The sequence below is a fragment of the Aequorivita sp. KMM 9714 genome (assembly GCF_011065475.1).
Lineage (GTDB): Bacteria > Bacteroidota > Bacteroidia > Flavobacteriales > Flavobacteriaceae > Aequorivita > Aequorivita sinensis.
Genome location: NZ_JAAGRO010000001.1, coordinates 807,400 through 865,070, shown reverse-complemented (window position 1 = coordinate 865,070; position 57,671 = coordinate 807,400). Strand labels below are relative to the sequence as shown.

General features: G+C 34.4%; 46 protein-coding genes and 1 tRNA gene (2 of these 47 only partly in view). 20 read left to right on the top strand and 27 right to left on the bottom strand.

All coding sequences use genetic code 11. The features are described 5' to 3' along the window. On the bottom strand, positions 1 to 154 hold the start of the coding sequence (locus tag G3A46_RS03795) for a bile acid:sodium symporter family protein (protein WP_165146402.1). It extends 827 nt beyond the left edge of the window; only the first 154 of its 981 coding nucleotides appear in the window; its start codon is at positions 152 to 154; its stop codon lies off the left edge, out of view. Between the two features lie 289 nt (positions 155 to 443). On the opposite strand from G3A46_RS03795, the gene G3A46_RS03790 reads away from it, so the two are divergent. The 6 genes from G3A46_RS03790 (at position 444) to G3A46_RS03765 (ending at position 7,213) form a co-directional block, all read left to right on the top strand. After that, on the top strand, positions 444 to 1,196 hold the full coding sequence (locus tag G3A46_RS03790) for an enoyl-CoA hydratase/isomerase family protein (RefSeq protein ID WP_165146400.1): 753 nt from the start codon (positions 444 to 446) through the stop codon (positions 1,194 to 1,196). Between the two features lie 84 nt (positions 1,197 to 1,280). After that, the gene (locus G3A46_RS03785) at positions 1,281 to 1,649 is read left to right on the top strand and encodes a four helix bundle protein (protein ID WP_165146398.1); all 369 of its coding nucleotides are present in this window, start codon (positions 1,281 to 1,283) and stop codon (positions 1,647 to 1,649) included. Positions 1,650 to 1,703: 54 nt separating this feature from the next. Further along, positions 1,704 to 2,300 carry a transferase hexapeptide repeat family protein gene (locus tag G3A46_RS03780; RefSeq protein ID WP_165146396.1) on the top strand — a complete coding sequence of 199 codons (597 nt, stop codon included), beginning with the start codon at positions 1,704 to 1,706 and terminating at the stop codon, positions 2,298 to 2,300. A 2-nt stretch (positions 2,301 to 2,302) separates the two neighbouring features. Next, complete coding sequence (locus G3A46_RS03775; RefSeq protein WP_165146393.1) at positions 2,303 to 3,643, top strand: phenylacetate--CoA ligase; 1,341 nt, start codon at positions 2,303 to 2,305, stop codon at positions 3,641 to 3,643. 10 nt (positions 3,644 to 3,653) lie between these two features. After that, complete coding sequence (locus G3A46_RS03770; RefSeq protein ID WP_241836855.1) at positions 3,654 to 4,967, top strand: dihydrolipoamide acetyltransferase family protein; 1,314 nt, start codon at positions 3,654 to 3,656, stop codon at positions 4,965 to 4,967. 173 nt (positions 4,968 to 5,140) lie between these two features. Continuing rightward, complete coding sequence (locus G3A46_RS03765; RefSeq protein ID WP_165146390.1) at positions 5,141 to 7,213, top strand: alpha-ketoacid dehydrogenase subunit alpha/beta; 2,073 nt, start codon at positions 5,141 to 5,143, stop codon at positions 7,211 to 7,213. A gap of 188 nt (positions 7,214 to 7,401) precedes the next feature. Here the strand turns inward: G3A46_RS03765 and G3A46_RS03760 are convergent, their stop codons facing one another. The 4 genes from G3A46_RS03760 to G3A46_RS03745 form a co-directional block, all read right to left on the bottom strand. Further along, entirely contained in the window at positions 7,402 to 8,364 is a 963-nt protein-coding gene (locus G3A46_RS03760) for an alpha/beta hydrolase (protein ID WP_165146387.1), read from the bottom strand. Positions 8,365 to 8,964: 600 nt separating this feature from the next. Next, positions 8,965 to 9,037 (bottom strand) — tRNA-Met (locus tag G3A46_RS03755). A gap of 413 nt (positions 9,038 to 9,450) precedes the next feature. Further along, the gene (locus G3A46_RS03750) at positions 9,451 to 12,357 is read right to left on the bottom strand and encodes a histidine kinase (RefSeq protein WP_165146384.1); all 2,907 of its coding nucleotides are present in this window, start codon (positions 12,355 to 12,357) and stop codon (positions 9,451 to 9,453) included. 16 nt (positions 12,358 to 12,373) lie between these two features. After that, positions 12,374 to 13,129, bottom strand: coding sequence for a LytTR family DNA-binding domain-containing protein (locus G3A46_RS03745; RefSeq protein ID WP_165146381.1), 756 nt, complete (start codon positions 13,127 to 13,129; stop codon positions 12,374 to 12,376). A 76-nt stretch (positions 13,130 to 13,205) separates the two neighbouring features. On the opposite strand from G3A46_RS03745, the gene G3A46_RS03740 reads away from it, so the two are divergent. Beyond that, a complete protein-coding gene (locus tag G3A46_RS03740; protein ID WP_165146378.1) occupies positions 13,206 to 14,768 on the top strand; it encodes a hypothetical protein in 1,563 nt (520 codons plus the stop codon). Between the two features lie 8 nt (positions 14,769 to 14,776). On the opposite strand, the gene G3A46_RS03735 is transcribed toward G3A46_RS03740, so the two are convergent. The 3 genes from G3A46_RS03735 to G3A46_RS03725 form a co-directional block, all read right to left on the bottom strand. Then, a complete protein-coding gene (locus G3A46_RS03735) occupies positions 14,777 to 14,959 on the bottom strand; it encodes a CPXCG motif-containing cysteine-rich protein (protein WP_165146375.1) in 183 nt (60 codons plus the stop codon). A gap of 32 nt (positions 14,960 to 14,991) precedes the next feature. Next, positions 14,992 to 16,680, bottom strand: a complete 1,689-nt coding sequence (locus G3A46_RS03730; RefSeq protein WP_165146373.1) for a patatin-like phospholipase family protein — start codon at positions 16,678 to 16,680, stop codon at positions 14,992 to 14,994. 117 nt (positions 16,681 to 16,797) lie between these two features. Further along, on the bottom strand, positions 16,798 to 18,708 hold the full coding sequence (locus tag G3A46_RS03725) for an ABC-F family ATP-binding cassette domain-containing protein (RefSeq protein ID WP_165146370.1): 1,911 nt from the start codon (positions 18,706 to 18,708) through the stop codon (positions 16,798 to 16,800). Positions 18,709 to 18,800: 92 nt separating this feature from the next. On the opposite strand from G3A46_RS03725, the gene G3A46_RS03720 reads away from it, so the two are divergent. Further along, positions 18,801 to 19,202 (top strand): DUF983 domain-containing protein, encoded by a 402-nt coding sequence (locus G3A46_RS03720; RefSeq protein ID WP_165146367.1) that lies wholly within the window; start codon positions 18,801 to 18,803, stop codon positions 19,200 to 19,202. Here the strand turns inward: G3A46_RS03720 and G3A46_RS03715 are convergent, their stop codons facing one another. The 7 genes from G3A46_RS03715 to topA form a co-directional block, all read right to left on the bottom strand. Beyond that, positions 19,203 to 20,258, bottom strand: a complete 1,056-nt coding sequence (locus G3A46_RS03715; protein WP_165146364.1) for an FAD-dependent oxidoreductase — start codon at positions 20,256 to 20,258, stop codon at positions 19,203 to 19,205. It lies immediately after the preceding gene. Between the two features lie 107 nt (positions 20,259 to 20,365). Beyond that, positions 20,366 to 21,265, bottom strand: coding sequence for a gliding motility protein GldN (gene gldN / locus G3A46_RS03710; RefSeq protein ID WP_165146361.1), 900 nt, complete (start codon positions 21,263 to 21,265; stop codon positions 20,366 to 20,368). 18 nt (positions 21,266 to 21,283) lie between these two features. After that, positions 21,284 to 22,846, bottom strand: a complete 1,563-nt coding sequence (gldM, locus tag G3A46_RS03705; RefSeq protein ID WP_165146358.1) for a gliding motility protein GldM — start codon at positions 22,844 to 22,846, stop codon at positions 21,284 to 21,286. Positions 22,847 to 22,887: 41 nt separating this feature from the next. Further along, the gene (gene gldL / locus G3A46_RS03700; protein WP_165146355.1) at positions 22,888 to 23,547 is read right to left on the bottom strand and encodes a gliding motility protein GldL; all 660 of its coding nucleotides are present in this window, start codon (positions 23,545 to 23,547) and stop codon (positions 22,888 to 22,890) included. A 58-nt stretch (positions 23,548 to 23,605) separates the two neighbouring features. Then, positions 23,606 to 24,979 carry a gliding motility lipoprotein GldK gene (gene gldK / locus G3A46_RS03695; RefSeq protein WP_165146352.1) on the bottom strand — a complete coding sequence of 458 codons (1,374 nt, stop codon included), beginning with the start codon at positions 24,977 to 24,979 and terminating at the stop codon, positions 23,606 to 23,608. Between the two features lie 109 nt (positions 24,980 to 25,088). Then, a complete protein-coding gene (locus G3A46_RS03690) occupies positions 25,089 to 26,252 on the bottom strand; it encodes a formimidoylglutamase (protein ID WP_165146349.1) in 1,164 nt (387 codons plus the stop codon). Beyond that, positions 26,252 to 28,768, bottom strand: coding sequence for a type I DNA topoisomerase (topA, locus tag G3A46_RS03685; protein WP_165146346.1), 2,517 nt, complete (start codon positions 28,766 to 28,768; stop codon positions 26,252 to 26,254). Before topA ends, G3A46_RS03690 begins: the two co-directional genes overlap by 1 nt. Before the next feature lie 326 nt (positions 28,769 to 29,094). On the opposite strand from topA, the gene miaB reads away from it, so the two are divergent. The 10 genes from miaB to G3A46_RS03635 all read left to right on the top strand — a co-directional run bounded on the left by miaB (position 29,095) and on the right by G3A46_RS03635 (position 39,745). Next, positions 29,095 to 30,534 carry a tRNA (N6-isopentenyl adenosine(37)-C2)-methylthiotransferase MiaB gene (gene miaB / locus G3A46_RS03680; RefSeq protein WP_165146343.1) on the top strand — a complete coding sequence of 480 codons (1,440 nt, stop codon included), beginning with the start codon at positions 29,095 to 29,097 and terminating at the stop codon, positions 30,532 to 30,534. A gap of 338 nt (positions 30,535 to 30,872) precedes the next feature. Continuing rightward, the gene (locus G3A46_RS03675; protein WP_165146340.1) at positions 30,873 to 32,156 is read left to right on the top strand and encodes a sigma-54 dependent transcriptional regulator; all 1,284 of its coding nucleotides are present in this window, start codon (positions 30,873 to 30,875) and stop codon (positions 32,154 to 32,156) included. A gap of 33 nt (positions 32,157 to 32,189) precedes the next feature. After that, positions 32,190 to 32,702, top strand: coding sequence for an LptE family protein (locus G3A46_RS03670; protein WP_139855504.1), 513 nt, complete (start codon positions 32,190 to 32,192; stop codon positions 32,700 to 32,702). A gap of 10 nt (positions 32,703 to 32,712) precedes the next feature. Further along, positions 32,713 to 33,675, top strand: coding sequence for a hypothetical protein (locus G3A46_RS03665; RefSeq protein ID WP_165146337.1), 963 nt, complete (start codon positions 32,713 to 32,715; stop codon positions 33,673 to 33,675). Positions 33,676 to 33,677: 2 nt separating this feature from the next. Next, positions 33,678 to 34,001, top strand: coding sequence for a preprotein translocase subunit SecG (gene secG / locus G3A46_RS03660; protein ID WP_139855506.1), 324 nt, complete (start codon positions 33,678 to 33,680; stop codon positions 33,999 to 34,001). A gap of 832 nt (positions 34,002 to 34,833) precedes the next feature. Then, the gene (locus tag G3A46_RS03655; RefSeq protein ID WP_139855508.1) at positions 34,834 to 35,109 is read left to right on the top strand and encodes a co-chaperone GroES; all 276 of its coding nucleotides are present in this window, start codon (positions 34,834 to 34,836) and stop codon (positions 35,107 to 35,109) included. 138 nt (positions 35,110 to 35,247) lie between these two features. Continuing rightward, positions 35,248 to 36,885, top strand: a complete 1,638-nt coding sequence (gene groL, locus G3A46_RS03650) for a chaperonin GroEL (protein ID WP_165146334.1) — start codon at positions 35,248 to 35,250, stop codon at positions 36,883 to 36,885. 209 nt (positions 36,886 to 37,094) lie between these two features. After that, complete coding sequence (locus G3A46_RS03645; protein ID WP_165146331.1) at positions 37,095 to 38,477, top strand: mannosyltransferase; 1,383 nt, start codon at positions 37,095 to 37,097, stop codon at positions 38,475 to 38,477. Positions 38,478 to 38,822: 345 nt separating this feature from the next. Continuing rightward, entirely contained in the window at positions 38,823 to 39,290 is a 468-nt protein-coding gene (locus G3A46_RS03640) for an antitoxin Xre/MbcA/ParS toxin-binding domain-containing protein (protein ID WP_165146328.1), read from the top strand. Between the two features lie 2 nt (positions 39,291 to 39,292). Then, a complete protein-coding gene (locus G3A46_RS03635; RefSeq protein WP_165146325.1) occupies positions 39,293 to 39,745 on the top strand; it encodes an RES family NAD+ phosphorylase in 453 nt (150 codons plus the stop codon). A 29-nt stretch (positions 39,746 to 39,774) separates the two neighbouring features. Here G3A46_RS03635 and G3A46_RS03630 read toward each other — a convergent pair whose 3' ends face one another. The 6 genes from G3A46_RS03630 to folK form a co-directional block, all read right to left on the bottom strand. Then, on the bottom strand, positions 39,775 to 41,313 hold the full coding sequence (locus G3A46_RS03630) for a bifunctional GNAT family N-acetyltransferase/carbon-nitrogen hydrolase family protein (RefSeq protein WP_165146322.1): 1,539 nt from the start codon (positions 41,311 to 41,313) through the stop codon (positions 39,775 to 39,777). 157 nt (positions 41,314 to 41,470) lie between these two features. Further along, the gene (locus G3A46_RS03625) at positions 41,471 to 42,448 is read right to left on the bottom strand and encodes a deoxyhypusine synthase family protein (protein ID WP_165146319.1); all 978 of its coding nucleotides are present in this window, start codon (positions 42,446 to 42,448) and stop codon (positions 41,471 to 41,473) included. Then, on the bottom strand, positions 42,438 to 43,391 hold the full coding sequence (gene speB, locus G3A46_RS03620) for an agmatinase (protein ID WP_165146316.1): 954 nt from the start codon (positions 43,389 to 43,391) through the stop codon (positions 42,438 to 42,440). The genes G3A46_RS03625 and speB overlap by 11 nt, the downstream gene beginning before the upstream one ends. Next, entirely contained in the window at positions 43,381 to 44,778 is a 1,398-nt protein-coding gene (locus G3A46_RS03615; protein WP_165146313.1) for an arginine decarboxylase, read from the bottom strand. The genes speB and G3A46_RS03615 overlap by 11 nt, the downstream gene beginning before the upstream one ends. 294 nt (positions 44,779 to 45,072) lie before the next feature. Beyond that, positions 45,073 to 46,008: a pseudouridine synthase gene (locus G3A46_RS03610; protein WP_139855517.1), complete on the bottom strand. Its 936-nt coding sequence runs from the start codon at positions 46,006 to 46,008 to the stop codon at positions 45,073 to 45,075. A 97-nt stretch (positions 46,009 to 46,105) separates the two neighbouring features. Beyond that, on the bottom strand, positions 46,106 to 47,242 hold the full coding sequence (gene folK / locus G3A46_RS03605) for a 2-amino-4-hydroxy-6-hydroxymethyldihydropteridine diphosphokinase (RefSeq protein WP_277875374.1): 1,137 nt from the start codon (positions 47,240 to 47,242) through the stop codon (positions 46,106 to 46,108). A 141-nt stretch (positions 47,243 to 47,383) separates the two neighbouring features. Between folK and G3A46_RS03600 the strand changes: the two genes are divergently transcribed. Beyond that, positions 47,384 to 50,053, top strand: a complete 2,670-nt coding sequence (locus G3A46_RS03600) for an AsmA-like C-terminal region-containing protein (protein WP_165146310.1) — start codon at positions 47,384 to 47,386, stop codon at positions 50,051 to 50,053. Between the two features lie 39 nt (positions 50,054 to 50,092). Here the strand turns inward: G3A46_RS03600 and G3A46_RS03595 are convergent, their stop codons facing one another. After that, the gene (locus G3A46_RS03595; RefSeq protein WP_165146307.1) at positions 50,093 to 50,887 is read right to left on the bottom strand and encodes a DUF2797 domain-containing protein; all 795 of its coding nucleotides are present in this window, start codon (positions 50,885 to 50,887) and stop codon (positions 50,093 to 50,095) included. 122 nt (positions 50,888 to 51,009) lie between these two features. Here G3A46_RS03595 and G3A46_RS03590 point away from each other — a divergent pair, with 122 nt between their 5' ends. Next, complete coding sequence (locus G3A46_RS03590; protein ID WP_165146304.1) at positions 51,010 to 52,524, top strand: GH3 auxin-responsive promoter family protein; 1,515 nt, start codon at positions 51,010 to 51,012, stop codon at positions 52,522 to 52,524. 73 nt (positions 52,525 to 52,597) lie between these two features. Here the strand turns inward: G3A46_RS03590 and clpX are convergent, their stop codons facing one another. From clpX to G3A46_RS03565, 5 genes are all read right to left on the bottom strand, one after another. After that, positions 52,598 to 53,830, bottom strand: coding sequence for an ATP-dependent Clp protease ATP-binding subunit ClpX (gene clpX, locus G3A46_RS03585; RefSeq protein WP_165146301.1), 1,233 nt, complete (start codon positions 53,828 to 53,830; stop codon positions 52,598 to 52,600). A gap of 24 nt (positions 53,831 to 53,854) precedes the next feature. After that, the gene (gene clpP / locus G3A46_RS03580) at positions 53,855 to 54,529 is read right to left on the bottom strand and encodes an ATP-dependent Clp endopeptidase proteolytic subunit ClpP (RefSeq protein ID WP_165146298.1); all 675 of its coding nucleotides are present in this window, start codon (positions 54,527 to 54,529) and stop codon (positions 53,855 to 53,857) included. A 130-nt stretch (positions 54,530 to 54,659) separates the two neighbouring features. Further along, positions 54,660 to 55,979, bottom strand: a complete 1,320-nt coding sequence (gene tig / locus G3A46_RS03575) for a trigger factor (protein ID WP_165146295.1) — start codon at positions 55,977 to 55,979, stop codon at positions 54,660 to 54,662. A 181-nt stretch (positions 55,980 to 56,160) separates the two neighbouring features. Further along, positions 56,161 to 56,502, bottom strand: a complete 342-nt coding sequence (locus G3A46_RS03570; RefSeq protein ID WP_165146293.1) for a phage holin family protein — start codon at positions 56,500 to 56,502, stop codon at positions 56,161 to 56,163. A 97-nt stretch (positions 56,503 to 56,599) separates the two neighbouring features. Then, on the bottom strand, positions 56,600 to 57,671 hold the 3' portion of the coding sequence (locus tag G3A46_RS03565; protein ID WP_165146291.1) for a G-D-S-L family lipolytic protein. The gene runs 461 nt beyond the window's last position; the window shows 1,072 of its 1,533 coding nt (coding positions 462–1,533); its start codon lies beyond the right edge, outside the window; the stop codon is at positions 56,600 to 56,602.

The following is a 57,671-nucleotide window of genomic DNA, read 5'->3' as shown; positions in this document are numbered from 1 at the left end:
CATAAAAAAAGAAAATAAAAGAAATACCAATACTACTAATCAATCCCATAGGTATCGGGCTGCTTGATGCTGCAAGTTGAGGAAAAAAGTAGGCAAGAATAATGCTAACTACAATTGCAATTACAAACGAATCGATCTTAAGCTTCTTAAGCATAGAATTTTTTAGCAAAGATATAAGTGCTGAGCATTTTAAGGTGACGTATTTTAAAAAAGTAGATCAAATATGTTTTTTGAAAATATTTCCAAATGTTTGATTAAAATCTACGTCATTAAAGCTCAATTAGGCATTAAATTTATAAAAAGTTGATTTATTTTGTAGAGCTAGAAAAGACCATAGTTTTTGCAAGCCTTTTGAATGGTTAAAAAGATCATTTGAAATGGAAAAGTCTTTTATTTTAAATAAATTGTAACCAAACGAAAATCCGCATAAAAAGCGAAATAATATGAATGAAGCATACGTAAAACACAGCACTCAAAACGAAATTGCAACCATCGAATTTTTTCACCCAGCACATAACAGCTTACCAGGTGAATTATTGGCAAAACTTGCAAATACTATTACCGAAGTCGGGAATGATGATAAGGTGAAAGTTATCATATTAAAAAGTGGTGGCGATAGAACTTTTTGTGCAGGTGCAAGTTTCAATGAATTAATCAACATCAACGATGCCGAAACAGGTAAAATATTTTTTAGTGGTTTCGCAAATGTGATTAATGCAATGCGCAAATGTCCAAAGTTTATCATAGGAAGAATTCAAGGAAAGACTGTTGGTGGTGGCGTTGGCGTTGCATCGGCAACGGATTATTGTATGGCAACAAAATTTGCTGCAATTAAATTGAGTGAACTTAACGTTGGTATCGGCCCATTTGTAGTTGGTCCAGCTGTAGAAAGAAAATTAGGAACAAGTGGGTTTAGTCAAATAGCCATAGACGCAAATTCTTTTTACGACGCCGAATGGGCTAAACAAAAAGGATTGTACAATCAAGTTTACGACTCTACTGAAGAAATGGATGAAGCTGTTCAAAAATTTGCTGAAAACCTTTGCAAGTATAACCCTGAGGCAATGAAAGAAATGAAAAAAGTTTTTTGGAGCGGCACCGAAGATTGGGATGAACTTTTAGCCGAAAGAGCAGTAATTTCAGGAAGATTAGTCCTAAGCGATTTCACGAAAGAAACACTGAAGAGATTTAAATAATGAGCGGTGAGTGGTGAGTGGTGAGCGTGAAAAGCAAGCTTTTCTTTGAGTGATGAGATAAATAATTTTTCAAAACTTATAATTATGGAAAGTCAATATCATTTTAAATTTGAAGACCTACAAGTTTATCAAAAGGCTATAGACTTTGGTGAGTTTGTAAACAAGCAAGTAGAAACATTTCCAAGTCACGAAATTTATAAATTGTCATCTCAGTTTATTCGCGCAGCAGACTCAATTGCTTTTAATATTGCCGAAGGTTCAGGTAGTACCGATGTGAATTTTAATCGTTATTTAAAAATGGCCTGGGACAGTTCTCATGAATGTGTAGCTGCATCTACTAAAGCTCGACTGAGAAAATACATTAGCTTTGAAACAGATGAAGAAAACAGAAAACGATTAACAGAATTAGGCAAAATGCTTTCATCATTAAGACGACATTTAAAAAACAAATAAGATGGTTCACCTCTCAAAGCGAAGCGCTCTCATCACTCACCTCTAAACTAAATTATGATCTATTCATTCAAAGGCCACATTCCAGTAATTCACGAATCTAGTTTTGTTCATCCACTGGCTGCTGTAACTGGGAATGTAATTATTGGAAAAAACTGCTATATTGGACCGGGCGCTGCAATTCGTGGAGACTGGGGAGAGATAATCTTGGAAGACGGAGTGAATGTACAAGAAAACTGTACAGTCCATATGTTTCCAGGTAAGAGTATTGTTTTAAAAGAAGGCGCTCATGTAGGCCACGGCGCAGTTATTCACGGCGCTAATTTAGGCAGGAATTGCTTGATTGGGATGAATAGCGTTATTATGGATGATGCTGAAATTGGCGACGAATGTATTGTTGGTGCAATGAGTTTTGTGAAAGCTGAAGAAAAATTTCCCAAAAGAAAATTGATTGTAGGAAATCCAGCTAAAGCCATTAAAGATATATCAGATGATATGATTGCATGGAAAACGGCGGGAACAAGATTGTACCAACAATTACCAACTGATTGTCACGAAAGTTTAAAGGAGGTTGAACCATTACGCGAAATCCCAAAAAATAGACCTGTACAAGAGGATTTTTATAAAACGCTTCAAGATTTTAGAAAAAAATAATAATGTATAATAAAGAAATAGAAACACTTCCTCTTGAAAAGCTTAGGAAGCTACAAAGCGAACGTCTAGTGAATCTCGTAAACCGAGTATATAAAACCGTTCCGTTTTATAAAAATCTTTTTGATGAATCAGGAATTGATGTGTCATCAATAAAATCGATTAATGATATTCACAAGCTTCCTTTCACCAAAAAAACAGATTTAAGAGATCAGTATCCTTTTGGATTTTTAACTGTACCTGAAAACCAATTAGCACGAATTCATTGCTCAAGTGGTACTACAGGAAAACCTACAGTGGTAGCTTACACAAAAAAAGACTTAGATATTTTCTCAGAAGTTGTAGCTCGCTCTTTGGCAGCTGGAGGTGCAAAACCTGGAATGAAAATGCATAATAGCTATGGTTATGGCTTATTTACTGGCGGGATTGGAATTCACTATGGAGCAGAAAAATTAGGGATGTCTGTAGTACCTGTTTCAGTTGGAATGACCGATAGACAAATTACCTTATTACAAGATTTTCAGCCTGAAGTAATTTGCTGCACCCCTTCTTACGCTCAAACCATTGCTTTTGAATTGGAAAAAAGGAACTTAAAAATATCCGACCTTAATTTAAAATATGCTATTTTAGGAGCTGAACCTTGGACAGAAGCTATAAGAAGTGACATAGAAGCCTCTCTAGGAGTAAAAGCAACTAATATTTATGGTCTGAGTGAAATTATAGGTCCTGGAGTTTCACAGGAAGCCTATAATGAGCAAGGTACTGGAAGTTATGTTTGGGAAGATCATTTCTTTCCTGAAATTGTAGATAAGGATACAGGTGAACCTCTTCCTTATGGAGAAGAAGGTGTGTTAGTGTTTACCACACTTACAAAAGAAGCCATGCCTTTTTTAAGGTATTGGACAAATGATATTTGCAGTCTGTCTTACGACCATAGCACGTCTAGAACTCACATTAAAATGGGGCAAATTAAAGGACGTTCAGATGATATGCTTATTATTAGAGGTGTAAATTTATTTCACACTCAAATTGAAGAAATTTTTCAGGAGTATAAAGAATTAGCACCAAACTATCAGCTAATTGTCACCAAAAATGGTTTAACAGATCAAGTAGAGGTTAAAGTTGAAACCAACTCAGACTTTCAAATTAAATTAGGTTTAGAGAATGGATTCAAAGAAGATGAGGTTTTAAGGAATTCAGCATTAGCTTCTATGTCTAATCAATTGAAAAAAAATATAAAAGATAAAGTAGGATTGAGTATTAAGGTGACCTTGAATTGTTATGGGGCAATCCCTAAAAGTGAAGGAGGAAAATTAAACCGTATCATTGACTTACGAAATTCTTAAAAAATAAAATATGCCTAAGCAGGAATTTAGAATGCCCAAAATGGGCGAAAGCATTACCGAAGGAACCATCATAGAATGGCACGTAAACGTTGGCGAGTCTTTTGAAGAAGGAGATGTACTTTTAGAAGTAGCTACAGATAAAGTGGATAATGAAGTCCCTGCAGTAGCTTCAGGAAAGTTAATTGAACAAAAATTCAGCAATGGAGATGTAGTTCCAATCGGAGAAGTTATAGCTATTTTAGAACTTTCAGATAGTGTAGGTTTAGAAAAATCAGATTCAAAAACTTCATCATCACCTTCAAAAAATAAGGTTGCTCAGCGCAGTAGTACTAGTTCAGCTTCAAAAGAAAAAATTGCGAAGCCTAGTCAAAGTTCACCAGCAAAATCATTTAAAGTAAATGAAAACCTATTCATTTCACCTTTGGTTGATAGCATTGCCAGAAAGCATCATATTAGCTATGAAGAGTTAGCACGAATTCCTGGAACCGGAAAAGATGGACGCTTACGTAAGAGTGATGTTACAGAGTATATTGCAAGCGGACGTCCGTTTAAGTTTGCACAACCTGTTTCAGAGCCTACAGGGTTTCAAGTGCCAGATTTAAAATTTGACAAAGGCAAAGGGAAAATAGTAGAAATGGATCGTATGCGTCAAATGATTGCCGACCATATGGTTTTTTCTAAACATACATCTCCACACGTTACTGCTTACGTGGAAGCCGATCTTACGGAAATGGTAAAGTGGCGAAATGAAAACAAAATTCCATTTCAGAAAAAATACAATGAAAAGCTTACATTCACCCCATTATTTATTGAATGTGTAGCCAAAGCAATTACCGATTTCCCTATGATAAATTCATCTTTAGATGGAAAAAATGTAATTGTGAAAGAGGATATAAATATTGGAATGGCAACTGCCCTACCTACAGGTAACTTAATTGTTCCAGTGGTAAAAAATGCTGACAAAAAAAGCCTGAAAGAGTTAGCTGAAGCCACGAACGAATTAGCAGGTAAAGCCCGTGACAATAAGTTAAAAGGTGACGACACTAAAGGAAGTACTTTTACTATTAGTAATGTTGGAACTTTTGGTAGTTTAATGGGTACACCAATAATTAACCAACCCGAAGCAGCAATTTTGGCTACAGGAATTATAAAAAAGCGCGCTGAGGTTATGGAAAGAGAAACGGGAGATACTATTGAAATTCGCCATATGATGTACCTCTCTCTTTCATTCGACCATAGAATAGTTGATGGATATTTAGCTGGTTCATTTTTGAGAAGAATTGCTGACTATATGGAGAAGTTTGATGTAAATAGGGAATTGTAGTCAATACTACTACTACAAACTAGCGACAAGCATTTTGACAGGGATTATCGCGAGTAAAAAGTACCCTTCAAAATGACAAAGAAAAAGATAAAAGAAAGAATTAATTTAAAAGTTAGAGCTAACAGTTTTTAAAACCTTGTTAAGTCTCAGAACAATTATAAAATCGTGAATCGATGGTTAATAAAATAAATAAAGAAACCCTTAAAAAAGCCTTTAAAACTCTCGTTACTGCAAAAGGAATGACTGAGATTTATGAGGAGAACTTTAAGACTGTTTCAAAATACGTTCATGCAACTTCGCGTGGTCACGAGGTGATACAAATAGCTGCAGGGATGCAACTCTTACCGCAAGATTATGTATTTCCATACTACAGGGATGATTCAATCTTGCTTTCTATTGGGATGACACCTTATGAGTTAATGCTTCAGGTTTTAGCTAAAAAAGACGATCCTTTTTCCGGTGGGCGAACTTATTACTCTCATCCAAGCTTAAAAGACGACGATAAGCCTAAAATTCCTCATCAGAGTTCTGCTACAGGAATGCAAGCAATACCTGCCACTGGGGTAGCTTTAGGCTTTTGGTATAAAGAATCCTTTAATTCAGAATTCAAAACTCAGGATTCGAAATTAGATGCTCCAATTGTAATTTGTAGTTTAGGCGACGCTTCTGTTACTGAAGGTGAAGTTGCTGAAGCCTTCCAAATGGCTGTTTTAAAGAAACTGCCCATACTTTACTTGGTTCAGGACAATGGTTGGGATATTTCAGCAAACGCAGCTGAAACAAGAGCTCAAAATGCTTATGAGTATGCAAAAGGTTTTAATGGACTAGAGGCGGTAACTATTGATGGAACTGATTTTGAAGAAAGCTACAACACACTTCAAGATGTAATTTCAAAAATAAGAACTGAGCGCAGACCATTTTTAGTACACGCAAAAGTCCCATTATTAAATCACCATACTTCAGGTGTTAGAATGGAATTTTATCGCGACGATTTAGACGAAGCTAGAACTCGTGACCCATATCCGAAAATGGTAAAACTATTGCTGGATAATGGTTTTAAACAAAAAGAATTAGACGAGATTGAGAGCGAAGTTAAAAACGAAGTCAAAAAGTCATTAGAAAAAGCTTTTAAAGCAGAAGACCCAAAATCGGAAGATTTATTTACTCACGATTTTGCACCAACCGAAATAACCGAAGAAGTTGGAGATAGAAGCCCGAAAGGTGCCGAAAAAGTAGTGATGGTGGATTGTGCTTTATCTGCTATTGAGGAAATTATGCGCAAGCATCCTGAATCCTTATTATATGGCCAAGACGTGGGAAGGCGATTGGGAGGAGTTTTCCGTGAAGCTGCTACTTTAGCTGAAAAGTTTGGCGACAACCGCGTTTTTAACACTCCTATTCAAGAAGCTTTTATAGTTGGGAGTACAGTTGGAATGAGTGCCGTAGGTTTAAAACCATTCGTTGAAGTTCAATTTGCCGATTATATTTGGCCAGGACTAAATCAGTTATTTACCGAAGTAAGTCGTAGTTGTTACCTTTCGGAAGGAAAATGGCCCGTTTCAATGGTATTACGTGTTCCAATTGGAGCTTATGGTAGTGGTGGGCCTTATCATTCTTCTTCAGTAGAAAGTATTGTTACAAATATCCGTGGATTAAAAATAGCCTATCCAAGTAATGGAGCAGATCTTAAAGGTCTTTTAAAAGCGGCTTATTACGATCCAAACCCTGTTGTAATTTTTGAGCATAAAGGACTTTATTGGAGTAAAGTGAAAGGAACAAAAGGAGCTACTTCAGTATTACCTGCAGAAGATTATATTTTACCATTTGGAAAAGCTTGGGTTTTACAAGAAATTTGGAAGCAAGAAGATGAAGAAACTCTTTCAATAATAACTTATGGAATGGGAGTACATTGGGCAATGAATGCTTCTGAGGAACTTGGAATGCAGGATAAAATTGAAGTTGTAGACCTTAGAACCCTTCACCCATTAGACTATGAAACAGTTTTTAAATCGGTTAAAAAATGTGGAAAATGTCTAGTTGTAACAGAAGAGCCATCAGAAAATGGATTCAGTAGAGGACTTCAAGGAAGAATACAAGAAGAATGCTTTCAATATTTAGATGCACCAGTAATGCTAATTGGTTCAGAAAATATGCCAGCCATTCCTTTAAACTCAACACTTGAAGAGACAATGATTCCTTCAACTGAAAAGGTTAAAAAGAAAATATTGGACATATTAGGATATTAAAGAGTTTTTAATGATTAATTAAAAATTAAACACTATCTTAAAGTTTTTTAAAATACTAATGAAAATTCAAGTTATAATAACTTAATTTCCAATTATTTAAATGCAATTAAAATAGGACTACTAAAGTAATTGACACATATTATCCCCCCAAATTCTAGAGGATCATCTATATAGATGATCTTCTTTTTTTAATCTATTTTCGTTTTAAGCCAATCAAATAAAGTTTTGTACGCCAGCTTTCTTACAGGTATTTTAGAAAGGAATAAATCGTGCATTCCGTTGTTTATCGCGTGTGTTGTAACGTCATCTTTAATCATTTTAGCATAATATTCGATGTGTTGTACATTTAACACAGCATCCCCTTGCATAAAATCTTCCGTCCATTTTTTTTCATAAATAGTTCTATCGCTATGCATCACTAGTAAGGGAACATTCAATTTTAAGTGGTTCTGAATATTTTTATGGCCATTGTATATAGCTCTAATAAAACTTAAACCCACCTTGGGTATTTCGTGAGGTTTCCAGTTTAAGTTGTAGCTCCATTCACCAAACATATCTTTATGTAAACTATAACCGTAAAACTTAGAAAGACCACTGGAAATTTTCTTATCGGGCATATATTTCCCTAAAAATGCTAGAATGGGTATACCTATTTTTCTTTCAAATGAATTAAGATTAAACTCATAAAAGGGACTGTTACAGATGACACAGTGAAACAAGCTACTGTTTAAATGCCTTCCGGCATAGTTAGTCACTATCAAACCACCTGTAGAGTGCCCCAATAAAACCACCTTATTATTTTCTTCTAAATGAATAAGCTGCAAAGCTTTATTTATCTCCTCGTCATACTCTTCTAAGGAGCGTACATTATTTAACTTTTGGTGACTCAAGAACGAACGACCGTACTTTCTTAAATCTAGCGCATAGAAATTAAACCCTTCACTATTAAAGTGATTTGCCATTTCACTTTGAAAGAAGTAATCATTAAAGCCGTGAATATATAAGGCAGCTTTAGAAGACTTTACAAGCGATTTCTTACGAATTATAGTAGCAACTACTTTCCCTTCATAATCATCCTCTAATGCTAGGGTGATTTGTTGAAAATCATCACCCAATATATCTAATGAATACTGCCCTTCATTTAATTTCATAGATGCCTCATTTTATAAAGTTGAATATTGTATAAATTAAATATACTATTTTGAAATATAAGTTAATCTAGATTATTAGGTGTCTCAAAGATGTATAAATAGAAGAAATAAAAGACTTCACATTTATAGTGAAGTATTCTTATTTAGTAGCGGAAACAGGACTTACTTCGACTGCGCTCAGTATAAACTTCTCGTCCTGTTCTAAAAAGTTATATTCAAAAAAAAAGACCTCACATTTATAGTGAAGTCTTCTTACTTAGTAGCGGGAACAGGACTTACTTCGACTGCGCTCAGTATAAACTTCTCGTCCTCTTCTAAAAAGTTATATTCAAAAAAAAAGACCTCACATTTATAGTGAAGTCTTCTTACTTAGTAGCGGGAACAGGACTTACTTCGACTACGCTCAGTATAAACTTCTCGTCCTGTTCTAAAAAGTTATATTCAAAAAAAAAAGACCTCACATTACTAATGAAGTCTTCTTACTTAGTAGCGGGAACAGGACTTACTTCGACTGCGCTCAGTATAAACTTCTCGTCCTGTTCTAAAAAGTTATATTCAAAAAAAAAGACCTCACATTTATAGTGAAGTCTTCTTACTTAGTAGCGGGAACAGGACTCGAACCTGTGACCTTCGGGTTATGAGCCCGACGAGCTACCTACTGCTCTATCCCGCGATATGGGTTTTCAATATTTCATCTTTAGCTTTTAACTTTCGGTTCATAATGCCGACTGAAATATTGGACTGCAAAGATACAAACCTTTTACTAGTTTGCAAATAAAATTCCGAAGAAAATTAAAGTATTTTATAACCGCTTAATAAATAGCTGATTTTGAATGGCGCTGACGAATAAAATCAGGAATAAAAATAAAAGAGAGGGGTTATCGTGAAGCTAAAAGCGTCCCAATACACCCACTGCTCCCCAACAGCAGGTGTAATCGGTAGCTTAATAATGGTAAAAAACCAAAATCTAAACATTAACGAGTTAAAATCTTATCAACTATATAATGACAGTTCAAATATAGAGTCATTATTTTATTGATTTCGACCTAATGTATAAACGTATCTAAAATTTGGATAAACGTAGAATCAGAGAAAAAGAGTGACAGTTGTCCCAAACTCTGTATGTTCTATTTTGAGAGCAGAATCTAAATTATAATTTAAAAAGTGTAACCTTTCTTTTATAAGTGAAATACCTTTTGAAGTACGTTGTGTAGGCTTAGTTACCTTTTTACTCCCTATTCCATTATCAGTGATTACACATTTTAGTTTATTGTCTTGCATTTGATTAATAACAAGTGATAATGCTGGGTTTTTTATAATGTTAGGAAATGCGTGAACAAAAGCATTTTCTAAGAAAGGTTGCAGTATTAAATTTGGAATTTCTGTATCACAAACATCAATTTTCGGATCTACTATAAAGTTTATAGAAATACGATTTTCGTGACGTTCATTCTCTATCTCACAATAAGTTTTTAGATAGTCTAATTCCTCTTTTAAGCTTATAAGCGTGCGACTAGAATTGTTTAAATTGGCTCTTACCAGCTTTGAAAACTTAACCAAATAGCTCGAAGCCTTTTCATTTTCACCTATAACTACTAAATGCTGAATACTGTTTAATGCATTGAATATAAAATGCGGGTTCATTTGCGCTAATAAGGCTTCAGCTTTTAGCCTTTCAATACGTTTATTAGTTGCAATTTCTTTTGCTGTTATTATTTGGTGTTGTTTTCTTTTACGATTAAAATAAAGAGAAGTGACAAAGACTATTGCAGTAGCCACCAATAACCTAAACCACCACTGTTCATAAAACGGGGGGTTAATTGTAAATTCTAAAACAGACTTTTCAAACCACTGCCCAGTATATGTATCATTTACTCGAACACTTACGTTATATTCTGCAGGCTCAAGAAAGCTCAAATTAATCTCTGGGAAATCTAATTTTGTCCAATCTGAGTTATCTTTCATTTTATAATAAAACTCTAGCTTATTTGGATATGGATGAGAATTGGTTGAAATACTAATTTCAAGTTTATTTTGTTTTGAATTTAAGATAATAGGCTCTTTCCCATGTTCATAAACAGTATCATTAACCTTAATTTGTTCTACAAATAAATTATTAATCCTGTTTTTAGAATTAACCAGGCTTTTCATATTCACTTGATACTCTCCTCCATCAGAACCAAGATACAACACATCATTATGCACATTTATAGCATGAATATTCTTTGTTACCCCCTGATCTTCATTAATGAATATTTGCTTTTCATCATTGTAAAAAAGAACTCCTCCCTCTGTTACAATTATTAGCCAATCCTTGAAGGAGTCTAATAGCAAAATTGAGTTTCCTTTAATATCAGATCTATCAATCTTTTTTATTATTTCAAATCCATTCTTGAAATCTACTATAAATACATCTCCAAATTCGTTCCCTATAGCTACATAATCATTAAAAACAGCATTGTGTCTTAGTTTTTTCTCCTTCCAAATCCCAGTATCTAAAAACGACTTAAATGTTTTATCATAAGAAAAAAGACCGCTAAAAACTGAAAGAAAATAAGTGGTTGAATCTCTTCTAAATGTTCCAACAATATTTGTAGGAGTACTAGGAAGTTCTTCGTCATAATATGTATACCTTAACGGATATTCACTTTCATACACTCTTACTCCACGATACGGATTAGTCTCTATTAAGTTGTTATCTGAAGTAAAATCAAACTCTAGCGTATGTAAAGGCAAGTACGATTCAAAAACACCATCTGGACGAAATTTATACAACCCAATATTTGTGTTAATCCACACGTGAGTCTGTGATTTTTTAATTGTGTAAAAAATTATATCAGTTTCAGGAGTATCATAATTCAACTCATAAAAAAAATCTTCGTGTTTAGGTAAGTTGTTTTTATTAGCTTTCACAAAGGCAACTTCCTGTTGTTTAAAAAAGCTAGCACCGTAATATTTGTTTGCTATATCTACACCATCATCGTATAAACTAATTTTGTTTTGATTAAAATGATCTATTGCAATGGTTTTTTTATGACTAGAAGGATAATATTGAACCATTGGGTTTATGGATATCTGAAACAGTCCATTGTCTAGAGTTCCTGCGTACAATAACTCTAAATTTGGATTATACTCAAGTACAACAAGGTTTTTACTATCTATACCATGAACCTCTTCATAAGAATTTCCATCTTCAGAAAACTTTAGCAATCCTCCGTTTTCTTCAAAAACTCCCCAGGCAGCACCATAAACAGTTTTATCATTGGTAACAGCATAATCCCAAATTATAGGAAAGCCTTCCCTTTTCTTAGCCACAGGTACTTTTTCGTTCAGCAAATCGGTTATAGCAAATACAGAAACAGCTCCCTTATTACTAGCAAACAAGGAGTCACCAATTCTCTCTGAATCGTAAATAAATTTATGATCACTTATTTTTTCAAGAAAGTACTCATCACTTTCATTTGAAATTTTATAAATCCCAGTATTATAGGTAGTCGTAAACACTTTATTATTAAAATCGAAGAATCCCGAAATACGCATTAAGGAACTTTCCTCATGGTTTAATGAAGCAACTACAGATTTTTCAGCAATATTAATTACGGAAACCCCACCACTTGTACCTACATATAGAAAGTCTCCGAATACATTTAAGTGGGTAATATGGTTGTTAACTAATCCTTTATCGGTGTTAATAATTGTAAAATTGGAGCCGTCGAAATGCGCAATTCCATTCCCATAACTTCCTACCCAAATATCTCTATTTGCATCTTCGGTTATTGCCCATATGTTATTAAGCGGTAATCCGTCCTCCTCAAAATAGGTTGATACTTTGTTATTGTGTTTTCTTACTAAACCATTATCCGTACCAACCCATAAAACACCATTTTTAGAAAGATGTAGACTTCTTACAGTGTTATGGGGTAAAAAGTTTTTTGTAGAAAAATGCGTAACCGGTGGTGTTTGCGCATTACACACTAATAAATTCGTTATCAAATAAATGATAAATAAGCTATACTTTTTCAAGAACTCTATTTAAAAAATCATTTTCACGCCTATAGGATACTTCGAGCGTGCTTCCATCGGTTAGTTTTACGGTTTTTTCTTTTTTATCATAGCTTACAACTGCTGCAAGAGCTACTATATAGCTTTTATGAGTTCTAAAAAACAATGATTGTGGCAAGCGTTTCTCTACAGTCCTTAACGATTGAGAAACAACTATTTTTTTATCTCCCGCAATATGCACCTCACTGTAATTTCCATCGGCTTTGATAAAGAGAATATCATTCACACATGTTAACTCAAAACCTGTAAGAGTATTGAAAAATATTCTTTTCTTACCTTCTTCTGCTTGATCAACGTAACTTTTAAGTAAGGCAATTTGCTCTTTCAGTGCATTAGAATTTGATTTCTCAACAAGGTATCTCTGCATGGTTTCATATAATACCGACTCGTCTATAGGTTTTAAAATATAATCGAATGCACTATATTTAAAAGCTTGTATTGCATACCTATCATAGGCTGTTGTAAAAATAACATCGAATGTGGGGTTGGAGAAATAATTAAATAAGGCAAACCCATTTTCTTCAGGCATATGAATGTCTAAAAAAACGAGATCTATTGAGTTATTAACAATTAAACTACATGCTTCTTTTATAGATTGCGCTGTGCCTACTACTGTAATGACATTAGAAAATTGTTTCTCAATCAATACTTTAAGCAATGAATTTGCATGTGGTTCATCGTCTACGAGGATAACATTTATCATAAACTAAATTTATATAACCGAAATATCTTTTACAAATATTCTTAAAGAATTTGGTACTTTCCTTATCTTTAGAGAAATGAATAAGACCTTAAAATACACAATATACGTCATTCTTACATTTGGCGCTATAGTAATAGCATCAAATATTTATGTAAATCACTTTCTGAAAAATAAACTTCAAAATTTTATTGAAGAGCGATTACCAGAAAATATGATTAGGGCTTATGAAAGTATTACGGTTGAAACTATTAGCGGTTCTCTCTCTATAACCAACGCGTCACTTATAATCAACAATAAAAAAGACAGTGTACAACACACTTTTATAAATGTTGAAAAGCTCAAAATTTCTGACATAAGCTACTGGGATTATTTATTTAATGATGAAATTCACGTTGAGTCCATTTCTTTGGAAAACCCAATTATAGCCTACTACCAAGATAGGCAATTACCTGTAACAGATACAGTGCGAAAACCCGTTGCCAAAATTTACAAACCAATACTTATAGATCAAGTTAAAATCAACAACACCAAATTTGTAATTTTTGAAGATGGAAAGGATTCTACAAAAGTTTACACAAATGGTTTAAGTGTAAAAGTTAACGGAATACGGATAGACAATAAAACAGTAACTCGTAAAATACCGCTTGATTACAAAAGCTTAGAAGCAAAAAGCGACACAGCATTTGTAAAAGTTAGTCCTTACGAAAACTTAACAGTAGAAAATTTTTTAGTTAAAAATTGGAAGGCAACTTTTAATAATATTAAGCTTAAAACAAAATATTCTAAAAGAGAACTCTCAAGAATAATTCATAAAGAACGTGATCATTTTGACCTATCATTAAAATCATTATCAATTGACAATTTTGATTTTGGGTTTAACAACAATGACTTTTTTGCTAAAAGTAAGCTTATCACACTCGACGCCCCTATTTTAGAAGTTTTTAGAGACAAATTGGTTGCAGACGATTTTAAGGTTAAGCCGCTCTATAGTAAGATGCTTCGCGAATTACCTTTTGAGCTAACTGTGGATTCGGTTAACATCAAAAATGCAAATATTAAATACGAAGAAAGGCAGCATACTAAAAACATGGGAGGTTCTATCAACTTCAAAAACTTAAATGCAGCAATTTCAAATGTTGGTAATACATACAAGAGTCCGGTAAAAACTAATTTAAACATTTCTGCAGATTTTATGGACAACACCCCTTTTACAGCAGAATGGAGTTTCGATGTTCAGAATCTAGAAGATAGATTTTTATTTAAAGCACAAGTAGGGTCATTAGTGGCCGATAGGATGAACAGCTTTACCGAACCTAATTTAAATGTGCGTTTGAAAGGTCAGACCCATAAAACTTATTTTACTATTGATGGGAATAGTGAAACTTCAACAACCGATTTAAAAATTAATTATTCAAATTTTTCTGTTACAGTGCTTAAAAAAGATGGCAGCACAAAAAACAAATTTCTATCGGCTGTTGCAAATATTTTTGTTTCTACCAACAGTAATAAAACCAATGACAATTACCGTGAAGGGGTTGCAGAAGCAACTCGAGATAAAACAAAATCCATTTTTAATTTTTTATGGATTAGTTTAAAGAATGCTCTAGCAAAAGCAATGACAGGGAGTGGCAAGAAATAGCTTCAAGTTTATTGAGATATTCTTACAGCGGTAAACTCAATTAACGCTCCATCTTCAAAACTAACTTCCAATTCTAAGGGATTGCAGCAAATTTCACAATCTTCTATATATTTTTGATGCCTCACGGAAGTATCCAGCAACATCGAAATGCTTTCCCAGCAATGTGGGCATTGAAAAAAATGTTCGTACATAATTGGGGATTTTTAGGATTATATATCACTTGTTATTTTAAAAGATCATTTTCTGCTAACTCCTTCTCTATCGTTTCTTTTACAAATTTATAACCCGCATTTTTTGCGTAGAAAAAGTTTGCTAAAAACGAAAGGAACCTATTTTTAAGTAGATATTTTACAATTAAGCCTATCCTCTTTTTAATCTTCGACTTATAACGATTTTCAAATTCTGAAAATGACATTTTTGGGAAGGGTAAATCTTGAATATCTGCATCTTCACCGTAGGTTTCGGTATCAAATTTATTATTAAAATTTCTAAGCACTCGCATATCTGGAATTATTGGAAATAGCTTATCACCATTTACATCCATAGGAGGTACTGAAAACTCAAACCTCTCTTTAATTTCTGCATTGGGCTTAATGCTTAAGCGTGTTTCGATTTCTTCGGAAGGGATTGCAAAATAATACCTTAAAAATGCTTGACAATTTTTTCTACCTAGTTGGAAGTCATGCGCCCGAAAATCACGACTTAAAAACCCTGCAAAACCACCTATAGGTGCAGAGGCTAAATCATTTTTACTTCTAACCCATTCTCCATTTTTCTTAATCTTTCTTACAGGTTCTATTAAAAACTTTGTTCGGTCGCTTAAATCTAAAGCATCTAAAATTCCTTCTTGATTAAACATCACCTGATTTCGAAGTGACCTTAGAAGACCTTTTGCAATACTCGAAATACTTTTCCCACTTTTGGAAACGTCTTTATCCTTATTGGGGAATGGGTCTATCATAATTACCCCATATCTGCAAGCTTCAATACTTTTAGGATTCTTTTCTTTAAGTACTTTCAAGGCGATCCCGTATGGTTCGTTATTTATAACTCCACCATCAACAGAATTAAAAGTGTAGATATCTCCTTCTGGTAACAAGGGCTCTATCCCTTTCGACTGATTGAATAAATATCTAGGATATCGTTTAATGTATTCTGACGATATAGCCACCTCTCTAGACCGTAAACCAATCGGGAATGCTGCAGTACTTAGCGTTGCCTCTTTTAAATATTGAAGATGTTTTTTCTTTGAAATATCAAGCACATAATACAACTCATCTTCATTTTCAGGAATGCCCGATTTGTATTTATCATTTTTCAGTTTATACCTAAAAAATCCACCGTGATTTGTAATAACCGTTCCCTTTGAAGAGTCTCTACTTCCGTCAAAATTCACCAAAAAATTTATTCCGCGTAAATTGGTTGTCGTTAAGATAACATCTAAACTATCGGAAGCGTATTTAGGAATTTCTCGCTGTTCTCGTATTCTTATAGCTTCATCGGCAATATCATCTATAGCTTTAGTATTTAATAACGAACGAACTTCTCCAAATTCTTTTAAGTCATTATCACCTAGAAGTTTGTCTATAGTGCTACTTTCTTTAGTATCCGCCATTTCTACCCAACTTCTATAAAAGATGTTATCTATACCATTTGGGTTATCTTTATTTATGCTTTTGTAGTTTTTATCGGCTAAAGCAAGTAACGTGAGCGAACCAGATATACCACCCGCTGAAGAACCGCTCATTACATCAATTTCAACTTGATGCATGGGTATAGAATGGTCGTAATCCGGGTGATTAATACCACGACTTCTATTTATAACTTTCGCTTTTTCCCAAAGCTCAAGTGTTTCTAATAAATAATCTATTACACCAGCAGTATATGCCCCGGCCGATACAGCACCCGCCATTGTGAGGCATAATTTGAATGTTTTCTCATTTTCCATAAGCTCGTGACTAATAAATAACTCGCTAACAAACAACAAGTTAAAACAATTAATCCAAAGAACTTATGAGTTATGCGATTTTTACGATAGGGATTCTACGGTTTCTTGAAGCACTTCCCACTCTTCCATCAATTTTTTAAGCAACTTTTTCTTCTCTTGATACTTGTCGAAAAAGTGAGGCTTAGCAATAGTTTCTTCGTAATTTATAAGTAATTCGGTATCTATAGCTGCAATTTCTTTTTCTAAGGAAGTTATTTTAGATTCAACATTACTTAATTTGTTTTTTGCAGATTTTAATTTCTTTTGAATTTCGTATTCCTCACCTGCAGTTCGTTTCTCTTTAACTTCTGTAACGACCGTTTTCTTTTCGGCTTCACGTAGGTTTTCGAGGTTTCTTTGTTCTAAGAAAAAATCAATATCGCCTAGGTATTCTTTGATGTGTTGATCTTTAAATTCGTAAACCTTATTGGTTAGACCTTGTAAAAAGTCACGATCGTGAGAAACTAAAATTAAAGTCCCTTCAAAGTTCTTTAAAGCGTCCTTTAAAACGTTTTTAGATTTAATATCAAGGTGGTTTGTAGGCTCATCCATTACCAAGACATTAAAAGGCTGTAGCATTAATTTGGCAAGGGCTAAGCGGTTTCGCTCTCCTCCACTTAATACACGCACATACTTTTCTACTTCGTCTCCTCTAAAAAGGAAAGAGCCCAAAATATCTCGAACTTTACTTCGGTTTTTCTCGTTTGCAGCATCAATCATTGTATCTAGTACAGTTTTGGTGCCATCCAAATAATCAGCTTGATTTTGAGCGAAATATCCTATCTGTACATTATGACCTAAATTAAGTTTTCCACCGTATTCGATTTCTCCTACAATAATTTTTGCAAGAGTAGATTTCCCTTGACCGTTTTGACCTACAAAAGCTATTTTGCTGTCTCTTTCTACTAATAAATCAATATCGTTGAGAACCTTCTTCTCTCCATAGTTTTTTGTAATTCCCTCCGCTTCTATTACTACTTTCCCCGGGGTAACCGATATTGGGAAATGTAATGTCATTACACTATTATCATCTTCATCTACTTCTATGCGGTCTATTTTGTCTAACTTTTTAATAAGCGATTGCGCCATTGTAGCTTTACTAGCTTTAGCTCTAAACTTATCAATTAGTTTTTCTGTTTGCTCAATTTGCTTTTGCTGATTTTTCTGAGAAGCTAATTGTTGCTCTCGTAATTCATTGCGAAGAACTAAATACTGAGTGTACGGCTTGTTAAAATCGTAAATCTTTCCAAGTGAAATTTCTATGGTACGATTTGTAACATTATCCAAAAACATTTTATCGTGCGATACAATCACTACCGCCCCAGTATAGCCCTTTAAAAAATCTTCTAACCATAAAATAGATTCAATATCTAGGTGGTTCGTAGGCTCATCTAACAGCAGTATATCGTTATTTTGTAGTAGTAGTTTTGCTAATTCAATACGCATTCTCCATCCACCAGAGAAGGTTTCTGTTAGCTTCCCAAAATCTTCACGTTGGAAACCTAAACCTTGTAAAATACGTTCTGTTTCACCTTGATAATTGTACCCACCATGTATTTCATATTGATGCTGAATATCATTCAAATCTACCATTAACTGGTGATAGCCATCACTCTCGTAGTCTGTGCGTTCAGCTAATTGGGTGTTAATTTGTTCTAATCGCTTTTCTAACTTTTTAATTTCAGTAAAAGCTTCATATGATTCTTCAAGAACTGTACGACCTTTCTCAAAGTCGATATCTTGCTTTAAAAAGCCTATCGAGACTTCTTTGTCAGTTGCAATCTGGCCTGTATCATATTCTTGTTCACCTGCGATAATCTTTAGTAGTGTAGATTTTCCTGCACCGTTCTTCCCAACTAAACCAACTCGATCGCCAGGTTTTAATTGAAAGGTTATTTTTTCGAACAAATAGTCTCCTTGAAAGGAAACAGAAAGATTATGAATGTTGATCATTATGTCAAAAGTGAATTAAGATATCAGGATTGTAAAATACCACTGGTAATTGTTGCAAAGATGCTTAAATTTGCGGTTCTAAAAAAACACTCATGCAATTCTTAAAAGGTTCTAAGCTTTACAGTATTTTCACAAGCACATGTCCTGTTTGTCATAAAGGTGATATGTATATTGAAAACAATCCCTACAAGGTTATGAAGATTATGAAAATGCACGAGCACTGTAGCCATTGTGGTAAGAAGTTTAAAATAGAACCATCTTTCTTTTTTGGAGCAATGTATGTAAGTTATGCTGTTGGGGTTGCAATTGCAGTAGCTACATTTATTATAGCATATTTTTTTATGGGACTAGATAGAAATTATGCCTTTTTATCTATCATTATAAGCTTAGCTGTTTTATTCCCAGTTATAGTAAGAGTGTCTAGAAACATTTGGATTAACCTCTTCGTGGATTACGATAAATACGCTGCCCAAAAAAAAGGTGTAAATGAATAGTTATACCTTCCAATTTTTAGCCCGTCCAATATAAATTTCCTTAGTTAAGGGCTCCCCTTCTTCTAAATGTTTATATAATGTTTCTGAAAGTAATGGAGCCATTAAAAACCCTCTCGAACCAAGCCCATTAAAAAATACTAGGTTTGGATTTTCTTCTAAACTTCCAAGTAGCGGTCTATGATCTTTTGTAGTTGGCCTAACGCCAGCTTCTTGACTTATCACTTCAAAGGAGCAATTAATAAACGATTTTAGTTTTGATAGTATTTCATCCTTAGCTTCTTCGGTTGGATTTAAACTATAATCATCACGTCCATAGGTTGAACCAACTTTATATTTATCATCACCCATAGGAATTACATAGATAGGTCCTTTCAAAAGAGATTTAACTTTTAAATCTGCAGCTTTAATAACAATAAACTCTCCCTTATTCCCTATTAATGATTTCTTTAGAAAAAAGGGGTTCTCGACTACTTTTGAGCCTTCTGCAAAGATGATTTTTTGGGCTAAGATGTTTTTATAAACAACGCAATTATCTTTTTGATGAAGTTGTTCGTATTCAAAATTTTCTGTGATTAATTTTTGTTTGCTTTTTAAATATTCACGATATCCAGAAAGCAAACTTCCCGTATGAATTTGAGCGGTTCCTAATACTTCTCCAAATCCCAAAGGAGCTTCTATAGCTGGATTATTATTTTTAATAAAAGTAGAAGATAGGAATCCATCCAATTCTTTTTTATCACTTGCTACAGTCCAATTATTTTGTTCTTCAATACTTTTAAAAATACGTTTAATAGATTTTTCTTCAAAGAAATCAGTTTGTATTTTCTTAGAAAGCGATTTGTAAAAATTAAAAGCATATGGATGAAATTTAGAGACGTTCCAAGTAGCTGTAAAGCGTTTTAATACAGTTGGATTAAAAACACCTCCAGATTTTGCCGTAGAGCCCTCTACGCCGCTATCTATAAGCATAAAGCTCTTGCCGTGTCGAATAAGTTGTTCAGAAATACAAATTCCTGCAATTCCTAACCCTACTACTATATAATCTTTTTCAACCATTACCTTTTGCGGATTTATTTAAAATCTTGAATACCTATTAAATAATAAACCCTTCAAATTCCATATTGGAAAATGAAGGGTTTTATTAAGACTTGATAATTATAGAATTAATAATTCCACATATCTAATTCAATATTTCGAATTTGTTCTTTAATTCTATCAGATTCCATTAACTGCATAAGTGCATTATCGTTAATATAATCTTTAACATCTCTATCACCTTGAATATTATCTTCTCTATAGATTACAGCACTAAAGCGTCTAGAGTTTAACAGATGATCAAAAGTTATAGGTTGAGAGGTATTACTTCTATTAAAAGTTCTAGCATTGTGAAGTACTTCACGAGCACCTGGGAACCATACCCAAAACAGTTCAACTTTTGAATCTAGACCATCGTCTGGAAATGCTTTAGAGCGCGCCTCATTTGCTACAGGACAAAGTCCTAACAAACGGTATTTAAGTTCACCTTGACGTTTATCAACATACCAGTAACCTCTAATTCGCCACTCTTCTATATCTCCTGCATCTAAGTTAAAACGACGCACGTACTGTGGATCTACTACCCCTTCAGCATTGTATTGCTCAATACCTAAATCGGTAGTATCACTGTAAACTAAAGAAGTTTCTAAATCGTCTAACGTTCGTTTTTCAGTAAAATATGAATCTGCATATACAGCATCAATTTTACCGTTTTTAATGTTTTTTACTAAAACATCGTAAAGAGAACGTCTGTCTGATCCAATGTTGTTTGTATCTATAGGATAGTACAATGGGAAGTTTACTCTCTCGTTAAGATCAATAATCTCCCAAGTAGTTTTAGCCCACAGTACATCGCGACTATCTGTATAGCCATAAGGCAACGGACCATCATTATCGTAAGCGATTTGGGCTTCGGTCTTTAGGCCTATTTCCTCTGGAGTTTTGGCGTTTAGAATATTCAACTGTGCGTGAGCACTAGCTGCCATTCCAAGACCTAAAACACATAAAACAACATTTCTCAAAGTCATAAAACTTATATTTAATTTTTAATTTGTCAATTCGATAATTACTGGAGCGGTTTTCTTAAGCATTACACCACTTCCAGAAACTTTTGCATTAATATCGAAAATCTGAACAGTTTCACCTCTTCCAGCTTTTCTAATTGCACTTACAGCAGCACCATTCAACTTAGTTCCATTTACACGTACAGTTGGTTGACCTGGTACTTTTAAACTAAAGCCTGAAACACTTAGATTAATGTCAAAATCAAAGTCTTCTAATACTGCAGATACAGATGAAATCTCTAATCCTTGACGTTGCATTCTCACTAACCCAGTTTCACCTCTAATAGCTCCAACTGGCGCAGGAATATCTTTAATTCTAAACTCAGCAGGCGTTTTAACACCTGTTCCATCAGGTAAAGTACCACTAGCAGTAATTGTTACTGTTCTTCCAGATCCTGGACGCATAACGTATTTACTACCTGAAACTTTAGATAGACCTGGAGCAGAAGCATTAACTTTATTATCTGGAATACCAGGAATAGAAACCGTCATTGGGTTGTCTACACCACGATACACCACATTCATTTTATCAGCAGCAATTACAGCAGAATTAGGTTTTGAAATTGTTGAGAATCCTAAGTTAACAGGAACCTTAGTTTCTTTACCGTCTTCTTTGAAGATTAAATCTCCTTCTATTTTATGGTCACCTGGAGAACCTGCAGTAATATTAAGCATTACTTTACCATTTTGGATAGAGTATTGATCTGCACTTAATGGCTTACCATCTAATGTAAGTTTAACTTCGTTAGGCTTAGTATTTGGATCTTTACGACCTAATACAATACCTCCATCAAACTTCTCACCTGCATAATATGCAGTTTTACTAGTTTCTAACAGTGTGTTGTATTGAGAAAAAGACAATGCTGCAGCTTGTTGTCCTGCTAACATATTTGATAAAATCTCGTTCTCAGTAGTTTTGATATCACTCTGCATCTGAGTTAACTTAGTTCTAGAAGCTACCATAGGGAAACCTTCAAAGTGGTAGTTTAACCATGGTAATGTAACTCCGTCGCCACGTTTTACAGGATCAGTTGCAAATTTTTTAGAAACATCAGCTGCTATACTAGCATATCTTTTGTTTTCTCCAATAACCGAAAGAATACTATTCTTATAGTTATTTATTTGATCTAAAAACTCTTGTCCAGCTGCTGTATACTTGTCGCCGTTAAAAAGTTTTTGATCTAAAAAGTCTGATCTGTCTTGCATTTCATAGCTTTCAGCATCTTCAGGTTTAATAGTGCTCATCATTTCACTTTTAAGACCTTCTAAGTATGAATCAAACTCATCAGATATTTGACTAATTTGTTCAGCTTTTGCCTTTACTTCACCATATTGTTCTGGTTGATCAACAGCTTTTGATGCTAAGCTCTCCATAAAAGCATTGTTACGTGCTTCTGCTGCAGTATTAGACTCTGTTAAACGTTCATTTAATAATCCAAAAGCCGAAAGCACTTCTTTTGACATGTTCAACGCCATCATCGCGATGAATATCAAATACATCATGTTAATCATTCGTTGCCTTGGGGATAGTTTTCCTCCTGCCATTTTTATTCTATTTAAAGATTAATAATTAAGGTGAAAACCTATTAGTTTTTTGTTGACATAGCAGAAAGCATACCTCCGTAAACACCGTTTAGAGATGATAGGTTAGTTGCTAGATTCTGCATTTGCTGTTTTAGCTGTTCAGCATTTTCAGCAATTGCTTTATTCGCGTCTGTTTGACGGCTTGTTGATTCTATCTGTACTTTATAAAGACTATTTAATGAATCCATTTGAGCAGCAGCAAGTGCCATTTCTTCACTATATTTTCTAGTAGAGCTCATTGCTTCAGCAGTTGGAGCGATACCTTTAGCGGCACCTTCGAAAGAACGGATGCTAGAAGATAAACTACTCATTAATTCTGAATCGATTTTTGCTTCTTTTAGCATATCATCTAATTTCTTAGATAACATTCCTTGAGTTTCTTCTGGTTGTTCGCTAATAGCTCTTCTACTTGATGTTCCAGCGGCACCACCTGCTAATTCAGGATATACTAAAGACCAATCTAATTCATCATCAACTGGTTCAAAAGCAGATATAGCAAAAATAATTGCCTCAGTAACCAAACCAATAGTTAATAATAAGTTACCTCCAATACCAGCAATTTCAAAGTGGGTAATTTTGAAAAGCGCACCTATAATTACAACTGATGCACCAAGCCCGTAGGCCATGTTAAATAGTTTTTTGGATGATTTTGATTTTGCCATAATACTTAAGATTTAGTTGAGAGTTTTTGTTAATAATTGTGTTAGTTGTTATGTTTAATTAGCGAGCGTCGCCAAAATTTTGATTTAATACTACGTCTGTACCCATATAATCCTGTACAGTTCTGAATCCAATATAACTACGTGCAGAATCTGCATATTCGTAATCTCTAGTACTCACTTGTAGGAAGTATGCTACATCCTTCCAAGAACCACCACGAACAACTTTACGCATGTTTTTTGGGTCGTTTACATTAGGGTTCATTGTAGAGCTAAAGTCATAAGAAGAAGGGTCGTAAGAAGAAGCTACCCACTCCGCAACGTTTCCAGCCATATTATAAAGGTTGAAGTCATTTGCTTCGTAAGCATCTGCTTCTACAGTATAAAGTGCTTGGTCTGCAGCGTAATCACCTCGTAAAGGCTTAAAGTTAGCCATAAAACAACCTCTATCATTTTTAGTATAAGGTCCTCCCCAAGGGTATGTAGCTGATTCTAGACCTCCTCTAGCCGCATATTCCCATTCAGCTTCACCAGGAAGACGGAATGAATTTACGTGGTTTTTCTTTTTAGATTTTTGATATGCATTTTTATACAAAGTTCTCCAAGCACAGAAAGCTTTTGCTTGCTTCCAGTTTACACCAACTACAGGATAGTTTCCATAAGCTTCGTGCCAGAAGTAATCGTTGTGCATTGGTTCATTGTAAGAATAGTTAAAGTCACGAATCCAAACAGTTGTATCAGGATAGATATTTAATTCTTCTTTTATTATAAAATCCTTTCTTCTCTTACTTCTATCTCTAGCAGCTGCTTCAATGTCCATATATGTATATTGGAAATTAAGCTTACTTACATCTATAGTACGTTGACCGTTGTAAGCTTCTTCTGTAGGGATATACATAGTATCCATTACTTCACTATAAAATTCATCTGGATATTTAGCAGTATCCCAAATAAGATCTACTTTATTGTTGATTTTTCTACCTGCATAGAAATCCTCTCCCATCCCAAAGTAGTTATCGTACATATACTGGTCATACGGAGTCATTTCTTCATTTTCTTGATCTAAAAATGCAAATTCTCCAATACCACCATCTCCTGGAGTTGCCCCCATTTCATCTGCCATAATAGCTAAACGAAGACGAACCGTAGAATCACGTACCCAGTTTACAAATTGTCTGTACTCTGAATTAGTAATTTCAGTTTCATCCATATAAAAAGAACGAACAGTCACGGTTTTCGGCGGTGCATCATTAACGGCAACAAAATCATCATCACTTTTTCCCATGATGAAAGACCCACCTGGAACAAGTGTCATACCGTAAGGTTTTAGTGGATACCATTTTTTACCTTTTACCCCAACCAATTCTCCTCTATCTCCGGAGTTACAACTGAATAAAAAGGCAACGATCGCAGTTAATGCAATAAATTTCTTCATAGGTATTTTGGTTAAATTTCAATTTTAAAGGGCGTAAACCTATTTATAAAATTTTTAATAAACAATTTTTTTTTACAAAACCCTCTATAATCTATAATGTGTTGATTAATTATACTTCATTTTTATGGCGGGCTTTCAACCACCTTTCCGGAATCTCCTGGTTACAGGCACTCAAATAATCGCTGTAAGTGCAAGGTAATAACGTTTGGCTTTTTAATTTATTATTAACATTTGAAATAAATGGTAAAACAATCCACCATCTTTCTGTTTTATTACTCTTTTTAAACTCCAATATTTCATCGTCAATAGGCACTTTATACGAAGTGTAAAGTCTCTCATTATCGAAGTCATCATCTGCAATTCTGAAGTTATAACCTTCAACAAAATACCACAATACTTGCGCTATAAGCATTGCGCTACTTTTTCCATAAACAGCATTACTTAACTCGTAAACTCCAAATGATTTAACTTTATTACTAATTCCTGCATAACGAGCTATCGTACAAATCTCTCGACCATCAAATCCGTTAGGACTCTCATTAGTTTTATAACTTAATTCTGAGTTTTTTATTGCAGTTACATCCAAAGCCACCATATCTGCATCTCTTAATATTGGCTCAATCACAGTTGTATCTGCACAAACCTCGCCCAATCTATAAGCGTCAAAATACAACTTATCCATTAAAGCTATCTCCTGCGGAGCGTTAAAAAATGATTGATATCCTAATACACTATAATTAAATAGGTTATAAGGCTTATCCACCACCATTTTCCCAACGTATGATTTATTTGATATTGGAAGATCGGCATTTCCAAGGTCAAAACGATTGTCTATATTAACAACATTCACCATAGCCCCAAGATTATCATACGCGCGATATTGCGCATAAGCCATATCTTGACTTCCACCCAAAATTAGTGGAACTATCTTTTTTAACAAAAGTGCAGTAACAACCTCCTTAACGGCAAATCTTGAATCTTCAACAGAATTTCCTTTTTCAATATCTCCAAGATCAATTATTCTGTGCTTCCAATTTCCTGGATACAACGAATAAAACGCTTTTCGATAGTCATCAAAACACAGTTCTTCGCCAATGTAATTAACATCCGCACGATTTTCTTTAACACCAAAAATCGCAAACGTAACGTTTTTTAAATCAGGTAAATCGCCAACTTCGGCATGTACTTCTATTTGCTTCCCTAACGTTCCTAGCGGCAGTAATTCTCTGTCCGCCAAAACCTTCTTAGAAACAGGGGTTAAAAATTCAATCATTATTTTTTCTTGGCTGAAGCTTTTTTCTTAGTTGTAGTCTTTTTCTTGGCAGCTGCCTTCTTTTTAGGAGCTTTTTTAGCTAGCATTTCCTGAGCTTCTTCTAACGTTATTTTATCGGCTTCAGTCCCTTTTGGCAATTCCACCTTTACTTTTCCTTTAATAACATTAAAACGACCCCAACGAGCTTTCTCGATTCTAATTTTCTCTTCTGGCCACTCGTTAATTAGCTTATCAATCTCCTTTTGCTTTTTATCTTCAATTAACTGAACGATATCTTCATTAGTAAGATTATCAAAATCATACTTCTTATTCACATTGATAAACATCCCGTTCCATTTGATATATGGACCAAAACGACCTACACCTTTTTGAACAGGTAAGTCTTCATAAGTATAAATTGGAGCGTCTGCTTTTTTCTTCTCTTCAATAAGCTCTTTTGCAAAAGCCATATCAACATCTAATGGATCTATTCCTTTTGGCAGAGATATAAACGTTTTACCAAAGCGAACATAAGGACCAAAACGACCATTGTTAACCTCAACTTCCTCATTATCGTAAACACCCAAGGTTTTTGGAAGTTTAAAAAGATCCATCACCTCTTCAAAGGTAACCAAATGCAATTGTTGGTCTGGACGTAAACTTGCAAATTTTTTATCTTCATCATCAGGAGCACCAATTTGAGCCATCGGACCATATTTACCCAAACGAACCAATACAGTACGTCCGCTTTCTGGATCCTCCCCTAAAATACGCTCTCCACTTTCACGATCGGCATTTTTCTCAACATCTTCTACGCGTGGATGAAACTTTTCATAGAATTCCTTCATCATTTTCGTCCACTCCTCTTTTCCTTCGGCAATGTCATCAAAGTCTTGCTCTACTTTAGCAGTAAAGTTATAGTCTAAGATATTTTCAAAATGCTCAACCAAAAAGTCATTTACTATCATTCCAATATCAGTTGGAACAAGCTTGCCTTTATCTGAACCTACTGTTTCAGTTAAGGTTTTATCTTTAATATTTTCTTTTTCAAGAGTAAGCTGAAGGTATTTACGTTCTACCCCTTCTACAGTACCTTTTTCAACATAGTTTCTACTAATAATAGTTGAAATAGTTGGCGCATAGGTAGAAGGTCTACCAATACCAAGCTCTTCTAATTGCTTAACTAAGGAAGCTTCTGTAAAACGATATGGAGCACGAGTAAATCGCTCTGTTGCTGTTATGTAATTATTTTCAAGCGAATCGCCTTCTTTCATATTAGGCAACATACCATCTTGCTCTTCTTCTTCAAAGTCGGTTCCTTCCAAATAAACTTTTAGGAAACCGTCAAACTTTATCATTTCACCATTTGCAGTAAAATTCTCTGATACTTTTTCTTTGGAAAGCACATCAATCTTAACATTGGTTCGCTCTAATTGCGCATTGCTCATTTGTGAAGCTAAAGTCCTTTTCCAAATCAAATCGTATAAACGTGCTTGATCGTGGTCGCCAGTAATAGTATGCTGACTCATATCGGTAGGGCGAATAGCTTCGTGAGCTTCCTGAGCTCCTTTGCTTTTCCCTTTATAATCACGAGGCTTACTATACTCTTTCCCGTAGGATTTAATAATTTCTTTTTGAGCTGCGTTTTTAGCGTCATTAGAAAGGTTAACACTATCGGTACGCATATAGGTTATAAGTCCGGCTTCGTAAAGACGTTGAGCGATTGTCATTGTTTTTCCAACTGAAAAATACAATTTTCGCGCTGCCTCCTGCTGTAATGTTGAAGTAGTAAAAGGCGCTGCAGGCGATTTGCTTGCAGGCTTTTTAGTTAAATCTGAAATTTTATAACTAGCTCCTAAATTCTTTCTAAGAAATTCACGAGCTTCAGCTTCAGTTTCGAAGTTTTTTGGAAGTTTTGCTTTAAACTTACTACCATCTAATGTGGTAAATTCAGCATCAATTCTATACGATCCTACAGGATTAAATGATTCAATCTCACGCTCACGCTCAACAATCAAACGCACTGCAACCGATTGCACACGACCTGCAGAAAGTCCACCTTTCACTTTTTTCCAAAGCACTGGCGAAAGCTCATACCCCACCAAGCGATCTAAAACGCGTCGCGCTTGTTGAGCGTTTACCAAATCGTAATTAATTTGGCGTGGGTTTTCTATTGCATTTAAAATTGCTGATTTTGTAATTTCATGAAAAACAATACGCTTAGTCTTGTCTTTATCTAGATTCAACTCCTCAGCCAAATGCCAAGCAATTGCTTCTCCTTCACGATCCTCATCACTTGCTAGCCAAACCATTTCAGCTTTTTTAGAAAGTGCTTTCAACTCCGCCACCAACTTTTTCTTATCGCTACTTACTATATATTTAGGTGTGAAATCCCCTTCCACATCTACTCCTAATTCCTTAGAAGGAAGGTCTGCAATGTGCCCAAAACTCGAGGACACTTTGAAATCTTTCCCAAGAAATTTTTCGATGGTTTTTGCTTTTGCAGGGGACTCAACGATCACTAAATTCTTTGCCATATCCTATTTTATTTAAGACTGCAAAAGTATATGATTTTTTTAATACGAAAGATTTTGCTTGTAATAATTGAATACAATCCACATTATTTCAGCTAAAAACACATAATTATCAACAGTGGTTTATGAAAGAAAATTACAACAATAAATTCAGCCAACAAGCACTAACAAACGAAAACTTCATAACTATACCTATATATTTATTCCTTCTTTTAAATCTCAAATAAAATTATATAAAAAGCAATCTGCCACTTTGTCACCGCAAGCATTTAATTGTATCTTTGCAGTAAATACATTACGGACTGTTTTGTATTGAAGTTTGATTTTTTATGGAAAAGACAATAGACGAAAAAGCACAAGGGAACACCTTAATTTTAGAAGCAAAAAAGGAGAATTCTAAAAAATTATATTTAGAAAGTTACGGCTGCGCTATGAATTTTAGCGATAGTGAAATTGTAGCATCTATTCTTGCTGATCAGGGGTACAACACAACAAATTTGATGGAAGAAGCAGATTTGGTCTTAGTAAACACCTGTTCAATTCGCGACAAAGCAGAGCAAACTATCCGTAAGCGATTAGAAAAATACAATGCAGTAAAACGCAGTAGTAATCCGAAAATGAAAGTTGGTGTGCTAGGTTGTATGGCCGAGCGTTTGAAGGAAAAACTTCTTGAAGAAGAAAAAATTGTTGATCTTGTTGTTGGTCCAGATGCATACAAAGACATTCCAAACCTTTTACAAGAAGTAGAAGAAGGACGAGAAGCTGTAAACGTTATTCTTTCAAAAGAAGAAACCTATGGCGATATCTCCCCTGTACGTTTAGGAGGAAATGGAATTACCGCATTTGTAAGTATTACTCGTGGTTGCGATAATATGTGTACTTTTTGTGTAGTGCCATTTACACGCGGACGTGAACGCAGTCGTGATCCTCACAGTATTCTAAATGAAATTAATGATCTAGCCGAAAAGGGATATAAAGAAATAACCCTTCTAGGTCAAAACGTAGATAGTTATTTATGGTATGGTGGCGGTCTGAAGAAAGACTTCAAAAATGCATCAGAGATGCAAAAAGCCACTGCTACAGATTTTGCTCAACTATTAGATTTAGTTGCTACTGCGCAACCTAAAATGAGAATTCGTTTCTCAACAAGTAATCCGCAGGATATGGGTGAAGATGTACTACACGTTGTAGCAAAACACAATAATATCTGTAACCATATTCACCTTCCAGTACAAAGTGGAAGCACGAGAATTCTAAAAGAAATGAATCGTCAACACACTCGTGAAGAGTACATGAAACTAATTGACAAAATCTGGGAAATTATTCCAGATTGTATCATTTCTCAGGATATGATTATTGGGTTTCCAACTGAAACTGAAGAAGATTATCAAGATACTTTAAGCTTAATGGAATACGTTAAGTACGGCTTTGGTTATATGTATAAATATTCAGAAAGACCTGGAACATTAGCAGCTCGTAAATTGGAAGATGACGTTCCTGAAGAAATAAAGAGTAGAAGATTGACAGAAGTAGTAAATCTCCAACAAAAACATAGCGCTTTTCGCACAGAATCCTTTTTAGGTAAAACGGTAACAGTTTTAATTGAAAAAGAATCGAAAAAAAATGTAGATGAATGGAGCGGAAGAACTGAACATAATAATGTTGCAGTTTTCCCTAAGGAAAATTATAAACCTGGAGACTTTGTAAAGGTTAAAGTAACCGATTGTACTACTGCAACACTTATTGGCGAAGCTATAGGACTTGCTTAGAGCTAATAAATCAAAAAACGTATTTTAGTTCATTTTACTGTAATTTTATTATTGTTAGCAAAATCTAATAACAATAAATCACAGTCTAAAGAGCTGAATAAAGATATAGATTTAAGTCTTAGTATTGATGCTAACAAGTTACATAATGACGATAGCAGAAAATTTTTCTGAAGACTTTTTTCATAGCATATCTAATAAGCGCCGTAGTTAAAAAGAGCAGTTTTCTTAGTGAAGAATAAACTTACGAGTATAATTAAATATAAAATAGAATACTGCTAAGGAATATTTTGAGGCTATAAGGCCTCATAACAGGCAAAGTTGAATGACATAAAATTAATATGGAAAGCAGTATACAAGCAACAAAACAACGATTCGGAATAATAGGCAACGACCCTAAACTAAACAGGGCTGTTGAAAAAGCCATTCAAGTAGCTCCAACAGATATTTCGGTGTTGGTTACTGGTGAAAGTGGGGTTGGAAAAGAAAGTATCCCAAAAATTATACATTCACTTTCTCACAGAAAGCACGGAAAATATATTGCAGTAAACTGTGGCGCAATCCCTGAAGGCACCATAGACAGTGAACTTTTTGGTCACGAAAAAGGTGCATTTACGGGAGCGACTACAACTAGAAGTGGATATTTTGAAGTAGCCGATGGCGGGACTATCTTTCTTGATGAAGTTGGAGAACTTCCATTACCAACGCAAGTACGACTTTTAAGAGTGTTGGAAAACGGAGAGTTTTTAAAAGTTGGATCTTCATCTACGCAAAAAACCGATGTTCGTATTGTTGCCGCTACTAATGTGAAGATGATTGAAGCCATTGAAAAAGGAAAGTTCCGTGAAGATCTTTACTATCGATTAAGTACAGTTGAAATAAACTTACCTCCACTTCGCGAACGCAAGCAAGACATACATTTGTTATTTAGAAAATTTGCTTCAGATTTTGCTCAGAAATACAAGATGCCTACAATTCGTCTAGATGATAACTCAATCGACTTGTTATTGAAATATCGATGGAGTGGAAATATTCGTCAACTTCGAAATGTTGCTGAGCAGATTTCAGTTTTAGAGCAGAATCGAGAAATTTCCTATGAAACTTTAAAGCATTATTTACCAGATATGGGAAGTAATCTTCCTGCAATAGTTAATGCTAAAAAATCTGAAAGCGATTTCAGTAGTGAGCGCGAAATACTTTACAAAGTGCTTTTTGATATGAAACGCGATGTAAATGATCTTAAAAAACTAACTTTGGAATTAATGAAAAGCGGAAACGCTGCCAAAGTTAAGGAAGAGCAATCTTCCTTAATCAACAAAATATACTCAGACGAAACGGAAGCTGAAGAAGAGTTAGCTTCTATTATTGAAGAAGAGAATATCGCTACGGAAGCCAATGTTGAAGTATTTAGCATTCCTGAACACGCTTCAGAACCAGAAAAAAAGGATAAATACGAGTATGCCGAAGATATTGAGGAGGAGGAAAACTTATCACTTCAGCAAAAGGAATTAGAACTTATTAAAAAATCACTCGAGAAGTATGGTGGAAAACGAAAAGACGCTGCGGAAGAGTTAGGAATTTCCGAAAGAACACTTTATCGAAAGATTAAACAGTATAATTTATAATTGGTCGTTGGTAGAAACATTATTTTAATTTAGATGTCAAGAATATTTTCAGTTTTAGTTTTTTTAGTTGTGGCTATTTCGCTACAAAGTTGTGGTCCTTATTCATTTACAGGTGCCGATATAAACTATAACACTACAAAAACAGTTCAAGTAAGTTATTTTCAAAATAATGCACCTATTGTAGAGCCAGGAATAAACCGTGATTTCACACAAAAATTACAAGATTTATTATTAAATCAGACCAGTTTAGACCTTGTAAATAACAATGGGGATTTAGTGTATGAAGGTGAAATCACACAATATTACATCTCACCTATTACGGCAACATCAAATAGTACAGCTGCGCAAAACAGATTGACTATTTCGGTGAGTGTGAGATTTTACAACACAAAGGAACCTTTAAAAGATTTTGAACAATCTTTTAGTTTCTACTATGATTATGACGGTCAGACACAATTAACAGGATCAAAATTAGATGCTGCCATCGATATAATTTTTGAAAGAATAACACAAGATATATTTAATAAGTCGCTCGCAAATTGGTAAACCTAAAATTTTGAATATTTCGAACTATACATATCTACTTGCAAATCCACAGAATTTAACTTCTGAGGATCTTGCTGCTTTAGATTTATTAATTAGAAAATATCCTTATTTTCAAAGTGCTCGTGCTTTACAATTAAAAGGTTTAAAAAACCAAGACAGCTTTCTTTACAATGATGCTTTAAAGTTAACTGCTGCACATACTACCGATAGAGATATTCTTTTTGAATATATAACTTCAGAGAAATTTATTCAAAATGAAATTTCACAAACTATTCTTCAGCACGATGATTCTGTAAACGAAATAAAAGTTGTTTCAGAAAACATCAACGATGAAGTTAAAGAAGAAAACGAACGTCTTTTAAAAGCTGAAATTAAAAAAGCTGAGGATATTCTAAACCCAGAATTATTCCAAAGAAAAGCTCAAGACGTAATTGAAAAAAGTAAAGAAAAGGAAGAAAGTCCTGAAGAAGTATTACAAACCGATAAGCCTTTAGAATTTACAAAAAGTGACACTCATTCTTTTTCCGAATGGCTAAAGTTGACAAAAGCAAAGCCTATTGAGCGAAAAGAGGCTCCTTCAGAAATAGATTCTAAAAACCCGAAAGAAGCTGATTCTTTAACAGAATCAAACAATGAAGAAACTATAAATCAGGAAGAAAAGGAACGAAAATTTCAACTTATTGATAAATTTATTCAGGAACGACCAAAAATAATTCCTTCGGCGGAATCAGAAAAAACTTCACTTTCCGGAGCAAGTAATTCTGAAAACCCAAGCAATAAAGCATTTATTACAGATTTCACACAGAGTTCAGATTCTTTAATGACCGAAACTTTGGCTAAAGTTTATTTACAACAAAAGAACTATAAAAAGGCAATTCAAGCATATAAAATATTAATTTTGAAAAATCCCGAAAAAAGTGGTTTCTTTGCAGACCAAATTCGAGCGATAGAAAAATTGACTAATACAGAATAATCATGAGCACGTTTACAATATTCCTAATTTTAATAATGATAGTGGCCTTTTTGTTGGTCGTAGTTATAATGGTACAAAACCCAAAAGGTGGCGGACTTTCATCTTCATTTGGAGGTGGCGGTGGCGCACAAATTGGTGGTGTACAGAAAACAAGTGACTTTTTAGATAAAAGTACTTGGACGCTTGCAACAATTATGTTGGCCTTGATTTTATTTTCGAACATCTTTATTATGGGTAGCAACACTATGCAATCAAAAACTTTTGATGAAAGTGCTCTTCCAGCAGTTCCAACTACAGAAGTACCTGCACCAACTACAACAGAATAATTTTTGTTAAATATATATCGTAAAATGCCATCTCATAAAGAGGTGGCATTTTTTTATTAGAATGGTCGTATCTTTATTAGTAAAGAAAACCACTATGGAAGCTAGAAACATCATTCTACTGGTAATATCTAGCGTCTTACTCCTTTCCTGTTAAGGAGACGGAACGGGTTTAAAAAGAACGTGCGAAAACTTATATTGGCGAAGATTTATTCATTATGTCGAGTAATAAGCTTGTAAAAGTACAGGGCTTTGAATCATTAACCCAGGTAGGGAAAAATCTTTTGTTCGGAAGCAACATCCTTATAAACAGCATAGAAGCATTCAATAACCTTGAAACTATTGGAGGAGACCTAGATTTTCGGTACAATTGGAACTGAGAAGGTCTAGACATTTTTCAAAATCTAAAAACTATTCAAGGACGTTTGATCATTGAAAATCACAAAGAGCTACAATCTATTAATGGTTTAAGCAATTTAACTTTAGTTGGAAATCAATTATATATTGGAGAAAATTCTAAACTATCAGATTATTGTGGTCTAACGTCTTTAATACAAACAGAAGGAGGACTCCAAGAAGGTGATATTGGCTCACCATACAACGTTCCATATTTCGTAATCGTCAATAATTTATACAATCCTACGCGGCAAGATTTACGCGATGGGAATTGTTCTCAATAAAAAACACGCATCTCAAATTACCAAAAATGCCAGCTTCTGACAAGCTGGCATTTTTGTTTTATAATATGTCAGTTTATAGGCAGTGGCATAGTTTCTGCCAATAAGGAATCACAACATAAAAACATAAGTTTAACAACTATAAAAAATAATAAAAAATGGCATTAAAAATTCAACCACTTGCAGACCGTGTATTGGTTCAGCCAGAAGAAGCAGAAACTAAAACCGCATCTGGACTTTACATTCCAGATTCAGCAAAAGAAAAACCGCAACAAGGAAAAGTAGTAGCTGTTGGTAAAGGAAAAGAAGATCACAAAATGACAGTTAAAGTTGGTGATACTGTTCTTTACGGAAAATATGCCGGAAGTGAATTAAAATTTGATGGCAAAGATTATATGATTATGCGCGAGGACGATATACTCGCTATTATCTAACGATGATAACTCACAAATTCCAATAAAAAAATCCCAAGTTCCAAAGTATCTATTTTGAATTTGGAGCTTGAAATTTAGAATTTAAAAAATTTAACCTGACGATTCCTGATTTTAAGGAAATCACAAAATAAAAAATTTATGGCAAAAGATATAAAATTTGATATTGAAGCTCGCGACGCTATTAAACGCGGAGTTGATGCATTGGCAAACGCAGTAAAAGTAACATTAGGACCAAAAGGTCGTAACGTAATTATTAGCAAATCCTTTGGTGCTCCACAAGTAACTAAAGATGGTGTTACTGTTGCAAAAGAAGTAGAATTAGAAGACGCTCTTGAAAATATGGGCGCGCAAATGGTAAAAGAAGTTGCTTCTAAAACCAACGATCTTGCTGGTGACGGTACAACTACTGCTACTGTTCTTGCTCAAGCAATCGTTAAAGAAGGGCTTAAAAACGTAGCTGCTGGTGCTAACCCAATGGATTTAAAGCGCGGAATCGATAAAGCTGTTGAAGCTATTGTTGCAAACCTTGAAAAGCAAACTACTAAAGTTGGTAATTCATCTGAAATGATAAAGCAAGTAGCTTCTATTTCAGCAAACAACGACGATGTTATTGGTGATTTAATTGCTAAGGCATTCGGAAAAGTTGGGAAAGAAGGTGTTATCACTGTAGAAGAAGCAAAAGGTACTGAGACTTATGTTGATGTAGTTGAAGGAATGCAGTTTGACCGTGGATACCTTTCTCCATACTTCGTAACAGATACTGAAAAAATGCAAACAGAATTGGAGAATCCAATGATTTTACTTTACGATAAGAAAATCTCTTCAATGAAAGATTTACTTCCAGTTCTTGAGCCAGTGGCACAGCAAGGGAGATCTCTTTTAATTATTGCTGAAGATGTTGATGGAGAAGCTTTAGCTACTTTGGTAGTAAATAAACTTCGTGGTTCATTAAAAATCGCTGCTGTTAAAGCACCAGGTTTTGGTGACAGAAGAAAAGCAATGTTAGAAGATATCGCAATCTTAACTGGTGGTACTGTAATTTCTGAAGAGCGTGGTTTCACTTTAGAAAACACAACTATCGATATGCTTGGTTCTGCAGAAAATGTAACTATTGATAAAGACAATACAACTATCGTAAATGGTGCAGGTGAAACTGACAACATTAAAGGTCGAGTAAACCAGATTAAAGCACAGATTGAATCTACAACTAGCGACTACGATAAAGAAAAATTACAGGAGCGTCTAGCTAAATTAGCTGGTGGAGTTGCTGTTCTTTATGTAGGTGCTGCTTCTGAAGTAGAAATGAAAGAGAAGAAAGATCGTGTTGATGATGCACTTCACGCAACTCGTGCAGCTGTAGAAGAAGGTATCGTTGCTGGTGGTGGTGTTGCTTTAGTTAGAGCTATAGAGGTTCTTAAAAAGATAACTACAGATTCACTTGACGAAACAACTGGTGTAAATATTGTAGCTAGAGCTATCGAAGCTCCTTTACGTACTATCGTTGAAAACGCAGGTGGTGAAGGTTCAGTTGTAATCAACAAAGTGTTAGAAGGTAAGAAAAACTTCGGTTATGATGCTAAGAGTGATTCTTATGTAGATATGATTAAAGCTGGAATTATCGACCCTAAGAAAGTAACACGTGTAGCACTTGAAAACGCTGCTTCTGTTGCCGGAATGATCCTAACTACTGAATGTGCTTTGGTAGATATTAAAGAAGAAAATGCTGGTGGCGGAATGCCAGGAGGCATGGGTGGCGGAATGCCAGGTATGATGTAATTATAAAAATCATCACCCAACATATTATTAAACCTAACAGGTCTTTGAGATCTGTTAGGTTTTTTTGTTTTATAAATTTTCAAAATGGGAAAAAGCAAACTCGTATGAGGCAATTAAAATTAAAATCATTTTAATTTTAAACATATAGTTACATTTGGGTATCCTAAAGATGAAAATTAGTTAGAACCATAAATCGACTTACAAACGATTTGAATTTCATTAAAACTTATAAAAACCCAATTCTCGTTGCTTTAGTATCGGCTATACTTTACTTAGGCTTTGCATATAATTTGGAGCGCAGTGAGTTCGTAAAACTCATTTGTTTTTATTCTGCGCTGTTTATCACTTCTTATCTATTTATAGAAAAATATCTCTCACAACATCAATTGCGTTTTTGGGTTTTAGCGAGTATTGGAATTATTTTTCGATTAGCTTTTATTGTTGCGATTCCGAATCTTTCGCAAGACTTTTTTCGCTTTTTATGGGATGGCAGATTGTTAATTCAAGGGTTTAGTCCGTATTTATTTACACCCGCCACATCATCTGCATTTGCCGTAACAATAGCACAATCTCAGGAGTTAATTGAAGGAATGGGTGCGCTTAATGCAAGCCATTTCAGTAATTACCCTCCAGTTAATCAGTTGTTCTTCGCAATTGCTGCACTGTTTGCTGGGAAGAGTATTTTAGGGTCGGTTATTGTTCTTCGAATGGTGATTATTTTGGCAGATGTAGGTATTCTCTACTTCGGAAAAAAGGTGTTAGAGCAATTAAACCTTCCTGCGAAAAATATTTTCTGGTATTTCTTGAGCCCTTTTATAATTATTGAACTTACAGGAAATCTACATTTTGAAGGAGTGATGCTTTTCTTTTTTGTGTGGGCCTTATATTTACTATTCAAGAGAAAGTGGTTTTGGGCGGCGGTTTTAATCGGTCTTTCTGTTTCGGTGAAATTGCTGCCGTTATTGTTTTTGCCTTTGTTTTTTAGATGGTTTTCAAACAAAGAGGTTTCGACTGCACTCAACCTGACATCTCTTTTAAAGTTTTATAGCATAATAGGAGTAACGATTTTAATAACTTTTCTACCTTTTCTCTCCTCAGAGTTCATTCAAAACTTCGCAGCTACCATCGGACTTTGGTTTCAAAACTTTGAGTTTAATGCGAGCGTTTATTACATAATTCGATGGATTGGATTTCAAGTTGTAGGTTGGAATATTATTGGAACTGTTGGAAAAATACTGCCAATGATAGTTATCCTTTTTATCCTAGGACTTTTATTCTTTAAAGAGTATAGCACACCTCAACAGTTAATTACGTCAATGCTACTCGCGGTATCTTTTTACTTCCTATTATCTACAACCGTACATCCGTGGTATATTGCTACTCCACTTATTCTTTCGGTTTTTACGAATTATAAATTTCCTATTGTATGGAGTTTTGTGGTTATCCTAAGTTATTCAGCGTATGAAAAAGAAGGATTTGATGAAAACTTATGGTTGGTAGCTTTAGAATATTTTACAGTTATTGGAGTTGCTGCATGGGAATTTACCCGTTTCAAAAAGTATAGGGGAAAGGAAAAACTCCTGAACTGCTGAGCGAAAAATTAATCTAAAAATTACTCTTTTCATATCAATTCTATTAGACTAAGATTCAAAAATCGCTAATAGACATAAGTTTTGTTTCTCAATAGTTTGATAGTTAGATTAGAATACTGAAGCTTGGTTTCGAGTTTTTAAACCTCAAAGAATAGCATAATAACAAGGTCTTACATATTGAAAATGTTATAAGCACTTCTTATTCTTGGCTAAACAGAATTTTCTATATTTTAATTTCACACTAATGTTTTTATATAATTATCTGAAAAAGAAATAGTTAAAAAGTTGGAAAACCGAATAAAAAAGTATAAATTTATACTTAGTTTAATGTAAATTCATACTGTTATGAAAAAGCAATATAAAACCCCAGATAAGACAAACTACGTCAAGGAAGCCCCTACTTATTTTTACGATGGGAACCTAGCTATTCCCTTAGTTGATATGACTTCCTTTCAGAAAATGCAGATAGTTCGTGATGGGGTTACCAAAACCTATTTAACCAAGCTCAAAGAAGAAACTTCTTTAGATTACGATGCTTTAGCCCAAGCATTATCCGTAACGCGCTCCACTCTTATCAATAAGAAAGGCGATCAAAAGTTTAGCGATCATATTAGCGAGCGAATTATTGCTGTGGCAGAAATCTATTCATTTGGCTACGAGGTGTTTGAAGACAAAGACAATTTCAATCAATGGATGTTTTCTTCAAATCAAGCCCTTGCAGGATCAAAACCTTTTGAGCTTATGGACAATCAATTTGGTCGTGAGGAAGTTCGAAACCTGATCGGCCGTATTGCTCACGGCGTATTTTCATAATTATGAAGGTTTATAGAATAACAAAAACAAAATATGCCGAAGATTTAAGCGGTACAGGAGCAAAACTCTATGGCGGAAGATGGAATCATATTGATTCCGCTTGTATCTATACTGCAGAAAGTCGCGCTTTGTCTGTTTTGGAGTATGCTGTTAACATAAACATAGACTTTATTCCTCGTGCCCTTAGTTTATGTGTTTTTGAAATAGACGAAAGCCAAGTTTATTCATTTAAACAAGAGGATTTACCAGGAAACTGGAGAGAAACTCCTGCACCAAAATCAACTAAGGATTATGGGACACAATTCTTAAAGAGCAACAAGCCTATCTTAAAAATTCCGTCCATTATAATTCCTGAAGAATTTAATTATATAATAAATCCTCAAGTAGCTAATTTGAGTTTCAAACTAGTTGAAATAAAGGACTTTGTCTTTGATTTACGAATAAAGAAAAAGTAATTGCCTTGACTAATACAGAAAACATGTGTTTACTTTTTTACACGCTCTAATCTGTAGAAATCTTTTCGTCTATCTTTTAAATTTCTAACCGCTCCAAAAGTATGAAGCTCACGAAGTAAATCAATATCTACATCGGCAACCAATATCATTTCGGTATTTGGTGTTGCTTCAGCTTTAATTCCATTACTTGGGAAGGCGAAGTCACAAGGAGTGAATACAGCACTTTGAGCGTACTGTATGTCCATATTATGCACTTTTGGAAGGTTACCCACACTTCCTGCTATAGCCACGTAACATTCGTTCTCAATAGCTCTAGCTTGGGCACATAATCTAACACGTGAATATCCATTTTGAGTATCGGTTAGGAAAGGAACAAAAAGAATGTCCATCCCTTCATCCGAAAGTAATCGCGAAAGCTCAGGGAATTCAGAATCGTAGCAGATAAGCACCCCTATTTTTCCACAATCAGTATCAAACGTTTTTAAGGAATTTCCATTAGACATTCCCCATACACGTTCTTCATCAGGTGTAACGTGAATTTTCTCAAAACGTTCTACACTTCCATCACGACGACATAAATATCCTACGTTGTATAACTTACCGCGAACTATTTCGGGCATGCTTCCCGTAATAATATTTATGTTATAGGAAATTGAAAGTTGCGAAAGCTTTTCGGTTATTTCTTTAGTGTATTTTGCTAATTCTCGAATTGCATCAGGTTCGCTTAAATGGTTGTATTCTGCCATAAGCGGAGCATTGAAGAATTCTGGAAACATTGCAAAGTCGCAACGATATCCTGCAACACTATCTATAAAATATTCAGCTTGATGCATCAATTCCTCCATTCCGGAATAGCTTCGCATTTGCCACTGAATAAGACCAAGACGTACAACACTTTTTATAGCTGTAGGTGTTGGTTTTTTTTCAGGTTTGGTGTAATAAATATTATCCCATTCCATTAAAACGGCAAATTCACCAGAAGCTTTATCACCTTCTAGATACCCTTTTAAAACACGAACAGGGTGAAAGTCATTAGAAATCTGAAAGTTTAAAACTGGATCGTCAATTTGCTTGCGTTTAACTTTTTCGATGTATTGTTTTGGTGAAAGCTTATCGGCATGTAGGTGATAATTTGGCATTCTTCCTCCAAACACAATGCTCTTTAACTCTAAGTTTTCACAAAGTTCTTTTCGGTAATCATACAATCTTCTTCCGAGACGTAGTCCACGAAAATCGGGACGGATAAAAACATCAATCCCATAAAGCACATCACCTTCGGGATCGTGTATTTTAAAAGTTGGATCACCAGTTACATCTTTATACGTATGCTTCTCCCCTAGTTTATCAAAATCTACAATAATAGAAAGCGCACAACCAGCAATTTGGCCATCAGCCATAATTAATACTTGACCTTCTGGAAAAACATCTATTAGGTTACCTATTTCGTTGATTTTCCAATAGCTATTAGGCATTCCTCCATAAGACTGAATAGTTGCCTTTTTTAGTGCTTCGTAGTCTTTTAAGGTTAAAAACTTAAGCTCGATATTTTCAATCTTTTTTGGTTCCATGGTTTATGTGGTTACTTCTATTAAAGCAATTTCAATTAGGGTATATAATATAAATGTTAGAGAGCAAAAACCGCAGCCAATTCCCAATTTTTAATTGGGAACTGTAAACTGCGGATTGTTCTTTGAATGCATTAAAGTATTTAATGAACGTTACTTTTTACATATCTAAGATATACGCAAAAACTAAAGGAGCAACAATAGTAGCGTCACTCTCAATAATAAATTTAGGTGTATCTATATCTAATTTACCCCAAGTAATTTTTTCGTTAGGTACAGCTCCAGAGTAACTACCAAAACTTGTAGTTGAATCACTTATTTGGCAGAAATAACTCCAGAAAGGAGTGTCAGTACGCTCCATATCTTGGTATAACATCGGTACTACACAAATTGGGAAATCTCCTGAAATACCCCCTCCAATTTGGAAGAAACCTATTCCGTTTTTAGAATTTTCAGTGTACCAATCTGCAAGGAAAGTCATATACTCAATTCCACTTTTCATAGTAGAAGCTTGTAATTCTCCTTTCAATACATAACTAGCGAAAATATTTCCCATTGTACTATCTTCCCATCCTGGGCAGATAATTGGCAAGTTCTTTTCAGCTGCAGCGTACATCCAAGAATCTTTTAAGTCTATTTCGTAATATTCTTCCATTACTCCACTTAAAAGCAGTTTGTACATATATTCGTGTGGAAGGTAGCGTTCACCGTTAGCTTCAGCATCTTTCCATATTTTTACAATATGCTTTTGAATTCTTCTAAAAGCTTCCTCTTCAGGAATACAAGTATCAGTTACTCGGTTCAACCCTTTTTCAAGTAAATCCCATTCATCCTGCGGTGTTAAATCGCGGTAATTAGGCACTCTTTTGTAATGGCTATGCGCCACAAGGTTCATTATATCTTCTTCAAGGTTTGCACCTGTACAAGAGATAATTTGAACTTTATCTTGACGGATCATTTCAGCAAATATCTTTCCTATTTCGGCTGTACTCATCGCACCAGCCATAGATACAAGCATTTTTGAGCCGTTCTTTAGTTGTGCTTCATATCCTTTAGCTGCATCTACTAGCGCTGCTGAATTGAAGTGTAAATAATATTTTTCAATAAATTGAGAAATCGCTCCTTTGTTAGTACTCATCTTCTTCTGTGTTAAATTTTGAATTACCTTTTTTGCCCGAATCAGTCGGAATTGAGATATTAAAATTGTTTTCGTAATCGTCGCCTTCTTCTACTCCTTCGAATTTATACGATAACATTTTGTAATAAAGTTTAGCCGCTACAAAGTCTGAAGATTTTTCATCTTCTTTCGGACAAAGTTCTACGATGTCAAAACCTACTACGTTTTTCTCTTCAAAAACTTGTTTTAAGAAATCAAGTGTTTCATACCACAACAATCCTCCTGGTTCTGGAGTTCCCGTTGAAGGTAAAATTGAAGGGTCGAAAGCATCAAGATCGAAAGTAATAAAAACGTTTTCACCTAAAGCTTCAATTACTTTATCTATCCAGTATTCGTCTTTTACCATATCGTGGGCGAAGAAAACTTTATCTTCATCCATAACTCTTGTTTCAGCAATATCCATACTGCGGATACCTACCTGAACTAGATTGGTATTTTGACTTGCTTCGTAAACTGCACAAGCGTGATTGCATTTTGTTCCTTCGTACTCTTTACGTAAATCGGCGTGCGCATCGATATGAAGCACCGTAAGATTATCAAAACATTCATTAAATGCTCGGATTGAACCAATAGAGATACTGTGTTCTCCTCCAAATAAAGTAACAAATTTGTTGCGTTTAATATAATCTTTTGTGGTTTTATGCACTGCATCAACCATAGCTTCCGGAGAAGAGTTTTCGGTTATTGCATCAGCTAAATAAACGCCCTGTTTGTAAACCTCCGATTGGGTTTCAATGTCGTAAAGCTCCATATTTTCTGAAGCATCCAAAAAGGCATCTGGACCTTTGTCCGCACCTTTTTGCCAAGTACTAGTTCCATCGTAAGGAACTGGAATTAATACAATTTTTGATGTTTCAAGTGCCGCATATTGTTGCGGGATACCTGCGTACGTTTTAGTGCTCATAACCTAAAATGTTTAGCAATTGCTCGCTTGTTTGTTGTTCTGAAAAAAGTTTAGTTGTAATATTATTATTTTCGTCTCTATCAATTAAAATATGTTTTGGCTGAGGAATCAAGCAATGTTGAAGTCCACCAAATCCACCGATAGTTTCTTGATATGCTCCTGTATTAAAGAAACCGATATACAACGGTTTTTCTTTTTTAAATTTCGGCAAATAAATTGCTGCCATATTCTGCTCACTGTTGTAATAGTCATCACTATCGCAAGTCAACCCACCTAAAAGCACTCTTTCATACTCATCGTTCCAACGATTTAAAGGTAGCATAATAAACTTCTTACTAATAGCCCAAGTATCAGGCAATGTAGTAATAAATGAAGAGTTTATCATATTCCACTTCTCACGGTCGTTTTGTTGCTTCTGGTACAGAATTTCATAAACAGCACCTCCACTTTCACCAACTGTAAAGCTTCCGAATTCGGTGAAAATATTAGGAACTGGCACATCTGCTTCAGCGCATGTAATGCTTATCTGATTGATAATCTCATCAACCATATATTGATAATCGTACTCAAAGTGTAAAGAGTTTTTTATAGGGAACCCGCCTCCAATGTTTAAACTATCAAGTGAAGGACACATTTTTTTAAGACGTACATAAACCTTTAAACACTTTACCAATTCGTTCCAGTAGTAGGCTGTATCACGAATACCCGTATTAATGAAGAAGTGAAGCATTTTCAGATCCACCTTATCATTGTTTTTAATTTGGTTTTCGTAAAAAGGGATGATGTTTTTATATCCAATACCTAAACGAGAAGTGTAAAACTCGAATTTTGGTTCTTCTTCTGAAGCAATTCTAATTCCCACCTGAAAGTGATCGTTTATGCTATCTGAAAGCAAATCAATCTCTTCATAATTATCGATAATTGGAATACAGTTTTCGTGACCTTCGTTAATAAGTCGCGCTATATTATCAATATACTTCTCGCGTTTAAAACCGTTGCAAATTACATAGGTTTTATCTGTAAGTTTTCCTGTTTTTTTAAGACTCTCAACAATGTTTATATCAAAAGCTGATGATGTTTCGATGTGAATATCATTCTTTAGCGCTTCATCTAAAACATGTTTAAAGTGTGAGCTTTTAGTACAGTAGCAATAATTGTAATTACCTTTGTAATTATGCTTTTCAATGGCTGTATTAAACCATTTCTTCGCCAAATTTATATTTTCCGAAATTTTGGGCAGGTATGTAAATTTAAGTGGTGCACCATACTTTTGCACCAACTCCATCATATCTACGCCGTGAAATTCAATTCCGTTTTCTCCTAAGCGAAATTCTTCCTGAGGAAAATAATAAGTTTGATTTATTAAATCTATATATTTAGTATTCATTTTTTTGTTTTCAAAGTGTAAATTAAAAATCTCTATAGACTAATCCTCTTAAAAGATTAGATATAACAAAAAATTAACTTGTAAATTATATACGAATAGGCAAATGCTTTAAAGTAAGGACCTTGCCTTTAACCTGCAGATAAGCAGTTTTAGGAGGTATGAGTATATTGTTCATTTAGGATATCTGCTTTTGAAAACTTCAAAAGCCAACCATTAAAGATAATATCATTCGTGTTTGAAATACAAATGTGCGAAAAAAAATCAATATTTTTTAAAATTGGCAAAAAATTCACTTTAGTTAGCCATACTAAACATATTCAGCTCTTTACTAGTAAGTGTTCTCCAACGTCCACGTGGTAAATCTTTCTTAGTAAGAGGCCCCAAAGTAACACAGTCTACACGCATTACATCGTAACCTAAGTGTTCAAAAATTGTTCTGATTACGCTATTTCCAGTATGTTTGATTTTTAAGCCAACTTCACTCTTAGGTGAATTATCTACATAGCTAATTTCTTCAACGGCAATTTCTTTCCCTTCAATAGTCAAACCATCTTTAATTTTTTTAAGATGTTCAGCTTTTAAGTTTTTGTCTAATGCTATGTGAAACAATCTCGAAATTCCTTTTTTCGAGAATTTCTGCACAAACTCTTCGTCATTAGTAAAAAGTAACAATCCAGTTGCATTTCTTCCTAATCGACCAAATGGTTTTATTTTTGCAGTGGTAGCATTAGCCACAAGGTCCATTACTGTCATACCTTTTGCATTGCTATCTGTTGTAGCAAAACCTTTAGGCTTGTTTAGTAAAATATAGGTATTAGGTTCAGGGTTTAAACGACGTCCATCAAAACGAACATCATCATTTAATTGAACCTTGTAACCCATTTCATTAATAATCTTACCATTTACAGTCACTAAACCGGTTGCAATAAATGTATCTGCTTCTCTTCTAGAGCAAACTCCACTATTTGCAATGTATTTATTTAAGCGAATTCCATCTTCTGGATTGCTTTTCTTAACTTGTTTTGGTGCCACTTCTCTTCTACCAATTTCTTTTCCGCTTTTATCGAATTTTAATTTTGGTTTTGAAACTGGGTCTTGCTGACGTCCCGTCTTTTTTGATGGAGCTTCAGTTTTTAAGGGAGCATTACCTCTTGCATTACTTCTATTACGTTGGTTGTTACCACCACGCCCTGAAGCTTTTCCTCTATTCGTATTGTCTTGTCTGCTCATATTATAAATTTTTGCAAAGGTAATGAATTTAAGTAGGCAGAAGCATTTTCATTTTATACTTAAATCTCATATAATAAAACCCCACAGATGCTGGATTTTAGTTAATTATTTGTTTTAAAACGTTTAAATAGTCTGCTCTATTTTTCACAAAATCCATCTCAGAGATATCAATTATCTTAATATTTTCGGAATGTTGATTTTTTATAAACTCTAAGTAACTTTCATTCAACTTCTGAAGATATGAAGCCTTGATACTTTGCTCATATTTTCTACCTCTTTTTTTAATATTTTCTAATAACCGCTCTGTATTTTGATATAGATAAACATATACATCTGGTTTTGGCACCTCTTTATGCATTACGTGAAATAGCTTTTTATAAAGCGTGTATTCTTCTTCAGGTAACGTAATACTAGCAAAAATCAAAGATTTGTTTACATCGTAATCTGCAATTACAGATTCTTTAAAAAGATCGTATTGAGTAATGTCATCCACCAGTTGTTGGTATCTATCTGCCAAAAAAGACATCTCTAATGGAAACGCATAACGAGCAGCATCTTCATAAAATTTCGGAAGAAAAGGATTGTCTTTAAATCGTTCTAAAATCAACTTAGCGTTAAAGTCATCGGCTATTTTAGTAGCTAAACTTGTTTTTCCTGCTCCAATATTCCCTTCAATTGTAATATAACTGTATTTTGAAATATTATAATTACTCATAGGATTCACAAGCCATTTCGATTGTTTGTGCAGCTCGCTATAATCTTCAGTTTCAGTTAATATTTCTCCTATATTTTTTTTAGAAATAGGATGAATTAATTCAGAGTTTAAATCATTTAATGGCTGTAGAACAAACTTGCGTTTTTCCATTTCGGAATGAGGCACGGTAAGTTTTTCAGTTTCAATAATCATGTCGTCTATTAAGACAACATCAATATCAATAGGACGGGAACTATACCCTTCTGAATTATTTCTTATCCTTCCAATTTTCTTTTCAATGTCTAATACAGACTTAAGAACTTTTTGCGGTTTCTGGTTTGTATTTATCCAAATTGCACAGTTTAAAAATGGATCGCCATCAAAACCCATTGCGGGGGTTTCGTAAACTGAAGAAATTTTTATTACAGATCCAATTTCTTCAAAAATAAGGTCAACAGCATTTTGAAGATATTCAAAACGGTTACCCATATTACTGCCGAGAGATAAAAAGACGTTATGCGAGGGTTGAAGTGATTTCAAGTGTTAACATTTAAGACGAAATTAAGGAAAAGAAAAAGACTACCAAGTAAATTTGCGCGCAGATATAATTTTTCCTTAATAGCACTTTTTAATAAGTTGTTTTAAAAGGAATTATAAAAAAATAAATTTTTCAATTTTCTTATGAAGAAAGCACTCAAAATTTTTGGAATCATTTTAGGTTTAATTTTAATCTTACTGATTGCCGCGCCTTTTATTTTTAAAGGAAGTCTTGAAAAGATACTAAAGAACAACATCGACCAAAATATAAACGCAAACGTAAGCTGGGAAGAACTCGATTTAAGCCTATTTAGTAGCTTTCCAGATGCTTCTCTAATAGTGAAAAACTTTTCAGTTGTTAACAGAGCGCCTTTTGAAGGAGACACTCTGGCTAGCGGTAAAAGCTTATCACTAGATATGGGCATTATGCAACTTTTTAAGTCTGAAAACATCAAGATTGACGCTTTAAAACTTGATGGAACATTTCTAAATATTAAGATTGACTCCCTAGGGAACACCAATTATGATATTGCTATCAAAGACGATGCACCAATACTTAATGAAGAAGAAACAAGTAGCGGATTTACTTTTGAGTTGGATAAATATGAAATAGAAAACTCACGGATTAATTACTTTGATGAATCCTCAAAAATTTATTTAACTCTATCAAACATTCAACATGAAGGTAGTGGTGATCTTTCTGTAGAAGTTGGACAACTATACACCTATACAGAAGCCATGGCTTCTTTTAAGATGGAAGATACTGAGTATTTGTCCAATAATAGAATTTCACTTGATGCTATTTTCAACTTAGATCTAGTAAATCAGAAATACACTTTTTTAGAAAACGAAGCCAAAATCAACGAGCTACCGCTAACATTTGAAGGTTATGTAAAACTAAATGAAGACAACAACGAAGTTGATATTACTTTTAAAACACCATCATCCGATTTTAAAAACTTCTTAGCGGTAATTCCTGAAACTTATGTGAAGCAAATAAGCGATGTAAAAACAACAGGAAACTTCACTGTAAATGGAGTGATAAAAGGCATTGTAGACAGCATTCACATTCCTACAATGGATATAAAAATAGCAAGTGAAAACGCATCATTTAAATATTCCGAATTACCTAAAACGGTTGAAAACATTACAATTGATGTACAGTTAAAAAACGAGACTGGCCTACTAAAAGATACTTTTTTAAACATTCCAAATCTAACTTTTAAAATCGATGGCGAACCTTTTAGAATGAATGGAAGTATTAAAAATATGACCGAAAATCCATTCGTTAATTTAGAAATGCAAGGAACGCTGAACTTGGCAAACATAGAAAAGGTTTTACCTGTAGAAATAGAACAAAACCTCAGCGGAATTTTTAAAGCCGATGTTGTTGCAAATTTTGATATGGAATCTGTTGAAAAAGAGCAATACCAAAAAATAGACGCTCGTGGAAATGCTAGCCTATCTAATTTTAATTATGATGCTGGATTTAAAAAAGACTTAAAAATTTCGGATGCTAAGCTTACCTTACAACCTGGAGTTTTCACTTTAAAAGAACTAAATGCAACCTCAGGACAGACAGATATTAAAGCATCTGGAAATATTAAAAACTTAATTCCATTTTTAGTGAGCAACCAAGAGTTAAAAGGAAACTTTGACGTTACATCAAACACTTTTAACGTGAATGACTTTATGGTTGCTGAAACGTCATTCACAGAATCAAAATCTGGTAAAAAAGGAGAAACATCTAAGAAAGTCACAAATGAAGAAGCCATTAAAATCCCAGGATTTCTTGATGCAACTTTAAACTTTAAAGCTAATAAAGTTATATACGATAACTTAGAACTTAAAAACGCTAAAGGTGTAGCCTCTATTAAGAATGAAGCAATTGCAATTAGCAATTTCACTTCTGATATTTTCGGTGGAAATATTGCTCTTGATGGTAATGTCTCTACCAAAACTGACGTTCCAACCTTCGCTATGAAACTGGATCTGAGTAAAATTGATATAGAGGAATCATTTGAAAAACTCGAAATGTTTCAATATCTAATGCCAATAGCAAAAGCATTACAAGGAACTCTAAACACCAAATTTGAATTTAATGGTAAGTTAACCTCTGATCTTTCTCCTATACTTTCTAGTCTTGGCGGAACTGCATTAGCTCAAGTATTAACGGCAGAAGTTAATTCCGAAAACACACCGCTGTTATCAGCGCTTAGCGATAAAATTGCTTTTTTAAACCTTGACAAATTAAACCTACAGAATCTAACAACCAATTTAGTTTTTAAAGATGGAGATATTGTAATTAAGCCGTTTAACTTCGACATTAAAGGAATTGATGTGGCTGTTTCAGGAACTCACGGCTTAGATAAATCAATAGACTACAATGTAACCATGGATGTACCTGCTAAATATTTAGGTGGTGAAATCACCAAACTCCTTCAAAAACTAGATCCAAAAGAAGCAAACCAAATGAGTGTTGCGCTTCCTATAGGTTTAAAAGGAACATTTAATAACCCGCAAGTTTCATTAAATGCTGAAAACGCTATCAATAAGCTTACTCAAGAACTTATAGCGAAGCAAAAGGATAAACTTATCAACCAAGGAACAGATATTCTTAGTGGTATTCTTGGAGGTGGAACCAAAACTGATTCTACTTCAACAAATACAAATACCCAAAAACAAGATACGATTCAACAGAATACACAGCAGCAAAATACCCAACAACAAAACACCAAGGTTATCAAAGATATTTTGGGTGGAATTTTAGGCGGTAAGAAAAAGAAACAAGACACAACTAAAGCTGGGAATTAATATAAAATCGCAGCTAAAAGCATCTCTTGGTTTGGTTAACTAATTTACAGTTATTGAAACCACATATCCTTCGTTACTACGAACATTAAAAACGGTATTATCTTCAAATATGAGGTATTGCCCTTTTATGCCTTTTAAGGTTCCTTCGTAGAATGGAGTTTTGTCAAGGTTAAGCGATTTTGGTTTTTCTGGATATTTAAGAACTGGAAATTGTAAATTGGTTTCAGAATTGTTTTCAAGGTAATAATCCATTGCTTCAGCAGGAATATATTGTTTTAACTTCTCACGCCATTCTACTAAATCTTCATCTTTAATATCGTTTTTCAGCATATTACGCCAATTGGTTTTATCGCTTACGTGATCTTTTAAAGCAATCTCGGTAATTCCAGCTAAATATCTGTTTGGCACTTCTACAATTTCAATGGCTTCGTGTGCTCCTTGATCTATCCAACGTGTTGGCACTTGTGTTTTACGGGTAACTCCTACTTTAACGCTACTACTGTTTGCCAAATAAACAATATGAGGTTGAAGTTGCACTTTTTTCTCATAATCAAGGTCACGATCTTCAATTCCTAAATGCGCTGTACTTTTCTCTGGATTAATGATCCAATCGGCAGCTTGGGGTATTTCAAAAAAGCAATCATAACAAAATCCTTGACGGTAAATTTTCTTTTGAAGTTCACAATTTAAACATTGATGGTAGAGGAAATTGATCGAAATCTTCTTGTCCAATAATTGATTCACATTTATAAAGTCGTTTTTAAAAATGAGGTAATACTGAATTGGCGTTCCGATTTCAGTTTGCATTTTTGTAAGTACTCCTTCGTAATTCATTTATTTTATAGTATTTAGGTTGAAAATTCTCCTTGCAAAAGACTTAAAAAACATCTCTTCTAAAAAAGGAAACTCATAATTATAAAATCATTATTTTTATAGCATAAAGATAGCAGAAAATTATGCCAATCCCGATTGTAAACTCCATTGCTTCTTGGTTTCTTAAAAAGAGGTTTCATCAGATAGATCTATTTCTAAAATATCCTATTGAGGTTCAAGAAGAATTGCTTTTCAATTTACTTTACAAAGCGAAAAATACTGAAATTGGACAAGAATATGGTTTTGCTTCTATTAAAACCTATCGAGAATTTGCAGATAGAATTCCCATAACTACCTACGAAGAAAATGAAGCGAGAATTGAGCGTGCTCGAAAAGGCGAAAGCAATATATTTTGGCCTACTCCAATTAAATGGTTCGCAAAATCTAGTGGTACTACCAATGCAAAAAGTAAATTTATTCCCGTTACCCACGATTCGCTTGAAGACTGCCATTATGCAGCCAGCAAGGATTTGTTGTGTATGTACCTCAACAATAATCCGAACGCTCAGTTATTCCTAGGGAAAAGTTTACGCCTTGGTGGAAGTAAACAGCTTTATGAAGAAAACGGAACTGTGTTTGGTGATTTATCTGCGATACTTATAGATAATATGCCATTTTGGGCAGAGTTCAGCAGTACTCCGAGTAATGAGGTTTCGCTTATGGGCGACTGGGAAACTAAAATGCAGGCCATTGTAAATGAAACTATAAAAGAAAATGTTACAAGTCTCGCAGGTGTACCCTCTTGGATGTTGGTATTATTAAATAACGTAATAGAAACAACAGGCAAAGGAAACTTATTCGAGGTTTGGCCTAATTTAGAAGTGTATTTTCACGGTGGAGTAAACTTCGATCCTTACGTAGATCAATACAATAAGTTACTACCTAAAAGTGATTTTAGATATTACGAAATCTATAACGCTTCAGAAGGTTTTTTCGCCATTCAAGATAGAAACGACAGCAAAGAGTTATTGCTAATGCTCGATTACGGAATTTTCTATGAATTCATTCCTATGGATAATTATGGGACTAGTGATGAAAAAGTTATTCCATTAAGTGAAGTTGAAGAAGGGAAAAATTATGCTGTAATAATTACAACCAACTCTGGGCTTTGGCGATATAAAATAGGTGACACTGTTCGCTTTACTTCAACAGAACCTTATAGAATAAAAGTAACAGGCCGCACCAAACACCATATTAATGCCTTTGGGGAAGAGTTGATTATCGAAAACGCCGAAACTGCATTACGCAAGGCTTCTCAACTTACAAACGCTGAAATTGTTGATTATACCGCAGCGCCAGTTTTTATGGATGGTAAAGAAAAGGGTGCTCACGAATGGATTATTGAGTTTAAATCACCTCCTCACGACTTAGAAGTTTTTACAAAACTTCTAGACACAGCTTTACAAGAAGTAAATAGTGATTATGAAGCAAAACGCTATAACAACACAACCTTAAACCCTCCAAAAATTCATTACGGAAGGGAAAATTTATTTTATGATTGGCTGAAAGACAAAAACAAACTTGGAGGACAGCATAAAGTCCCTCGACTATCAAATACTAGAAATATGCTAGAAGAATTATTAGCACTTAATAAGTAAAAACTTCTTCATTTTAAGCTAACAAAAAAAGCCTCAGGATATCCTGAGGCTTTTTTAAGTAAATTATAATTCTCTATGAAACTGCCTTCAACTTCTTAAGTGTTGACTTATTAAGTTTTTCATCGGCATAATCTCTAGTTACTTTCACTAATTTTTCATCAGTACCTGGCATTTCATACATTGCATCGGTAAGAACTGCTTCACAAAGTGAACGTAGTCCTCTAGCTCCAAGCTTATATTCAATTGCTTGTTCCACGATAAAGTCTAGTGCTTCTTCAGTAATTTCGAAATCTATTCCGTCCATTTCAAACAGTTTTTTGTACTGCTTTATAATAGCGTTTTTCGGTTCCGTAAGAATTGCACGAAGCGTTTCTTTATCTAATGGATTCATATATGTTAAAACAGGAAGACGACCAATAATTTCTGGAATCAACCCAAAATCTTTCAAATCTTTAGGGATAATATAGCGAAGCATATTGTCCTTTTCAATTTGAGTTTCCTTTAAAGTTGCAGTAAAACCAACGGCCTGCATATTCAATCTTTTGGAAATATGACGTTCAATTCCATCAAAAGCTCCTCCAGCTATAAAGAGAATATTTTCAGTGTTTACTTCAATAAACTTTTGATCTGGGTGCTTTCTTCCACCTTTGGGCGGAACATTAACTGTAGTACCTTCCAAGAGCTTTAGTAGAGCTTGTTGAACACCTTCACCACTTACATCACGAGTAATCGAAGGGTTATCGCTCTTACGTGCAATTTTATCGATTTCATCAATAAAAACGATACCTTTTTCAGCTTTCTCTAGGTTGTAATCTGCAGCTTGAAGCAAACGTGTTAAAATACCTTCAACATCTTCACCTACATAACCTGCTTCAGTTAAAACCGTAGCATCCACAATGGCTAATGGAACGTTCAACATTTTTGCAATTGTTTTTGCAATTAATGTTTTACCAGTTCCTGTTTGCCCTACAATAACGATATTACTCTTTTGAATTTCGATATCGTCATCGCTCTTTGGCTGAAGTAAACGTTTGTAGTGGTTATAAACCGCTACAGACATAACTTTCTTTGTGAAATCTTGTCCAATCACATACTCATCTAAGAATGCTTTAATGAGCTTTGGCTTTTTCAGCATAAGGTCTTTAGACAATTCTGAGTTATCAGAATGCAAAGCCTCCTCAACAACAATCCCGTGCGCTTGCTCTATACAACGGTCGCAAATGTGGGCATCCAATCCTGCAATTAGCAGTTTGGTTTCCGACTTTTTACGGCCGCAAAAAGAACATTCTAAATCTTCTTTCGACATAATATTTTTTTCAAAAATCTTTACTTATTCTCTTGTCAATATTTCATCAATCATACCGTATTCAACAGCTTTATCTGCTTTCATCCAGTAATCACGATCACTATCTTCGTAAACTCTCTCGTAAGTTTGACCAGAGTGCTTTGCTATAATTTTATAAAGTTCCTCTTTAAGAGTCACAATTTCGCGAGCCGTAATTTCGATATCACTTGCTTGACCTTGAGCACCACCTAGAGGTTGGTGAATCATAACTCGTGAATGCGTTAAACCACTACGCTTTCCTTTTTCACCAGCACATAAAAGTACTGCTGCCATAGAAGCTGCCATTCCTGTGCAAATAGTAGCTACATCTGGTTTAATAAATTGCATAGTATCATAAATTCCAAGTCCCGCATAAACACTTCCTCCTGGAGAGTTTATATAAATTTGAATATCGCGAGAAGCATCTGTACTAGCAAGAAACAATAACTGAGCCTGTACAATATTTGCAACTTGGTCGTTAATTCCGGTACCTAGAAAAATAATACGGTCCATCATTAAACGTGAAAAAACGTCCATTGCCACAGCATTCATTTGGCGTTCTTCAATAATATTTGGTGTCAAGTTTGTTGGATACATACTACTTACAATCCTGTCGTAGTACATATTACTAATACCCTGATCTTTTATAGCAAACTTTCTAAATTCGTCACTGTAATTCATAAATGTTAATTCTTTATTTAGGTAAGAAATTCAACTTAAAGAGCATATTTGGATTCCCGTCTTAATAGGAATTAAAAAGGCGTTAAATTATAATAATTCAACGCCTAAAGATAACTATTTCTTCGCTAAATTAAGCGTAGGCTTCCTTAATGAATTTATCGAAGGTAATCTCTTTAACTTTTAATTTTGCATTCTCCTTAAAGAAGTCTAACAATTTGGCTGTGTTTAATTGTTCACTTAAACGCTCAACCTCTTCTCTATTAGAAAGAATACGTGCAGTAATAGACTCAACTTCTTCGTCAGTTGGGTTTGTTTGTCCGAACTGAGCCATTTGAGCTTTAATCATATTTTTTGAATGGTCTTTCAACTCATCAAAAGTTACTTGCAAGTTGTTTTCAGCACGAAGTTTACCTTCAATTAACTGATAACGAAGTCCTTTTTCGCTTCTTTCGTATTCAGCTTTTGCTTCTTCTTCAGAAAGTCTTTTCTCACCAGTCATTGCAATCCAGCGCTGTAAAAACTCTTTTGGAAGATCAAACTTTGTGTTTTCAATTAAAGATTCTACAACATCATTTAAAAGCTTTTGATCGCTTTGTTGTGCAAACTGCCCTTCAGCGTCTTCTTTAATCTTCGCCTTTAATTCATCTTCTGAAGTAACTTTACCTTCACCAAAAAGCTTGTCGAAAAGTTCTTGGTTCAATTCAGCCATTTCACGCTGATTTACTTCTTCAATTTTTAAAGAAACTTCGATATCTAAACCATGAGCGTCATCGTGATCAACACCCAAATGCTTTTGGTTATCGTGGTCATCAGCAAACATACCTTTAGTTTTTAATGTAACGGTATCGCCAACTTTTGCACCAATAAGAGCATCTAATTGTTTTTTACCTTTAATATCTTCTGTTGAAAAAGTAGATTTTTTCTCAATTTCTTTTTCAGTTGAAGTAAATGTCCCAGTGATTTCATCACCTTTTTCTACTTCATTTTTAGATATTAGTTTTCCGTATTGTTTGCGGATAGTTTTTACTTGATTATCAAGCATCTTATCGTCCGCAACAATTTTGTAATGAACTATTTCTTTTCCTTTTACATCAACATCAAATTGTGGAGCAAGACCTAATTCAAACTCAAACTTATAGTCTTCAGCATCCCAATCGATTTCTGATTCATTCTTAGGAAGTGGGTTACCTAACACATCCAATTTTTCCTCTGTAAGGTATTTTTGAAGTGCATCTTGTAAAACTTTATTCACTTCTTCAACCAAGACAGCTTTACCATATTGCTTTTTAACCATTCCCATTGGGATATGACCTTTTCTAAAGCCAGGTATGTTAGCGGTTTTTCTGTAGTTTTTTAAAACCTTTTCTACGTTGTCTGAATAGTCTTCTTTCGAAACCTCTACTGTAAGAACAGCATTCAGCTTATCAATGTCTTTTTTTGTAATGTTCATCTTTTCTCTTCTGAAATTCGGGATGCAAAAGTACGGCTTTTTACAAAACTCAACAAACATTTACAAATTGTTGTTGATTTAAAGTGAAATAACCTACCATTTATTGTTTAAGGTTAAGAAAAACAAGGTATCCTAATCAGATCTGAAAAGAGTAAAAAAAATCAATTAACAGAAGTTTTTTTTAATCTTCGGGTAGTAGTGAAAATAAAATTGACTGAAAAACAGAAAGCAATAAACTAAAGAGTAAAGCCCACCAAATAGTAGTTACATCGAAACTATCCACAAAATAACTTGCAAGTAAAATAATAATAGCATTGATTATTAATAGGAATAAACCAAAAGTGACAATTGTTATAGGCAGAGTTAAGACCACTAAGATTGGCTTTACAATTAATCTTAACAATGCGATAACAATAGCAACAATTACAGCTGAACCATAACCTTCTACAGCTACACCAGGAAGGATTTTTGCCAAAACCACCACGGCTAAAGCAGTAAGCAACAATTTTACAATTAGTTTCATAAAAGGTGTTTTTAGTTAATTTAAGCTTTGAGTAAATATAATAAAAAAACCGCTCTCAAATGAGAGCGGTTATAACCAATTAAATTAATCGATAAAATTAATTATTTGCAAGCGTAATCGTAGGGTAATATCCTATTTGTACCGTTGGTATCGTAGCGTCGTACGTATCGTTTATTGCCTGAATCATCATATTTGCTGTATAAGCATATCCTCTAGCAGTTGGGTGAACACCATCTAAAGAGAAAGCACCTCCAGTTACAAACTGAGAAGTTAATACTCCCCCATCATAAGGAATTCCACCATCCGATAATCTTGCTAGCGCAGTTTTTGCATCTACAAAAGCAAGTCCTTTTGCACTAGCTAAACCTTGAATTGTAGCATTATATGAATTGGTTGCAGCTGTAATTCTATCTTGTTCAGACTTAGCTAACACAAATTGGTCTGCCAATGGAATACTAACTCCTACAACACCTTGTGGATTGTTAGGGTCTGGAGTAGAACCTAACACAGACGATGCTGTTAAAACAATAAGGTCGTCTGAGTTTACTTGACGTAATTGGCCTAACAAAGCAGCTGTTGGAGCTGGTAAGTTAAATGGAGGCCCTTGTAAAATAGCTGTAATATCTGTTAAATCTTTATCTGTAGTAATTGGAAAATTCTGTCCTGCAGAGAAGTTTATCATACGCATTGCAGCTTCTTCAGCCGAGATAATACCCATACCTGCTAAGCCTGGTAAAATTTGAGTATTATATCCTGCGAAATTAGCATTTACTGCAGCAGCTGTAGCTGCATCTAATGGAATAGCGTTAGTAGGAACAGTAGTAAAATATGGGATAGAAGTTACTTCAGGAATATTTACCAATACACCTTTCGCTCCTCCAGCAGTTAATGCTTCTACTTGTTGGCTATATACAGCAGCAAATACACCAGGGTCGGTAATATCATTACTTCCGTATGTTGATGGTTGTTGATTTCCAGTTTGATCAACTCCCGAACCTCCAGAAGTTGCGTAACTTAGAATATCATTATTTCCAATCCAAAGACTAAAAAAAGTAGGGCTTTGAGCAGCCGCATCCTCAATAACTTTCACATTTTCACTACTAGCGAAACGTGCAAAATATGGGTTAGCAGTTCCAACTGGCACTCCTGCCACATTTCCATATCCTGGA

What these genes read in the sequence shown, in the direction of transcription:
- G3A46_RS03790 (WP_165146400.1), top strand. Translation starts at nt 444, where the DNA reads ATGAATGAAGCATACGTAAAACACAGCACTCAAAACGAAATTGCAACC.
- G3A46_RS03785 (WP_165146398.1), top strand. Translation starts at nt 1,281, where the DNA reads ATGGAAAGTCAATATCATTTTAAATTTGAAGACCTACAAGTTTATCAA.
- G3A46_RS03780 (WP_165146396.1), top strand. Translation starts at nt 1,704, where the DNA reads ATGATCTATTCATTCAAAGGCCACATTCCAGTAATTCACGAATCTAGT.
- G3A46_RS03775 (WP_165146393.1), top strand. Translation starts at nt 2,303, where the DNA reads ATGTATAATAAAGAAATAGAAACACTTCCTCTTGAAAAGCTTAGGAAG.
- G3A46_RS03770 (WP_241836855.1), top strand. Translation starts at nt 3,654, where the DNA reads ATGCCTAAGCAGGAATTTAGAATGCCCAAAATGGGCGAAAGCATTACC.
- G3A46_RS03765 (WP_165146390.1), top strand. Translation starts at nt 5,141, where the DNA reads ATGGTTAATAAAATAAATAAAGAAACCCTTAAAAAAGCCTTTAAAACT.
- G3A46_RS03760 (WP_165146387.1), bottom strand. Translation starts at nt 8,364, where the DNA reads ATGAAATTAAATGAAGGGCAGTATTCATTAGATATATTGGGTGATGAT.
- G3A46_RS03745 (WP_165146381.1), bottom strand. Translation starts at nt 13,129, where the DNA reads ATGATAAATGTTATCCTCGTAGACGATGAACCACATGCAAATTCATTG.
- G3A46_RS03740 (WP_165146378.1), top strand. Translation starts at nt 13,206, where the DNA reads ATGAATAAGACCTTAAAATACACAATATACGTCATTCTTACATTTGGC.
- G3A46_RS03735 (WP_165146375.1), bottom strand. Translation starts at nt 14,959, where the DNA reads ATGTACGAACATTTTTTTCAATGCCCACATTGCTGGGAAAGCATTTCG.
- G3A46_RS03730 (WP_165146373.1), bottom strand. Translation starts at nt 16,680, where the DNA reads ATGGCGGGTGCTGTATCGGCCGGGGCATATACTGCTGGTGTAATAGAT.
- G3A46_RS03725 (WP_165146370.1), bottom strand. Translation starts at nt 18,708, where the DNA reads ATGATCAACATTCATAATCTTTCTGTTTCCTTTCAAGGAGACTATTTG.
- G3A46_RS03720 (WP_165146367.1), top strand. Translation starts at nt 18,801, where the DNA reads ATGCAATTCTTAAAAGGTTCTAAGCTTTACAGTATTTTCACAAGCACA.
- G3A46_RS03715 (WP_165146364.1), bottom strand. Translation starts at nt 20,258, where the DNA reads ATGGTTGAAAAAGATTATATAGTAGTAGGGTTAGGAATTGCAGGAATT.
- gldN (WP_165146361.1), bottom strand. Translation starts at nt 21,265, where the DNA reads ATGACTTTGAGAAATGTTGTTTTATGTGTTTTAGGTCTTGGAATGGCA.
- gldM (WP_165146358.1), bottom strand. Translation starts at nt 22,846, where the DNA reads ATGGCAGGAGGAAAACTATCCCCAAGGCAACGAATGATTAACATGATG.
- gldL (WP_165146355.1), bottom strand. Translation starts at nt 23,547, where the DNA reads ATGGCAAAATCAAAATCATCCAAAAAACTATTTAACATGGCCTACGGG.
- gldK (WP_165146352.1), bottom strand. Translation starts at nt 24,979, where the DNA reads ATGAAGAAATTTATTGCATTAACTGCGATCGTTGCCTTTTTATTCAGT.
- G3A46_RS03690 (WP_165146349.1), bottom strand. Translation starts at nt 26,252, where the DNA reads ATGATTGAATTTTTAACCCCTGTTTCTAAGAAGGTTTTGGCGGACAGA.
- topA (WP_165146346.1), bottom strand. Translation starts at nt 28,768, where the DNA reads ATGGCAAAGAATTTAGTGATCGTTGAGTCCCCTGCAAAAGCAAAAACC.
- miaB (WP_165146343.1), top strand. Translation starts at nt 29,095, where the DNA reads ATGGAAAAGACAATAGACGAAAAAGCACAAGGGAACACCTTAATTTTA.
- G3A46_RS03675 (WP_165146340.1), top strand. Translation starts at nt 30,873, where the DNA reads ATGGAAAGCAGTATACAAGCAACAAAACAACGATTCGGAATAATAGGC.
- G3A46_RS03670 (WP_139855504.1), top strand. Translation starts at nt 32,190, where the DNA reads ATGTCAAGAATATTTTCAGTTTTAGTTTTTTTAGTTGTGGCTATTTCG.
- secG (WP_139855506.1), top strand. Translation starts at nt 33,678, where the DNA reads ATGAGCACGTTTACAATATTCCTAATTTTAATAATGATAGTGGCCTTT.
- G3A46_RS03655 (WP_139855508.1), top strand. Translation starts at nt 34,834, where the DNA reads ATGGCATTAAAAATTCAACCACTTGCAGACCGTGTATTGGTTCAGCCA.
- groL (WP_165146334.1), top strand. Translation starts at nt 35,248, where the DNA reads ATGGCAAAAGATATAAAATTTGATATTGAAGCTCGCGACGCTATTAAA.
- G3A46_RS03640 (WP_165146328.1), top strand. Translation starts at nt 38,823, where the DNA reads ATGAAAAAGCAATATAAAACCCCAGATAAGACAAACTACGTCAAGGAA.
- G3A46_RS03635 (WP_165146325.1), top strand. Translation starts at nt 39,293, where the DNA reads ATGAAGGTTTATAGAATAACAAAAACAAAATATGCCGAAGATTTAAGC.
- G3A46_RS03630 (WP_165146322.1), bottom strand. Translation starts at nt 41,313, where the DNA reads ATGGAACCAAAAAAGATTGAAAATATCGAGCTTAAGTTTTTAACCTTA.
- G3A46_RS03625 (WP_165146319.1), bottom strand. Translation starts at nt 42,448, where the DNA reads ATGAGTACTAACAAAGGAGCGATTTCTCAATTTATTGAAAAATATTAT.
- speB (WP_165146316.1), bottom strand. Translation starts at nt 43,391, where the DNA reads ATGAGCACTAAAACGTACGCAGGTATCCCGCAACAATATGCGGCACTT.
- G3A46_RS03615 (WP_165146313.1), bottom strand. Translation starts at nt 44,778, where the DNA reads ATGAATACTAAATATATAGATTTAATAAATCAAACTTATTATTTTCCT.
- G3A46_RS03610 (WP_139855517.1), bottom strand. Translation starts at nt 46,008, where the DNA reads ATGAGCAGACAAGACAATACGAATAGAGGAAAAGCTTCAGGGCGTGGT.
- G3A46_RS03600 (WP_165146310.1), top strand. Translation starts at nt 47,384, where the DNA reads ATGAAGAAAGCACTCAAAATTTTTGGAATCATTTTAGGTTTAATTTTA.
- G3A46_RS03595 (WP_165146307.1), bottom strand. Translation starts at nt 50,887, where the DNA reads ATGAATTACGAAGGAGTACTTACAAAAATGCAAACTGAAATCGGAACG.
- G3A46_RS03590 (WP_165146304.1), top strand. Translation starts at nt 51,010, where the DNA reads ATGCCAATCCCGATTGTAAACTCCATTGCTTCTTGGTTTCTTAAAAAG.
- clpX (WP_165146301.1), bottom strand. Translation starts at nt 53,830, where the DNA reads ATGTCGAAAGAAGATTTAGAATGTTCTTTTTGCGGCCGTAAAAAGTCG.
- clpP (WP_165146298.1), bottom strand. Translation starts at nt 54,529, where the DNA reads ATGAATTACAGTGACGAATTTAGAAAGTTTGCTATAAAAGATCAGGGT.
- tig (WP_165146295.1), bottom strand. Translation starts at nt 55,979, where the DNA reads ATGAACATTACAAAAAAAGACATTGATAAGCTGAATGCTGTTCTTACA.
- G3A46_RS03570 (WP_165146293.1), bottom strand. Translation starts at nt 56,502, where the DNA reads ATGAAACTAATTGTAAAATTGTTGCTTACTGCTTTAGCCGTGGTGGTT.